The organism is Demequina gelatinilytica, from assembly GCF_000971115.1.
GTDB lineage: Bacteria > Actinomycetota > Actinomycetes > Actinomycetales > Demequinaceae > Demequina > Demequina gelatinilytica.
Window position 1 is genome coordinate 114833 of sequence record NZ_BBLV01000006.1, and the last position, 55917, is coordinate 170749.

At 71.3% G+C, this 55917-nt stretch carries 55 protein-coding genes and 1 riboswitch (2 of these 56 only partly in view); of the genes, 23 read left to right on the forward strand and 32 right to left on the reverse strand.

The genetic code is table 11. The features are described 5' to 3' along the window. Nucleotides 1–875 carry the 3' portion of a LacI family DNA-binding transcriptional regulator gene (locus AOM00_RS06550; protein WP_062517024.1) on the forward strand. It extends 118 nt beyond the left edge of the window, so only the last 875 of its 993 coding nucleotides appear in the window; its start codon lies beyond the left edge, outside the window; the stop codon is at nt 873–875. Between the two features lie 237 nt (nt 876–1112). Here the strand turns inward: AOM00_RS06550 and AOM00_RS06555 are convergent, their stop codons facing one another. From AOM00_RS06555 to AOM00_RS15400, 7 genes are read right to left on the reverse strand one after another with little or no spacing between them, the layout of a single operon-like run. After that, on the reverse strand, nt 1113–2234 hold the full coding sequence (locus AOM00_RS06555; RefSeq protein ID WP_062517025.1) for a glycosyltransferase family 4 protein: 1122 nt from the start codon (nt 2232–2234) through the stop codon (nt 1113–1115). Nucleotides 2235–2238: 4 nt separating this feature from the next. Next, a complete protein-coding gene (gene ccsB, locus AOM00_RS06560) occupies nt 2239–3258 on the reverse strand; it encodes a c-type cytochrome biogenesis protein CcsB (protein WP_062517026.1) in 1020 nt (339 codons plus the stop codon). Next, nucleotides 3255–4862 carry a cytochrome c biogenesis protein ResB gene (gene resB / locus AOM00_RS06565; protein ID WP_062517027.1) on the reverse strand — a complete coding sequence of 536 codons (1608 nt, stop codon included), beginning with the start codon at nt 4860–4862 and terminating at the stop codon, nt 3255–3257. Before resB ends, ccsB begins: the two co-directional genes overlap by 4 nt. After that, nucleotides 4862–5626 carry a cytochrome c biogenesis CcdA family protein gene (locus AOM00_RS06570; protein ID WP_369345421.1) on the reverse strand — a complete coding sequence of 255 codons (765 nt, stop codon included), beginning with the start codon at nt 5624–5626 and terminating at the stop codon, nt 4862–4864. Before AOM00_RS06570 ends, resB begins: the two co-directional genes overlap by 1 nt. Further along, on the reverse strand, nt 5623–6195 hold the full coding sequence (locus AOM00_RS06575; RefSeq protein WP_176564444.1) for a TlpA family protein disulfide reductase: 573 nt from the start codon (nt 6193–6195) through the stop codon (nt 5623–5625). Before AOM00_RS06575 ends, AOM00_RS06570 begins: the two co-directional genes overlap by 4 nt. After that, nucleotides 6192–6809 (reverse strand): histidine phosphatase family protein, encoded by a 618-nt coding sequence (locus AOM00_RS06580; protein WP_062517028.1) that lies wholly within the window; start codon nt 6807–6809, stop codon nt 6192–6194. The genes AOM00_RS06575 and AOM00_RS06580 overlap by 4 nt, the downstream gene beginning before the upstream one ends. 19 nt (nt 6810–6828) lie before the next feature. Continuing rightward, nucleotides 6829–7065: a glutaredoxin family protein gene (locus AOM00_RS15400; RefSeq protein WP_062517029.1), complete on the reverse strand. Its 237-nt coding sequence runs from the start codon at nt 7063–7065 to the stop codon at nt 6829–6831. A gap of 76 nt (nt 7066–7141) precedes the next feature. On the opposite strand from AOM00_RS15400, the gene AOM00_RS06590 reads away from it, so the two are divergent. Next, nucleotides 7142–8002, forward strand: coding sequence for an HAD family hydrolase (locus AOM00_RS06590; RefSeq protein WP_062517030.1), 861 nt, complete (start codon nt 7142–7144; stop codon nt 8000–8002). A gap of 279 nt (nt 8003–8281) precedes the next feature. On the opposite strand, the gene AOM00_RS15195 is transcribed toward AOM00_RS06590, so the two are convergent. Further along, the gene (locus AOM00_RS15195) at nt 8282–8380 is read right to left on the reverse strand and encodes a 30S ribosomal protein bS22 (protein WP_074789180.1); all 99 of its coding nucleotides are present in this window, start codon (nt 8378–8380) and stop codon (nt 8282–8284) included. 86 nt (nt 8381–8466) lie between these two features. Beyond that, complete coding sequence (locus AOM00_RS06595) at nt 8467–8700, reverse strand: helix-turn-helix domain-containing protein (RefSeq protein ID WP_062517031.1); 234 nt, start codon at nt 8698–8700, stop codon at nt 8467–8469. Nucleotides 8701–8873: 173 nt separating this feature from the next. Between AOM00_RS06595 and AOM00_RS06600 the strand changes: the two genes are divergently transcribed. Both AOM00_RS06600 and AOM00_RS06605 read left to right on the forward strand, forming a co-directional pair. Then, the gene (locus AOM00_RS06600) at nt 8874–10244 is read left to right on the forward strand and encodes a TrkH family potassium uptake protein (protein ID WP_062517032.1); all 1371 of its coding nucleotides are present in this window, start codon (nt 8874–8876) and stop codon (nt 10242–10244) included. Next, nucleotides 10237–10902: a potassium channel family protein gene (locus AOM00_RS06605; protein WP_062302949.1), complete on the forward strand. Its 666-nt coding sequence runs from the start codon at nt 10237–10239 to the stop codon at nt 10900–10902. The genes AOM00_RS06600 and AOM00_RS06605 overlap by 8 nt, the downstream gene beginning before the upstream one ends. A gap of 33 nt (nt 10903–10935) precedes the next feature. On the opposite strand, the gene AOM00_RS06610 is transcribed toward AOM00_RS06605, so the two are convergent. From AOM00_RS06610 to AOM00_RS06635, 6 genes are all read right to left on the reverse strand, one after another. Beyond that, complete coding sequence (locus AOM00_RS06610) at nt 10936–11661, reverse strand: anti-sigma factor domain-containing protein (RefSeq protein ID WP_062517033.1); 726 nt, start codon at nt 11659–11661, stop codon at nt 10936–10938. Continuing rightward, a complete protein-coding gene (locus tag AOM00_RS06615) occupies nt 11648–12238 on the reverse strand; it encodes an RNA polymerase sigma factor (RefSeq protein WP_228373429.1) in 591 nt (196 codons plus the stop codon). Before AOM00_RS06615 ends, AOM00_RS06610 begins: the two co-directional genes overlap by 14 nt. Further along, nucleotides 12235–12909 carry a class F sortase gene (locus AOM00_RS06620; protein WP_062517035.1) on the reverse strand — a complete coding sequence of 225 codons (675 nt, stop codon included), beginning with the start codon at nt 12907–12909 and terminating at the stop codon, nt 12235–12237. The genes AOM00_RS06615 and AOM00_RS06620 overlap by 4 nt, the downstream gene beginning before the upstream one ends. Nucleotides 12910–12980: 71 nt before the next feature. After that, entirely contained in the window at nt 12981–13793 is an 813-nt protein-coding gene (locus tag AOM00_RS06625) for a DUF4397 domain-containing protein (protein ID WP_062517036.1), read from the reverse strand. Between the two features lie 244 nt (nt 13794–14037). Continuing rightward, complete coding sequence (locus tag AOM00_RS06630) at nt 14038–15213, reverse strand: anti-sigma factor domain-containing protein (RefSeq protein ID WP_062517037.1); 1176 nt, start codon at nt 15211–15213, stop codon at nt 14038–14040. Between the two features lie 116 nt (nt 15214–15329). Continuing rightward, complete coding sequence (locus AOM00_RS06635) at nt 15330–17753, reverse strand: glycoside hydrolase family 94 protein (RefSeq protein ID WP_062517038.1); 2424 nt, start codon at nt 17751–17753, stop codon at nt 15330–15332. Between the two features lie 416 nt (nt 17754–18169). On the opposite strand from AOM00_RS06635, the gene AOM00_RS06640 reads away from it, so the two are divergent. The 9 genes from AOM00_RS06640 to AOM00_RS06680 all read left to right on the forward strand — a co-directional run bounded on the left by AOM00_RS06640 (nt 18170) and on the right by AOM00_RS06680 (nt 26717). Continuing rightward, complete coding sequence (locus AOM00_RS06640) at nt 18170–18700, forward strand: hypothetical protein (RefSeq protein ID WP_062517039.1); 531 nt, start codon at nt 18170–18172, stop codon at nt 18698–18700. Nucleotides 18701–18728: 28 nt separating this feature from the next. Continuing rightward, nucleotides 18729–20324 carry an SPFH domain-containing protein gene (locus AOM00_RS06645; RefSeq protein WP_062517040.1) on the forward strand — a complete coding sequence of 532 codons (1596 nt, stop codon included), beginning with the start codon at nt 18729–18731 and terminating at the stop codon, nt 20322–20324. A 114-nt stretch (nt 20325–20438) separates the two neighbouring features. Continuing rightward, nucleotides 20439–20726, forward strand: coding sequence for a PLD nuclease N-terminal domain-containing protein (locus AOM00_RS06650; protein WP_062517041.1), 288 nt, complete (start codon nt 20439–20441; stop codon nt 20724–20726). Between the two features lie 105 nt (nt 20727–20831). Beyond that, nucleotides 20832–21404 carry a dCTP deaminase gene (dcd, locus tag AOM00_RS06655; protein ID WP_062517042.1) on the forward strand — a complete coding sequence of 191 codons (573 nt, stop codon included), beginning with the start codon at nt 20832–20834 and terminating at the stop codon, nt 21402–21404. 130 nt (nt 21405–21534) lie between these two features. Then, on the forward strand, nt 21535–22374 hold the full coding sequence (locus AOM00_RS15695) for a DUF2510 domain-containing protein (RefSeq protein ID WP_062517043.1): 840 nt from the start codon (nt 21535–21537) through the stop codon (nt 22372–22374). Between the two features lie 31 nt (nt 22375–22405). After that, a riboswitch (TPP riboswitch) is annotated at nt 22406–22529 on the forward strand. 19 nt (nt 22530–22548) lie between these two features. After that, the gene (locus tag AOM00_RS06665) at nt 22549–23640 is read left to right on the forward strand and encodes a thiamine ABC transporter substrate-binding protein (protein ID WP_062517044.1); all 1092 of its coding nucleotides are present in this window, start codon (nt 22549–22551) and stop codon (nt 23638–23640) included. A 15-nt stretch (nt 23641–23655) separates the two neighbouring features. Further along, nucleotides 23656–25296, forward strand: a complete 1641-nt coding sequence (locus AOM00_RS15700; RefSeq protein WP_062517045.1) for an ABC transporter permease — start codon at nt 23656–23658, stop codon at nt 25294–25296. Next, the gene (locus AOM00_RS06675; RefSeq protein ID WP_062517046.1) at nt 25293–25943 is read left to right on the forward strand and encodes an ABC transporter ATP-binding protein; all 651 of its coding nucleotides are present in this window, start codon (nt 25293–25295) and stop codon (nt 25941–25943) included. Before AOM00_RS15700 ends, AOM00_RS06675 begins: the two co-directional genes overlap by 4 nt. A 90-nt stretch (nt 25944–26033) precedes the next feature. Further along, nucleotides 26034–26717, forward strand: a complete 684-nt coding sequence (locus AOM00_RS06680) for a GNAT family N-acetyltransferase (RefSeq protein ID WP_228373430.1) — start codon at nt 26034–26036, stop codon at nt 26715–26717. Nucleotides 26718–26845: 128 nt separating this feature from the next. On the opposite strand, the gene AOM00_RS06685 is transcribed toward AOM00_RS06680, so the two are convergent. From AOM00_RS06685 to AOM00_RS06715, 7 genes are all read right to left on the reverse strand, one after another. After that, nucleotides 26846–28033, reverse strand: coding sequence for an ABC transporter substrate-binding protein (locus tag AOM00_RS06685; protein ID WP_062517047.1), 1188 nt, complete (start codon nt 28031–28033; stop codon nt 26846–26848). Between the two features lie 66 nt (nt 28034–28099). Beyond that, nucleotides 28100–28867 carry an ABC transporter permease gene (locus tag AOM00_RS06690; RefSeq protein ID WP_062517048.1) on the reverse strand — a complete coding sequence of 256 codons (768 nt, stop codon included), beginning with the start codon at nt 28865–28867 and terminating at the stop codon, nt 28100–28102. Next, nucleotides 28864–29670: an ABC transporter ATP-binding protein gene (locus tag AOM00_RS06695; RefSeq protein WP_062517049.1), complete on the reverse strand. Its 807-nt coding sequence runs from the start codon at nt 29668–29670 to the stop codon at nt 28864–28866. Before AOM00_RS06695 ends, AOM00_RS06690 begins: the two co-directional genes overlap by 4 nt. After that, nucleotides 29667–30542 carry an ABC transporter permease gene (locus AOM00_RS06700; protein WP_062517050.1) on the reverse strand — a complete coding sequence of 292 codons (876 nt, stop codon included), beginning with the start codon at nt 30540–30542 and terminating at the stop codon, nt 29667–29669. The genes AOM00_RS06695 and AOM00_RS06700 overlap by 4 nt, the downstream gene beginning before the upstream one ends. Before the next feature lie 8 nt (nt 30543–30550). Next, nucleotides 30551–31567, reverse strand: coding sequence for a TIGR03842 family LLM class F420-dependent oxidoreductase (locus AOM00_RS06705; RefSeq protein ID WP_062517051.1), 1017 nt, complete (start codon nt 31565–31567; stop codon nt 30551–30553). A 19-nt stretch (nt 31568–31586) separates the two neighbouring features. Then, the gene (gene hydA, locus AOM00_RS06710) at nt 31587–33023 is read right to left on the reverse strand and encodes a dihydropyrimidinase (protein ID WP_062517052.1); all 1437 of its coding nucleotides are present in this window, start codon (nt 33021–33023) and stop codon (nt 31587–31589) included. Nucleotides 33024–33035: 12 nt separating this feature from the next. After that, nucleotides 33036–33884: a nitrilase-related carbon-nitrogen hydrolase gene (locus tag AOM00_RS06715; protein ID WP_062517053.1), complete on the reverse strand. Its 849-nt coding sequence runs from the start codon at nt 33882–33884 to the stop codon at nt 33036–33038. A 128-nt stretch (nt 33885–34012) separates the two neighbouring features. On the opposite strand from AOM00_RS06715, the gene AOM00_RS06720 reads away from it, so the two are divergent. From AOM00_RS06720 to cofD, 5 genes are all read left to right on the forward strand, one after another. Beyond that, nucleotides 34013–35410 (forward strand): aminotransferase class I/II-fold pyridoxal phosphate-dependent enzyme, encoded by a 1398-nt coding sequence (locus tag AOM00_RS06720; protein ID WP_062517054.1) that lies wholly within the window; start codon nt 34013–34015, stop codon nt 35408–35410. A 102-nt stretch (nt 35411–35512) separates the two neighbouring features. Further along, nucleotides 35513–36514 (forward strand): putative F420-0 ABC transporter substrate-binding protein, encoded by a 1002-nt coding sequence (locus tag AOM00_RS06725; RefSeq protein WP_062517055.1) that lies wholly within the window; start codon nt 35513–35515, stop codon nt 36512–36514. Next, the gene (locus tag AOM00_RS06730; protein WP_062517056.1) at nt 36511–37548 is read left to right on the forward strand and encodes an iron chelate uptake ABC transporter family permease subunit; all 1038 of its coding nucleotides are present in this window, start codon (nt 36511–36513) and stop codon (nt 37546–37548) included. Before AOM00_RS06725 ends, AOM00_RS06730 begins: the two co-directional genes overlap by 4 nt. Then, nucleotides 37539–38339, forward strand: a complete 801-nt coding sequence (locus AOM00_RS06735) for an ABC transporter ATP-binding protein (protein ID WP_062517057.1) — start codon at nt 37539–37541, stop codon at nt 38337–38339. Before AOM00_RS06730 ends, AOM00_RS06735 begins: the two co-directional genes overlap by 10 nt. After that, nucleotides 38336–39310 (forward strand): 2-phospho-L-lactate transferase, encoded by a 975-nt coding sequence (gene cofD / locus AOM00_RS06740; RefSeq protein WP_228373431.1) that lies wholly within the window; start codon nt 38336–38338, stop codon nt 39308–39310. The genes AOM00_RS06735 and cofD overlap by 4 nt, the downstream gene beginning before the upstream one ends. A gap of 16 nt (nt 39311–39326) precedes the next feature. Here cofD and cofC read toward each other — a convergent pair whose 3' ends face one another. From cofC to AOM00_RS06760, 4 genes are all read right to left on the reverse strand, one after another. Beyond that, a complete protein-coding gene (cofC, locus tag AOM00_RS06745; RefSeq protein ID WP_062517058.1) occupies nt 39327–39947 on the reverse strand; it encodes a 2-phospho-L-lactate guanylyltransferase in 621 nt (206 codons plus the stop codon). Then, nucleotides 39944–40747, reverse strand: coding sequence for a coenzyme F420-0:L-glutamate ligase (gene cofE / locus AOM00_RS06750; protein ID WP_062517059.1), 804 nt, complete (start codon nt 40745–40747; stop codon nt 39944–39946). Before cofE ends, cofC begins: the two co-directional genes overlap by 4 nt. Nucleotides 40748–40752: 5 nt before the next feature. Beyond that, nucleotides 40753–41751, reverse strand: coding sequence for a TIGR03557 family F420-dependent LLM class oxidoreductase (locus AOM00_RS06755; protein WP_062517060.1), 999 nt, complete (start codon nt 41749–41751; stop codon nt 40753–40755). 154 nt (nt 41752–41905) lie between these two features. Continuing rightward, nucleotides 41906–42388: a rhodanese-like domain-containing protein gene (locus AOM00_RS06760; protein WP_062517061.1), complete on the reverse strand. Its 483-nt coding sequence runs from the start codon at nt 42386–42388 to the stop codon at nt 41906–41908. A gap of 369 nt (nt 42389–42757) precedes the next feature. On the opposite strand from AOM00_RS06760, the gene dnaK reads away from it, so the two are divergent. The 4 genes from dnaK (at nt 42758) to AOM00_RS06780 (ending at nt 46735) form a co-directional block, all read left to right on the forward strand. Beyond that, nucleotides 42758–44626 (forward strand): molecular chaperone DnaK, encoded by a 1869-nt coding sequence (gene dnaK / locus AOM00_RS06765; protein ID WP_062517062.1) that lies wholly within the window; start codon nt 42758–42760, stop codon nt 44624–44626. A 76-nt stretch (nt 44627–44702) separates the two neighbouring features. Then, nucleotides 44703–45284, forward strand: coding sequence for a nucleotide exchange factor GrpE (locus tag AOM00_RS06770; RefSeq protein ID WP_062517063.1), 582 nt, complete (start codon nt 44703–44705; stop codon nt 45282–45284). Between the two features lie 16 nt (nt 45285–45300). Then, complete coding sequence (locus tag AOM00_RS06775) at nt 45301–46266, forward strand: DnaJ C-terminal domain-containing protein (protein WP_062517064.1); 966 nt, start codon at nt 45301–45303, stop codon at nt 46264–46266. 118 nt (nt 46267–46384) lie between these two features. After that, a complete protein-coding gene (locus tag AOM00_RS06780; RefSeq protein WP_082096734.1) occupies nt 46385–46735 on the forward strand; it encodes a heat shock protein transcriptional repressor HspR in 351 nt (116 codons plus the stop codon). A 28-nt stretch (nt 46736–46763) separates the two neighbouring features. Here the strand turns inward: AOM00_RS06780 and AOM00_RS06785 are convergent, their stop codons facing one another. Both AOM00_RS06785 and AOM00_RS06790 read right to left on the reverse strand, forming a co-directional pair. After that, a complete protein-coding gene (locus tag AOM00_RS06785; RefSeq protein WP_082096711.1) occupies nt 46764–47375 on the reverse strand; it encodes a TetR/AcrR family transcriptional regulator in 612 nt (203 codons plus the stop codon). Nucleotides 47376–47536: 161 nt separating this feature from the next. Continuing rightward, the gene (locus tag AOM00_RS06790) at nt 47537–48310 is read right to left on the reverse strand and encodes a hypothetical protein (RefSeq protein ID WP_169746819.1); all 774 of its coding nucleotides are present in this window, start codon (nt 48308–48310) and stop codon (nt 47537–47539) included. Nucleotides 48311–48470: 160 nt separating this feature from the next. Here AOM00_RS06790 and AOM00_RS06795 point away from each other — a divergent pair, with 160 nt between their 5' ends. Beyond that, nucleotides 48471–51467: a sigma-70 family RNA polymerase sigma factor gene (locus AOM00_RS06795; RefSeq protein WP_062517068.1), complete on the forward strand. Its 2997-nt coding sequence runs from the start codon at nt 48471–48473 to the stop codon at nt 51465–51467. Nucleotides 51468–51473: 6 nt separating this feature from the next. Here the strand turns inward: AOM00_RS06795 and AOM00_RS06800 are convergent, their stop codons facing one another. The 4 genes from AOM00_RS06800 to AOM00_RS06815 all read right to left on the reverse strand — a co-directional run. Then, entirely contained in the window at nt 51474–52082 is a 609-nt protein-coding gene (locus AOM00_RS06800) for a DJ-1/PfpI family protein (protein WP_062517069.1), read from the reverse strand. 61 nt (nt 52083–52143) lie between these two features. Beyond that, a complete protein-coding gene (locus AOM00_RS06805) occupies nt 52144–53409 on the reverse strand; it encodes a multidrug effflux MFS transporter (RefSeq protein ID WP_228373432.1) in 1266 nt (421 codons plus the stop codon). Nucleotides 53410–53556: 147 nt separating this feature from the next. Beyond that, nucleotides 53557–54546 carry a ribonucleotide-diphosphate reductase subunit beta gene (locus AOM00_RS06810; RefSeq protein ID WP_062517070.1) on the reverse strand — a complete coding sequence of 330 codons (990 nt, stop codon included), beginning with the start codon at nt 54544–54546 and terminating at the stop codon, nt 53557–53559. Nucleotides 54547–54574: 28 nt separating this feature from the next. Then, nucleotides 54575–55917, reverse strand: the final stretch of a protein-coding gene (locus AOM00_RS06815; protein WP_228373435.1) for a ribonucleoside-diphosphate reductase subunit alpha. 1513 nt of this gene lie beyond the right edge of the window; 1343 of the gene's 2856 nt are visible here — the last part of the coding sequence; the start codon falls outside the window, past its right edge; it ends in the stop codon at nt 54575–54577.

A 55917-nucleotide genomic window follows, 5' to 3' on the forward strand; every position in this document is an offset into this window, starting at 1 on the left:
GCGTCCAGGAGATCATCGAGCAGGTCGGCTACGCAGGCAACCTCTCCGCCGCGGGCCTGCGCGGGCAGCGCACCAACGTGCTCGGGATCCTGGTGGGCGGCTTCGAGCCGTTCGCCGCGGAGCTCATGAAGGGCGCGTGGGCCGCCGCGGAGGGAAGCGGCTACGAGCTGCTCGCGCACTCGGGCGGCCACGGCCATGGCTGGGAGCGCCGCTCGCTCGCACGGCTAGGCGGGACGCTCATCGACGGCGCGATCCTGGTGACCCCCACGGTCCTCAACACCGCGACCGGCGTGCCCGTGGTCGCGATCGACCCGCACTACGGACCCTCGTCGCTGCCCACCGTCGACTCGCACAACGTCGCCGGCGCCCGGCTCGCGACCGAGCACCTGCTGGGCCTCGGGCATCGTCGCATCGCGTTCCTGGGCGGGCGTCGCGACCTCGACTCCGGTCGCCGCCGCGAGGAGGGCTTCCGCACGGCGATGGAGGCGGCGGGAGTCGAGATCGACGAGGACCTGGTGGTCGAGACCAACTACGAGCCCGAGCTCGCGGCGCTTGCCGCCGAGTCGATGCTGAGCCTGCCCGAGCCGCCCACCGCGATCTTCGCCGCGAACGACACGACCGCGCTCGCCGCGATGGACGTCGCCCTCGACACCGGGCTCGCGGTGCCCTACGACCTCTCGGTGGTCGGCTTCGACGACATCCCCGAGGCGGGCGCCGCGCCCGTGCCGCTCACCACGGTGCGCCAGCCGCTGCAGGAGATGGGCGCGGAGGCGATGCACATGCTGCTCGCGCTCGTGGCCGGCGAGCCGTGCGAGCAGCACGTGCGCATGGACACGTCGCTGGTGGTGAGGGCCTCGACGGCCCCGCCGCGCTGACCCCCTCCCTACGGAATTGGTACCTCACCGTCGGTTCTCGGCGATGCACGCGCCACAGTGGTAGGTGAGTGTCGCCCGACGATGCGGGCGTGGGGAGTGCCGCCGCGCGCCGGGCGACCCTGCATCAGCCGGACCGCCGACGCCAACCGACACTGAGGCACCACTGCGAGGCGGGAACCCTCGGAAACCGACCAAGACCTACCACTTCCGCAGGGCGGCGCGGCAGCGTGCCGAGCGTCAGACCCCGTAGACCTCGAGCACCTGGGCGCCCACGCGCTCGACGTCGAAGCGCTGCACGCGCTCGGCCTGCTCCGAGTGAAGCTCCTCCCGGGCCGCCGAGTCCTCGATGAGCAGCCGCAGCGCCGCCGCGAAGGCGTTCGAGTCCCGCGCGTCCACGCTCACCCGAGGGTCCTCGCCGATCACCGACAGGTACCCCGGGTTCGCCCCCGCGAGCACCACGCCCGCGCCGGAGGCCATCGCCTCGACCAGCACGATCCCGAAGCTCTCGCCGCCGGTCGCCGGGAACACCGCGATGTCGGCGTCGGCGAAGAACGCGGCCTTGTCCTCCTCGGCCACGAACCCCGGCAGCGAGACGCGCGGCAGCGCACTCACCTCGATCGCGGCCTCGAGGTCGCCCATGAGCGGGCCCCGCCCGCCGATGCGCACCTCGAGCCGCTCCTGCAGCTCGACCGGCAGCGCGTCGAGCGCATGGACCAGCTCGAGCACGCCCTTGCGCTCGACCAGGCGACCCAGGAAGGCGACCACCAGCCGGCCGTCCTCCCCCGGCTCGGGAGTCCGTGAGGCCGCGTCGGCCGCGAACCGTGAGACCTCGACCGGGCACGGCACGACGGTCGCGGAGATCCCGAAGGTCCGGGCGGCGAACTCGGCCGCAGGCTCGGACACCGCCATGAAGGCGTCGAAGCGGCGCAGGTTGCGCGCGAGCACGCGGCCCAGCGCGTGCGTGCCCAGCTCCGACAGCCGGGAGTCGGGCAGGATGTGGAACGTCCCGACGATGCGCACCGAGCGCGCCTGCAGCTTGCGGGCCTCGTCGACCACGCGCGCGGCGAACAGCGGCGAGTGCGGGGTCTGGACGTGGATCACGTCGTAGCGCTCCTGGTCGAGGAGCTCCCGGATCGCGCGCCGCGACGTGGGCAGCGGGATCCGCAGCCCGTTGCCGTTGAACGTCACGCCGACGTTGCGGGCCAGCGAGTGGACCGTGACATCCGAGCGCTCCGAGGTCGAGCACAGGTAGTGCACCTCGTGGCCCGCGCGGGACAGGAACGCGCCGAGCGTGAGCACGTACTGCTGCACGCCGTCGGGACGGTCGATGCTGTCGTCGAGCACCAGCGCGATCTTCATGGCGTCAGGACCCTGCGTAGGTGTGAAGCCCCTGGAAGAACAGGTTCACCACGGTGAAGTTCATGATGAGCGCGGTGAAGCCCGCGATCGCAAGCCACGCGCTGCGTCGCCCGGCCCAGCCCTGCGTGGTGCGCGCGTGCAGGTACGCGGCGTAGAGCACCCAGATGACGAAGGACCAGACCTCCTTGGGGTCCCAGCCCCAGTAGCGCCCCCACGCGTGCTCGGCCCAGATCGCGCCGGCCATCACGGTGAAGGTCCACAGCACGAAGCCGACGGCGTTGAGGCGGAAGGACAGCGCCTCGAGGTTGGCGGCGGGAGGGACGGCCTCGAGCCAGCGGGTGCGGCGGTAGCGTCGCACCAGCGTGTTGTGCCAGCGACGCCAAGCCTGCCGCACGGGGCCGCCCTCGACGAGCAGCTCGCCCTGCTCGCGGTAATCCCGCATCAGCTGCAACGAGGTGGCGATGAACGAGACCGCGAAGATGCCCGTGACGAGCGTCGCGATCGAGACGTGGATCACCAGCCAGTAGCTCTGCAGCGCAGGCGGCAGGGTGTCGACATCCTTGTAGAGCACCGTGAGCGCGAGACCGAGCGAGACCGTGGCGAAGCCGGTGACGCCGGCACCGAGGTACGCGATGTCGCGCTTGCGCTGCACGATGAGGAACACCAGCACCGCGAAGAACGAGCCCGAGATGGTGTACTCGTACATGTTCGACCACGGGACGTGACCCGCGTCGATCCCGCGTGCCGCGAGGCCGACGGCGTGGAGCAGCGCACCCACGAGGGTGGTCGACCGGGCGATGCCGGCGGCCTTGGCGGCCCGCGCACCGGCAGACGGTGCGAGCACGGCCTGCACGGCAGGCGCCTGGGCACCGCCACCGACCGCGACGGCCTCACGGGCCACGGCCTTCGCGGCGACCTTGTCATCCGCCACGCGCGCGAGCCGGATCGCGTAGGCGACCATCGCGATCGCGTACAGGACCGTCGCGCCGCTCAGGGCGGCGACGCTGAGGTCGGTCGGATTCATGACTGCTCCCTCTCCTCCACGCCCGGGGACGGCTCGCGACCAGACGCCGCGGCCAGGGCGCGCTCGAGGACGCCGGCGACGCCCGCATCGTGCGCGGGGGCGTACGCAGCGCCGGTGACCACTGTAGTTCCGCCCTCCGACCGTGCCACCACCCAGACCTTGCGGCGCGACGCGAACAGCGACGTCGCGAGGCCCGCCAGAGTCAGGATCGCCGCGACCAGCAGGTACGGCAGCGACGGGTCGGCGCGCAGGTCGAAGGCGCCGTAGCGCGGCAGCTCCTCGAAGGTCACCGACCCGAGCCCGTCGGGCAGCTCGACCGTCTCGCCGAGCGCGAGGCGTAGCGTGACGGGCTGCCCGTCCTCGTCCTGCACCGGGCTGAGCTGCGACTCGTCGAGGCGGTAGACGTTCTGCGGGACGCCCGCGTCGAGGCCCAGGTCGCCGGTGTAGGCGAGCATCTCGATCACGGGGTTCGCGGGATCTGGGTGCACCGACCCGACCGCGAAAGGCCCCTCGACAAAGCTCGGGTAGAGCGTCGCCTTGAAGCCCAGCTGCTCGCCGGTGGTGACATCGGGCACCTTGATGACGCCGGTCGACGTGTACGCGGCATCCTGCGCGAGGAACACCACGGGCCCCGAGAACGCGATCTCCCCGGCGCTGTCGCGCACCGTGATGACCGGCGCGTAGCCGTTGCCCTGGAGGTAGATCTTGGCGTCGCCGGACTCGAGCGGGTGGTTGACCGAGATGTCGGTCTGCACCGGGTCCTCGCCGGGCTCGGTGAACGTCACGTTCGCCTGGAAGTGCAGCGGGCGGCCGGTGTCGGAGAACGATGCGTCGAGCGAGTCGAGCCGCAGCGTGAACGGGTCGAGGTCGGACGGATCGAAGAGCGCGCCCGAGGAGAACGTGTCGTACGCGACCACCGCGTTGGTGAAGGACCGACCCTCGACCACGATCGCCTGGCCGCGATAGGTGAAGAGCGTGCCGTAGGCGACGGCGAGCAGGACCAGCACCAGCGCCGTGTGGAAGACCAGGTTGCCCAGCTCGCGGACCGCGCCGGTCTCCGCGGCGAGCGCCACCTCGCCACCCTCGCGTCGGTCGAGCCGCACACGGTAGCCCGTGAGCGCGCCTAGGCGACCGGGCCGGGGGCGAAGCTCGGCGCGCGCGGCGGCGAGCGCATCGTCCACCGCCAGCGAGGAGTCCTCCGAGACCGGCGCGTAGCGAGCGAGCGAGCGGGGGGTCGCGGCGATGGGGCGGCGCAGCTCGCGGTAGTGGTGCAACGCGCGCGGCGCGATGCAGCCGATGAGCGACGCGAACAGCAGCACGTAGATGGCGGTGAACCATGCCGAGCCGAAGACGTCGAGGAAGCCCGTCGCGTCGAGGAACGGGCCCCAGAACGGGTTGTCGTCGATGAAGGCACGCGTCGCCGCCGCATCCTGCGGCCACTGCGGCAGCACCGAGCCGGGGATCGACGCGAGCGCGAGGAGCAGGAGCAGGATCAGCGCGACCCGCATCGACGTGACCTGACGCCAGATCCACCGCAGCCAGCCGCGCGGACCCAGCCGAGGGGCGTCCGCGATGACGTAGTTGTCGAGCTTGAGGCGCGCCATCAGACCGCCGTCCAGTAGCCGTCGATCCACCCCTGCAGCTCGAGCGCGAGACGGTCCCACAGGCCCGTCACCAGAAGCACGCCGAGCACGATGAGCAGCGCGCCGCCGACGCGCATGAGCGCGAGCCGGTGGCGCTTGAGCCAGCCCAGCACCTTGCCCGAGCGCTCGAACAGCGCCGCGAGCAGGACGAACGGCAGGCCGAGCCCGACGCAGTACGCGATCGCGAGCGCGACGCCACGGCCCTGGGTCGCCTCGGACAGGCTCAGGGCGTAGACGGCGCCGAGCGTGGGTCCGATGCACGGGGTCCACCCCAACCCGAACGCGACGCCCAGCACGGGCGCGCCCGCGAGGCCGGCGGTGGGGCTCACGTGCATGCGCTTCTCCGCCTGGAGGAACGGCACGGCGCCCATGAAGGCGAAGCCCAGCAGGATGATCACCACGCCCAGCAGGCGCGTGATGAGCGTGAGGTAGGGCGCGAGCGTCGCGCCGAGCGACGAGGCGAGGAAGCCGAACGTCACGAACACCGCGGAGAAGCCGAGCACGAACAGCAGCGCACCCAGGATCAGCTTGGGCTTCGACGCCCTGCCCGTGCCGCCCGTGCCCGCCATGCCGGAGACGTAGCCCAGGTAGCCCGGCACCAGCGGCACCACGCACGGGGATGCGAAGCTCACCAGGCCCGCGAGGACCGCGACGGGGATCGCGAGCGCCATCGACCCCGAAAGGGCGATGCCGGCGAACGATCCGTCGGCGACGAGCGGCGTCACCCCTGCGCTCCGGCGGCCTCGCCGCCGGCCTCCTCGATGAGCGAGCGCAGCGTCGACGGATCCGCGGTGCCGATGATCCGCGCGTGGAGGTTGCCCTCGGTGTCCACCACGAGCGTGGTCGGCACCGCGTTCATGGCGACCACGCCCTGGAGCGCGGCGGTCGCAGCCCCGTCCGAGTCGTCGATGCTCGGGTAGCCGATCCCGAAGGTGCGCTCGAAGGCCTCCGCGGTGGGCGCATCGTCCCTACCGTTGACCCCGACGATCTGGACGTCGTCGCGAGCGTCGAGCTCTGCGAGGTCCGAGGCCTCGGCGCGGCACGGCGGGCACGAGGCGTACCAGGTATTGATGAGCACCACCTGACCGCGGTAGTCCGCGATGTCGACGGCGTCGCCGGCGAAGGAGGTGCCCGCGAGCGCGACCGGGTCGCCCGCGTCGAAGACGGTCACGGTGCCGTCGCCGGACACGTAGCCGGGAGACTCGGCGGCGTCGCCCGGCGCGCATGCGGCGAGCGTGAGCACGATCGCGGCGACCACCGCGACGAGGATGGCGATGCGCGCGGCGGGCTTCACCGCGGCACCTCGATGTGCCCGGCAGGGGTCTCGTAGCCGGCGAAGACGATGCTGTCGCCGTCCACGTCGAACGAGGTCAGGGACGCGAGCGCGCACTCGCGCGAGCGCGGGTCGTGGACGTACGAGCGGCCCTCGGCCGAGCATCGCGCGACCCAGATGGGCAGCTGGTGGCTCACGATCACGGTCGGCGCGTCGGGGCTGGCCGCGGCGGCGTCGATGATCGCGGCGCGCATGCGGGAGGCCTGCTCGACGTAGGGCTCGCCCCACGAGGGCGTCCACGGGTTGCGGACGCGCCACAGGTTCTTGGGCTTGATGAAGTCGATCGGACGCGGGGTGCGCTCGCCCGCGAAGATGTTGTCGGCCTCGATCACGCGCTCGTCGGTGGCGATGTCGAGCCCGAAGGCGGCCGCGATGGGCGCGGCGGTCTGCTGCGCGCGCAGGAGCGGGGAGGCCACCACGCGCCCGATGCCCGCGTCGACCGCGACCAGGTGGCCGGCGACGGCCTGCGCCATCGCCTGCCCGGTGTCGGACAGGCGGAACTCCGGGAGGCGGCCGTACAGGATCCCGTCGGGATTGTGGACATGGCCGTGGCGAAGGACGTGCACGCGGGACATGGGTCCTATTGTCACCCGTCTACGCGAGCGCCTTGCGCACGCGCTCTGGGTCGATGCGCCAGAAGCCGACCACCTCATCGTCCACGGTCACCACGGGGATCTCGTCTCCGTAGCGCGCCCGGAGCTCCGGGTCGCCGTCGATGTCGATCTCGTCGAAGCCCTCGCCGGCGGCGCCGCAGACCTCGACGAGCACCGCGCGGGCGTCGTCGCAGAGGTGACAGCCCACGCGGCTGTAGAGGACTGCTCGGGAGCGCATCGCCCAAGGATAGGCGGCCGGTGACGTCGACAGGCTCAGGAGCCGAGCAGCGCGGGGCCCTCGGTACAGTTGAGCGGTGACCTCCGATGCCGCTCGACCCGGGACGCGCGTGGCCGCGTTCTTCGACGTCGACAACACGGTGATCAAGGGCGCGAGCTCGTTCCATATCGCGCGCGGTCTCTGGCAGCGCGACTACTTCACCCTGCGGGACATCGTGAAGTTCGCGTACGAGCAGACCGCCTACGTCCTGTTCGGCGAGTCCCATGAGCAGATGGACCGCCTGCGCCAGCACGGACTGACTATCGTCAAGGGCTGGTCCGTCGCGGAGATGACCGCGGTGGCCGAGGAGGTCTACGACGAGCTCCTCGCGAGCCGCGTCTACCCCGGCACCAAGGCGATCATCGACGAGCACCTCGAAGCCGGGCACGAGGTCTGGTTCGTCACGGCCTCCCCCATCGAGGTGGGCCGCATGGTCGCGCGCCGCATCGGCGCGACGGGCGCGCTGGGCACCGTGCCCGAGCACGAGGGCGGCCACTACACCGGCCGCCTGGTGGGCGAGTTCCTCCACGGCCCCCACAAGGCCGATGCGGTGCGCACGCTCGCGGCGGAACGCGGGCTCGACCTCGAGGCGAGCTACGCGTACGGCGACTCGGTCAACGACGCCGCGATGCTCGCCACTGTGGGCCACCCGTGCGCGATCAACCCGGACCCCAAGATGCGCCGGCTCGCGACCAAGCGCGGGTGGGCGATGCGGGAGTTCCGCAAGCGCCGCAAGAGCGGCCGCCGCGGCATCGTGAAGTCCTCCATCACCGGCGCCGCGTGGATCACCATCCAGGTCTCGCGCGGCCTCAAGGGCGCCGCACGCGGGCTCTTCCGGCTGCCGCGACGGGCCTCGTCGCCCGAGCAGCCGCACACGGACGAGGCCCGCGAGCTCTAGCCGCTCCGCCCGCCGGCCCCGCCCCGGGCCCCCGGCCCCCGGCCCCCGGCTCCCGCCTCCCGGCCCCACCGAAAGTGGTAGCCCTTGGTCGGTTCCCGGAGGTTCTCGCCTCACAGTGGTACCTGACAGTCGCGTCCAGGACGGGCCCGACAATCAGCCACCACTGCGAGGTGGCGATGTCCAGCAGCCGACACTGACCTACCACTTCCGTGGATGGGTCTGGACAGCAGAACGCCCGCCCCGCCGGGTGGCGGGACGGGCGTCCGAAGCGCGAGGCGCTTACTTCTTGTTGCGGCGCTGGTGGCGCGTCTTGCGAAGCAGCTTGCGGTGCTTCTTCTTCGACATACGCTTGCGGCGCTTCTTGATGATGGAACCCACGGGACCTACCTCATTCGATAAAAAACGTGCGGAGCGTGCTCACGCACGCCGGCGTCCAGGCCGCGCTGGACGCGACAGACGATCCCCTAGCCTACCGTGCCGGTAGCCCTGCCGTCATCTTCGGTGAGGTACCCTCCCGCAAGCGCGGCCTGCTCCATGAACTGCTCGACCGCCTGCTGCGGGACGCGGAAGGACCGGCCGAAGCGCACCGCGGGCAGCTCGCCGTTGTGGATCCACCGGTACACCGTCATGCGCGAGACCCGGACCAGCTCCGCGACCTCCGCAACCGTGAGGAAGGTGGTGCGCGCGTTCTCAGCCATGTCGTCTCGTCCCTCTCGAAGCATCCAGCGCATCTATCGGCCGGACGCACTCATAACTGTAGGGGCTGATGTGACAGTTGTGAAGTGTGGGAGACGCGCCGATGATGGGGGTGGGGCTAGGCTCACGCGCGGGGCCGCAAGCAGGGCGGACGCGCCCCGAGGTGAGGAGATCGATGGCAAGCCTGCGCGAGGCGCGTGATGCGTTCGGCGAGTGGGTCGACCGCGTCGCGCTCGAGTCGCCGGCCCGCCTCACCCTCGGCGCCTTCGCGCTCACCATCCTCATCTTCACGGGGCTCCTGTCGCTGCCGTGGGCCACCACCGAGGGCCACCGCGCCCCGTTCATCGACGCGCTCTTCACCGCGACCTCGGCCGTGTGCGTGACCGGCCTCACCACCGTCGACACCGGCACCTTCTGGTCGCCCCTCGGCCTCGCCATCATCGGCCTCGGGATCAAGGCCGGCGGCCTCGGGATCATGACGCTGGCGTCGCTCGCCGGCCTTGCCGTGTCACGCCGCCTGGGCCTCACCCAGCGCATCCTCGCCGCGGGCGAGTCCCGCGCCTCCGGCCTTGGCGACCTCGCGTCGCTGCTGCGCACCGTCATCGTCGTCTCGACCACCGTGGAGCTGGTCATCGCGGCGATCCTCATCCCGCGCTTCCTCACGCTCGACTACGGCTGGCCCAAGTCGCTGGGCTACTCGCTGTTCTACGGGGTATCCGCGTTCAACAACGCGGGCTTCTCCCCCGATCCCGTGGGCCTGTACCCGTATGCCGGCGACCTATGGATGCTGGTGCCCATCGCGATGGGCGTCTTCATCGGCGCGCTCGGCTACCCCGTGTACCTCAACCTGCTGCGCGAGCGGAACCCGAGGAAGTGGTCGCTCCACACCAAGCTCACGCTCGTCACGGTCACGGTGCTGGCCTTCATCTCCGCATCGTTCCTCGCGGTGTTCGAGTGGACCAACCCGGACACGCTCGGCGACCACTCCTCCGGCAAGACCATCGGCAACATCTTCTTCCAGTCGATCAACCAGCGCTCGGGCGGCTTCGCGTCCTTCGACATCGGGCTCGCGCGCGAGCAGACGTGGCTGCTCGAGGACGTCCTGATGTTCGTCGGCGGCGGATCCGGGTCGACGGCGGGCGGCATCCGCGTCACCACGCTGGCCGTGCTGGTGCTGGCCGCGTGGGCCGAGGCGCGCGGTCGCCGCGACATCGAGGCGTTCGGCAAGCGCATCGGCACCGAGGTGCTGCGCGTCGCGGTATCCATCACGCTCATGGGCCTCATGGTGGTCATCATCGCGACCGGCATCTTCATGTGGCAGACCGACATCGCCCTCGACCGTGCGCTCTACGAGGTGGTCTCCGCGTACGCGACATGCGGCCTTTCGACCGGCATCACCGGCTCCATCGACGGCGATGCGAAGATGACCTTGATCATCACGATGTACCTGGGACGCGTGGGCTCGCTCACGCTCGCCTCGGCGCTCATGCTCAACCGGCAGCGCCGCGTGATCCGGTACCCGTCAGAAAGGCCGATCATTGGCTAGCAACGACTCGACCGCCGCCGGCGTCATCGTCTTCGGGCTGGGACGCTTCGGTTCCGCGATCGCGGACACGCTCGACAACATGGACGTCGAGGTGCTCGGCGTCGAGCGCGATCCCGCCGTGGTCGAGCGCTGGTCCAAGCGCATCCCCTGCGTCGAGGCCGACGGCACGGATCCGCGCGCGATGGAGCAGATCGGCGCGCAGGACTTCTCCGCGGCCGTCGTGGGCGTCGGCACGTCGCTCGAGGCGTCGGTGCTCATCACCGGCAACCTGGTCGACATCGGCGTCAAGGAGATCTGGGCCAAGGCGACGTCCGTCGAGCACAAGCGCATCCTCGAGCGCATCGGCGCCCACCACGTGGTGCTGCCCGAGGCCGAGGCCGGCGCACGCATCGCCCACTCCGTCGGCGGCAACATGCTCGACTACATCGAGATCGAGGACGGCTTCACCATCGTGAAGATGTCCGCCCCCAAGGAGACCCACCACTTCACGCTCGAGAAGCTGGACCTGCAGGGCTCCTACGGCGTCCACGTCATCGGCGTGAAGCGCGCGGGTGAGGAGTTCGAGTACGCCCGCCCGGACACGGTCGTGGGTCCCGAGGACCTGCTGGTGGTCGCGGGCGAGGGCGAGCTGCTCGAGCGCTTCTCGCAGCGGCCGTAGGGACGATGCGCGCCGGACCGGCGCGTCCGGCCGTCAGCCTTCGAGGACGCCGCGGGTGATCGAGTCGCCCGAGTGCGTCGGGTCGCCGTCGGCCGGCTCGATCGAGATGTCGACGATGGGGAAGCTCGCGACGTCGTAGCCCGGCGGGATCTCGAACTCCCCGTGGTCGCCGGTGAGGAAGCCCACCGACACCATCCCGACCACCTCGGGGTCGATCAGCCACACCTCGAGAGAGCCCGCCTGCGTCGCGACGTAGGTCGTGTCGACCACGAGCACCTCGGAGCCGTCGTCCCGCTGCTCGACGCGGGCGGTGCCCGCTGGGGCCTCGGTCGCGAGGTCCGCGAGGGAGGCCTGCGCGACGAGCACCTCGCTTGGAGCGCCATCGCGGGCGAGCAGCGAGACCCCGAACGCACCGATCGCGACGCCGGCGGCCGCCGCTGCCCCGACCACCCACGGGCGGAACATGTGGTCCGGCTCGCGACGACGCCGCACGCCACGCGCGGACGTGAGCGGCACCGTCCTCGCTGGCGCCGCATCGTCCCCGGCAGCCACCTCGGCCTCGATCGCGGACCAGAGAGCGTCCGGCGCCGCGACGAGGGGCGACGAGGACCCCGCGTCCACCAGCGTCGCCTGGAGCGCACGGAGCGCGTCGACCTCGCGGGCGCAGCGTTCGCACGCCGCGACGTGAGCCGCGTCGGAGGCATCGACCGGATCGCCGAGCGCGATCGCGGCCAGGGTCGCATCGTCACAGTGACGCATCGGCGGCCTCCAATCCTCGTCGCAACGCCACCAGGGAACGCCTCAGGTGGCTCTTGACCGTACCGAGCGGCATCCGCAGCTCGGTCGCGATCTGTTCATGGGTGCGCCCCTCGAAGAACGCGAGCTTCACGATGGTCGACCGCGGCGGCCCGAGGTTCTCGACCTCGCCTCGCACCACGATGCGGTCGGCCTCGTGCGCGAGCGGGTCCGCCGTGGACTCCTCGACGGCCTGGCGCGCCGCGTCGAGGCGGCGGCGGTCCCGCGTGCGCGAGGCGAGCGCGTCGGCGATCACGCGACGCGCGATCCCGACCACCCAGCCGCGCGCCGAGCCGCGGTCGGGATCGAAGCCGGTCCGCGACCTCCACGCCGCGACGTAGATCTGCTGGGTGACGTCCTCGGCCTCGGCCCGGTCGCCGAGCGCGCGCAGAGCCAGGGTGAAGACGAGCGACGAGGACTCCCGGTACAGGCGCTCGAGCGATCCGTCGGCCCCTGCGGCGAACTCGTGGTCGAGCGAGCGGTCGTCGGACGCGCCCTCAGGCTCGACCGCCTCCGCCACCATCGCCGCCCTCACGCTCACCGGGGATCATCCTCGGGGTAGGCCCAGACGAGGACGTTGTCCTCGTAATGTCGCACGTCGGCATCCCAACGTCCACCACACGTCACCAGCACGAGGGCCCTCTCGGCGGCCCCGAACGCCACCGAGAGGTCGACCTCGCGCTTGGACGTCTGCTCGACGCGGTCGACCAGGTAGACGACCGTTCGCCCGTCGTCGAGGCCCACCAGGACGCGGTCGCCGGGGCGCGCCTCGCGCAGGGCTGCGAAGGGGCCCAACCCGACCACGCCATCGTCCACGTGGGCCGCCAGCACGGCGTTCCCGTCCCCGCGCGGACCGCCGCCGGGGTTCCCCGCCGCGCGGAACCATCCGGCCGTCTCCGCGCTGTCCGGGAGCTCCATGCCGCCTTCAGCGTCGAGCCCGACGCCGACCACCGGCATGTCGATACCGAGCCGCTCGACCACGAGCCGCGCCGGCGCGGAGCGCCGCGCCACCACGCGCGCGTCGGCGCGCTGCACCGCCACCGGGCCGACGATGACGGGTGCCGTCACGGCCGCGACCGTGTCGGGCGATGACGCCGAGCCGGGGGTCGGCACCGTGGGCACCGCCGTCCGACCCTCGGCCGGGGCACACGCGGCGAGCAGGGCGGCGAGCACCGCCGCGGTCCCGATGCGGGGGACGCATCCCGTTCGCATGGCGAGCCTCCTGTCGGACAAGGTCGGAGCGGGGCGCGAGGGGGAGCCGCGCCCCGCTCCGGGAGTGGACGTCAGCGGCGGACCAGCACGGCCCGGGTCGCGAACCCGCCTGCGATCAGCACGAGTCCTGCGGCCACCACGACGCCCACCGGGACGCCCGCATCGTCCGCGGCGAGGCCCTGGGTGCCGGCGCTCACCGCGCCGGGCATGTCCGCGTGCGTCGCGACCGTCTGCGCGGCGACCGCAAGGCTGCCGCCCTCGGCCGAGCCCCACGCGTACACGATGGTGTTGACCGCCTCCTCGATGGCCACGTCGGTGGGCCCGAGCACAGGGTCGGTCTCACCCGCGAGGGAGACCGCAGCCTCGTAGGTCCCCACCGGCAGGTCCGCCATGACCTCGTCGGGGTTGGCGAGGCTCTCGAAGACCACGTCGCCGTCGGCCCACACGTCGACCGCGGGGGCGGCTGCGACATGGCGCACCGTCAGGCGGCCCTCGCCCGAGGCGGGCGCGGTGAGGTCGTTGGTGAAGAGCGTCGCCGTCGGGTCGCCTGCCTCGTCGAGGTGCGCCACGGCGGTGTAGCTCATCCCCTCCTCGAGGGGCAGGTCGACGGGTCCGAGCACGGGGTCGGAGTCGTCGGCCGCATCGGCGGCGGTGATCGCGACGGAGTAGGTGCCGGGATCGAGGTCCAGCGGACCCGCGAGGTCGCCCGGCGCGAAGTCGTCGAGCGTGAGGGCGCCGTCCACGTAGACGTCGACGGTGAGGTCCGGGACGCCGTGGAGCACCGAGAGCTCGGCCTTCCCGTCGTCGACGGCGAGCGCCGGAGCAGCGGTACCCGCTGCGAGCAGCGTGCCGGCGGCGATGCCGGCGAGGATCGAGGTGCGCATGTCCATCTCCTTCCATCCGGGCGGCCGCCGGGGTGCGACGCGCCTCTGTCCGGTACTTCCGGGGAAGGGCCGCGCTTGGATGCACCCGCCGGTTGATTTCGCTGTGAGCGAACTGCTCACCCGACACTTCCAACGGAGTTCGGCGCGACACGCCGTGCCAGGGGGACGATGCGCGGCGACACGCCGGCGAACCAGGACAAGGTCCGTTGCGGCTGTCGGAGGGCGGCGGGGGGACGGGGAACGTTCAGTCGAGGTCGCCGGCGGCGATCACGTCGCCGGTGCGTGCCGGGTCCCCGTCCCAGGGCTCGCGGCTGATCTCGATCCGGGCACCCACCGCGCTCGGAAGCCCGGCGGGGAGCGCCACCTCGTGGTGCGCAGAGGTGACCTGACCGAGCGAGACGGGCGGCACCTCGCCGCTGACGAGCCACGCCTCGAGGTACGCATCGGGATACTCGCGGTACACGCCGTCGATGACCAGCACCTGGTCGCCGTCGGAGGTCTCCTCGATCCAGACCTGACCGGCATCGGCACCGGAGCGCGGGTCCTCGAGCGTCGCGGAGGCGATCGCGGCTCGGTCGTCCTGCATGAACGCCTGCCCGAGCGCGACCGCGAGCGCGACCAGCAGGCTCGAGGCGACGATCGCGACACCCATCACCATGGTGCGGCGGCGCTGGGCGCGTGCCGCATCGTCCCTCGCCTGGGCTCGCCAGTCGACCTCGACCGGTGCGCCCGCATCGACGGCGTCGCGGACCTCGTCCCACAGGCCGTCGCGCGGAGGGACCACCGCGCCCGTGACGCGCATGCGCGTCACCGCGCCGACCAGGTCGTTGAGAGAGCGCCAGGCCGTCTTGCACTCGCGGCACTGCGCGATGTGCTCGCGCCCTCCGTCCGCGATGCGGATCCCGAGCGCGCGCGACGCGAGCGACTCGACGGGCACGTGGCCCTCCCCGGGCCTCGGGCCCGTCCAGAGCGCGAGCAACGAGTCGCGCAGGAGCACCTCGAGATCGTCCTCGGGCATCTCGAGGCAGCGCGCGAGCTCGAACCGCGGCTCGCCCTCGACCAGCGCGCGCTGGAGCACGATGCGACGGTCCTCCTCGAGCCCGTCGAGAGCCGCGGCGATGAGGATGCGGTCCGCCTCGGCGAGCACCGCGGAGGCGTCGGTGACGGCCTCCCCGTCCGTGGGCGCATCGTCCAGGGCCACGAGCTTGGCGCGCACGCGCCGCTCGAGGTCGCCCGTGATCCGGTCCGCGGCCTCGTGCAGGAGCTCGCGCGAGTCGAGCGCGCCGGACGCGGCGGCGGACGCGAAGACGCGGCGGACGATGTCCTCGGCCTCCTCGACGGAGCCGAGCGAGCGCAGCGCGAGGGTGTGAACCAGCGCGCCGGACTCCCGGTACGCGTCCTCGACCTCAGGCTCACACATGCGCAACCCCCTGTTCCACGGCAGTGTGCCACGCACCTCCCGGGACCCGACACCCCCACCGGCATAGCGAGGGCGCCGCGGCAACCGCGGCGCCCTCAGCCTCGACCTTCACCGGTTCAGACCGTCGCGACGACCTCCACCACGGAGCCCGGCGCGGCGTACGGGACGAGCGACCCCTCAACGGCCTCTCCGTCCACGGTGAGCGACGCGCCCTTGCCACCCGAGTTGGTCACCTTGATGACGTAGGTCGCGCCGCGGATCACGCGGCGGACCGTGTACTCGGAGACCTCGGCGCCGATGCACGGGTCGACCACCAGGCCGTCGTAGTCGGCGCGCACGCCCAGCAGGTACTGGGAGACGGTCACGAAGTTCCACGACGCGGTGCCCGTGAGCCACGAGTTCTTGGCCTCGCCGTGACGGATCGCGTCCTTGCCGGCGATCATCTGCGCGTAGACGTAGGGCTCGAGGCGGTGCACCTCGGAGATCTCCTCGCGGTACGCGGGCGTGATGCGCTTGTAGTGGTCCCACGCCTGCTCGGAGCGGCCCACCACGGTCTCCGCGATGATGACCCACGGGTTGTTGTGGCAGAAGATGCCCGCGTTCTCCTTGTAGCCCGGCGGGTAGGACGTGACCTCGCCCAGCTCGACGTGATACTCGGTGTAGGCCGGGTTGAGCAGCACGATGCCGTGGTCGGTACCCAGGCGCTCCTCGACCGCATCGAGGGCCTTGGCCGCGAGGCCCTCCTCGACGCCGATGCCGCCCATGATGCAGAAGCCCTGCGGCTCGATCCAGATCTGGCCCTCGGGGTTCTCGGCGGAGCCGACCTTGTTGCCGAAGTAGTCGTAGGCGCGCAGGAACCACTCGCCGTCCCAGCCGTGCTCGATGACGGCGGCCTTCATCTCCTCGATGGCCTTCTCCGCGCGGTCCGCCTCGGCATCGTCCCCACGACGGCGCGCGAGCGCCGCATAGTCCGGCCCGATCGCCGCGAACATGCCGGCGATGAAGATCGACTCCGCGACGCCGCCGGTGCGGTTGCCGGTGGTCTGGAAGGACTCGCCGGGCTCGGTGGAGAAGCAGTTGAGGTTGAGGCAGTCGTTCCAGTCGGCGCGGCCGATGAGCGGGAGACCGTGCGGGCCGCGGTTGTTGAGCGGGTGGTCGAACGAGCGCTTGAGGTGCTCCATGAGGGAGGCGGCCTTGGACTCGTCGTTGTCGAACGGCACCGCCTCGTCGAGGATCGCGAAGTCGCCGGTCTCCTTGATGTAGGCGGCGACGCCGAGGATCAGCCACAGCGGGTCGTCGTTGAAGCCCGAGCCCAGCGTGTGGTTCCCGCGCTTGGTGAGCGGCTGGTACTGGTGGTACGCGCTGCCGTCCTCGAACTGCGTCGAGGCGATGTCGATGATGCGCTCACGGGCGCGCTCGGGGACCAGGTGGACGAAGCCGAGCAGGTCCTGCGACGAGTCGCGGAAGCCCATGCCGCGGCCCATGCCGGTCTCGAAGAACGAGGCCGAGCGGGACATGTTGTAGGTCACCATGCACTGGTACTGGTTCCAGATGTTGACCATGCGGTCGAGCTTCTCGTGGCCCGACTCGACGGTGTACGAGCCCAGCAGGCCGTCCCAGTAGGCGTTGAGCTTCTCGAACTCGGCGAGCGTCTGCTCATCGGTGGCGAACCTCTCGAGCAGCTCGCGCGCGCCGTCCTTGCGGATGACGCCGGGCGCCTCCCACTTGTCGTCGCGCGGGTTCTCGAGGTAGCCGAGCACGAACGTGAAGGCCTTGGACTCGCCGGGCTCGAGGCTGACCTCGAGCTGGTGCGAGGCGATGGGGTACCAGCCGGAGGCGACGGAGTTGCCGGCCTTGCCCGCGTGCGGGACGGCGGCCTCGTCGAAGCCGTTGCCGAAGCCGAGGAAGGTGTCGCGGTCGGTGTCGAAGCCCGCGATCTCCGCGTTCACGCCGTAGACGGCGTAGTGGTCGCGACGCTCGCGGTACTCGGTCTTGTGATAGATCGCGCCGTCGACCACCTCGACCTCGCCGATCGAGAGGTTGCGCTGGTAGTTGGTCTGGTCGTCCTCGGCGTTCCAGAGGTTGAACTCGAGGAAGCTGAAGAGCGAGAAGCTCTTGGGGGCGCCCGAGGTGTTGGTCAGCTCGACGCGGTGGATCTCCGCGTTGACGTCGACGGGGACGAAGAGCAGGACGCTCGCCTCGAGGCCGTTGCGGGAGCCGGTGATGCGCGTGTAGCCCATGCCGTGGCGGGTCTCGAACGAGTCGAGCTCGGTCTTGTAGGGACGGAAGCCGGGGCTCCACACGTCGCCGCCATCGTTGATGGAGAAGTAGCGGCCGCCGTCGTCCACCGGCACGTTGTTGTAGCGGTAGCGCGTGAGGCGGCGCAGCTTCGCGTCGCGGTAGAACGAGTAGCCGCCGCCGGTGTGCGACACCAGCCCGAAGAAGTCCTGGGCACCCAGGTAGTTGATCCACGGGTACGGCGTGTGGGGCGTCGTGATGACGTACTCGCGCGCTTCGTCGTCGAAGTGGCCGAACTGCATGGGTGGTGCCTTTCGTCTGGCTGCGTTGCCGTGAGAGCGCTCTCTCGGGCGTGTTGCCCCCACTGTAATCGAAACGATTCGTGCGTTGCGACCCCTGAAAGTCCCGGGGTCGCGAGGGCGGCTCACCGGAACGCGCCAAGAGGTCTCCGATCGCGCTGGGAGGTGCTCGGTGCCCGAATCTGCCGGATTCGGGCACTGAGCACCTCCCCCGACGCCCGGCGGCAGGTCCGTCTTGCTCGCGAGCGCCGCGCCGACCCCATCGCTCCTGGTGCCCGAGGTCCCCGACCGCTAGATTCGCGGCATGCCCTGCCCACCGACGCCGCGCCCGAGGCGCGGACGCGCGGACCGCACGGCGCATCGTCCCTGGCCAGATCGGGGCGCGAGCGCGCCCGCGCTACCTACGGAAGGCGAGTGACATGGGCCTCGAGACCGTGACCGTCGGATACATGCTGCTGGGACTGGGAGGCCTCGCGCTGGTCTTCGCGATCATCTCCGCGGTGGTCGGCGACATCTTCGACGTCGCGCTCGACATCCTCCCCGACGGCGCCCTGAGCTCGACCACCACAGCGGCCACCGTCGCCGGCTTCGGTTTTGCGGGCGCGGCGGCGACCTTCGGGATGGACGACCCGAGCCTGGGCGTGGTCATCGCGATCGGCCTCGCGGGCGCGGTGGCCGGCTGGCTCCTCGCCTTCGGCGCGCACCGCGTGTTCATGAGCCAGCAGCAGGAGGACGGCGCGACGGATCTGAACGCCATGGTGGGCCGCATCGTCACCGTCATCGAGGCGCCGCCGGCGCCGGGCGGGCTGGGCACCGCGCTGGTGCCGTTCCTGGGTCAGAACCGCCGCATGAGCTTCCGCTCCGACGAGCCGCTGAAGGCGGGCGACGACGTGGTCGTCGACGCCGTTCTCGCGAGCAACCAGATCAAGGTCTCCCGGCACTCCGCCTAGGGACCTCGTACACACAAGGGGGCAGTACATGTTCAACCTCGACGGCAGCGCGATCACCCTGATCGCCATCGCCGCCAGCGTGGTGGCCGCGATCGTGGTGGTGTGGGCCATCGCGTCGCGCTACAAGGTCTCGGACCCGGACGAGGCGTTCGTGGTCTCGGGCTCGAAGTCGAAGACCCAGGTACCCATCCGCAAGGCCGACGGCACCGTCGCCTACGAGACGCGCCCCGTGCCGTCAAAGGTGGTCCTGGGCGGTGGCGGCGTCTTCGTGGTGCCGTTCACGCAGCGCTACAACAAGGTGTCGCTCGAGACCCGCCAGATCGCGTGGCGGGTCCAGGACTCCCCCTCGAACCAGAACATCCTGGTCAACCTCGAGGGCGTCGCGAACGTGAAGATCGGCGGCGACGAGGCCTCGGTCCGCGCCGCGATCGAGCGCTTCAACGTGAACCCCCTCAACATCGAGGCGTTCGTCCAGCAGAACATCGAGGGCGACATGCGCGCCATCGTGGGCACCATGTCCGTCGAGGACATCAACTCCGACCGCGAGACGCTCAAGGACCGCGTCATGAAGGTCACCGGCGAGGCGTGCTCCGAGTGGGGCCTGGTGCTCGAGGGGCTGAACATCCAGTCCGTCACCACGCCGTCCGGCTACATCCAGGACCTGGGACGTCGTCAGGCCGCCATCGCGCGCCGCGATGCGGAGATCGCCGAGGCCGAGGCCCGCCGCGAATCCGAGCAGAAGCGCGCCGCCGCCGAGCAGCAGATCGCCGAGGCGAACCGCACGCTCGCGCTCCGCATGGCCGAGATCCAGCAGGACACCGACACCGCCGAGGCGAACGCCAAGGCCGCCGGCCCCATCGCCGAGGCGCAGCGCAACGTCGAGATCTACGAGCAGGAGCGCCTGGCCGAGGCCAAGCGTGCCGAGGTCACCGAGATGCGCCTCGAGTCGGAGGTTCGCAAGCCCGCGGACGCCGGCGCGTACGCGATGAAGGTCGAGGCCGAGGCCGCACGTGAGGCCGCGATCTCCAAGGCCAAGGGCGCCGCCGAGGCGACCCGCCAGGCCGGTGAGTCCGAGGCTGCCGCGAACCAGGCGCGCGGTCTGTCCGACGCCGCCGTGTTCGAGGCGCGAGGCAAGGCCGAGGCCGCGGCCGACGAGGCACGCGGTTCCGCCGCGGCCCGCGTGGTCGAGGCCCAGGGTCTGGCCGAGGCCTCCTCCGTCAAGGCGAAGGGTGAGGCCGAGGCCTCCGCGATCGCCGCGAAGGGCAAGGCCGAGGCCGAGGGCATCGAGGCCAAGAAGACGGCCTACGAGAACATGCCGCAGGTCGGCATCCTCGAGATCGCGCTCGACGGCATGCCCGCGATCGTGGGCGAGATGGGCAAGGCCATGGCCTCGATCGACAGCCTCACGGTCGTGTCGACCGAGGGCGCCTCGGCGGTCACGCGCCAGGCGGCCAACCTGTTCACCGAGACCGAGGAGGTCATGACCTCCGTCACCGGCTTCGGCATCAGCGACCTCATCAAGGGCGCCGTGGGCGGCGCGGCCGCCGGACGGGCCGCCGTCGAGGCGGGGCACGATGCACGGGGTCAGGCCGATCCTGACCTCCCGGGCGTCACGCACGTCTGAGCAGCAGCTCGCAGCGACGGCCCCCGCGGATCCTCCCGCGGGGGCCGTCGCACGTTTCCGGCGCGACGGCGCCTGACCCTGGTGCGCGCGCATCGTCCCCGCTACGTTGCCGTCATGCGCTATCTGCCGTTCCTGCTGTACATCGCGATGACGGTGTACGCGCTCGCGGACATCGTCCAGCAGCCCTCGGACAACCCGCGGAACCTGCCCAAGGCCGTGTGGATCCTCATCGTGCTGCTGGTGCCGTGGGTCGGGTCGGGTGCGTGGATCCTGCTCAAGCTGCTCGGCGGCCCCGGGCAGCGGCAGATGCCTCCGGCGCCGCTCGCGCCGGACGACGACCCCGCCTACCGCGTGTGGCTCAACGAGCAGGAGCGCCGCCGGCGCGGCCAGTTCGGCGGCTGAACGCAGGTCTCGCCTGCGCCCTGCGAGGTGCTGAGTGCTCGCATCCGCGCGATTCGAGCACTCAGCACCTCGCAGGACGTCGGGGCGGGCGCTAGGTTGGGCACCATGCTTCTCTCGGACAGGGACATCCGCGCTGAGATCGCTTCGGGCAGGGTCGCTCTCGACCCCTGGGACCCCGAGATGGTCCAGCCCTCCTCGATCGATGTGCGCCTCGACCGCTTCTTCCGCGTGTTCGACAACCACAAGTACGCCGCGATCGACCCGGCGGCGGAGCAGCCCGAGCTCACGCGCCTGGTGGACATCGCCGACGGGCCGTTCGTGCTGCACCCGGGCGAGTTCGTGCTCGGGTCCACCTATGAGTCGGTGACGCTGCCGGACGACATCGCCGCGCGTCTCGAGGGCAAGTCCTCGCTGGGCCGCCTGGGTCTGCTCACGCACTCGACCGCGGGCTTCATCGATCCCGGCTTCGAGGGCAACGTCACGCTCGAGCTGTCGAACACCGCGACGCTGCCCATCAACCTGTGGCCGGGCATGAAGATCGGCCAGCTGTGCTTCTTCCGCCTGTCCTCCCCCGCGGAGCACCCGTACGGCTCGGAGCGGTACGGCTCGCGCTACCGCGGCCAGCGCGGCCCCACCGCGTCGCTCAGCTGGAAGAGCTTCCACCGCATCGACGTGTAGCGCGGCGCGTCAGGTCACGATGCGGTCACGAACGGCCTGATCCGCACGGCCCGGCGTCATCACGGCGACCGCGTTCCCTCTCACCACAGAACAGCGTGGCACTCCATGCCACACGTCTGAGGGGGAATGCATGACCACCGAGAACACGACCTCACCGGCCGCGGGTTGGTACCCGGACCCGAGCGATGCCTCGCGCCGGCGGTGGTGGGACGGCGCCGCGTGGACCGAGCAGGTCGCTCCCGCCGAGGCCGAGCCGTTCGCAACCCCCGGGACCGACCCGTTCGCGCAGCCCGAGCCCGCGCGCCGCAACCTGGGGAAGATCATCGGAAGCGCTGTCGCGGCGCTGGTGGTGGGCTACCTGGTCTACTCGGGCGTGGTCGCCGCGATCGAGGGTGCGACCGGCAGCGGTGACGCGGGAGCGGCGACCGGGTCCGAGGGCGGCCAGACGCTCGAGGCGCCGGTCTCGACGACCTGGACGGCGATGCCCATCCTGGACGGAGGCGGCAGCGTGGCGTACGACCCGTCGTGGCAGGACATCTCCGATGTCATCGGCGCCGACCTGATCGAGTCTCAGGCGGCGGACCAGATGGGCGGCGAGCTCTTCGTGGACGGTGCGTGGCTGGTCTCGGGCGACCTGGTGAACGGCGGCGTCTCGGCCGTGGCCATCAGCGTGCCCGACGTCGGCGGACCCAGTTCCGCCCGGCTCGAGGCTCTGGCCTTCGTGTCGAACGCGACGGCAGGCGTGGAGGACGTCGAGATCACGGCGCAGCGCGCTGTCACGACCACACGTGGGCTCGGCGGCTACATCATCGAGTTCGGCTTCCCCATGTACGGACTTCAGATCCAGAACACCGTCGGAGTCATCGTCGACGGCCGCAGCCAGGTGCTCATCTACACGAACGGAAGCGACACCCTGGGATCGGGTGTCGACACTCTCGAGTCGCTGCTGAACTCGGTCGAGGTCGGCTGACGGCGACCTGCGGTGCGCGCGCTATCCTGGCCGGACACGACAGGGGAGCGCTTCCCGGGGACAACCCGGGGCCAGGGCGCTGAGAGTGCGGAACGCCGCAGACCCTCGAACCTGATCCGGCTCGCACCGGCGTAGGGAGTCGAGTCTCGTCCCCTCCTATTCCGGGAGGAAAACATGCGCGTCACGCGCACCGCGGCCGTCACGGCCGCAGCCATCTCCACGTTGACCCTCGCGGCCTGCTCCACGGCCGCAGACCCCGAGGCCTCGTCCAGCGGGGACGATGCCGCGACGGCCGCGCCGACCACCGCATCGTCCGCCGACGTCGGCGGCACCGTCCGGCTGGTCACGCACGACAGCTTCGCGGTGCCGGACGATGTGCTGGCCGCCTTCGAGGCCGAGTCCGGCATCGACGTCGAGCTGGTGCAGCCCGGCGACGCGGGCACGCTGGTCAACCAGCTGGTGCTGACCAAGGACGCCCCGCTGGGCGACGTGGTCTACGGCATCGACAACACGTTCGCGTCGCGTGCGGTCGACAACGGCGTGCTCGCGCCGTACGCGGCCACCGCCCCCGCGGCCGCCGATGCCGCCGCCTACGCCGTCCCCGGCGCGGAGGACCTCCTCACCGCGGTCGACTACTCGGACGTGTGCCTCAACTACGACCTCGCGGCCTTCCCGGACGGCGCCCCGACGCTCGAGGAGCTCACCGACTCCGCGTACTCCGGCATGGTCTCGGTCACCAACCCCGCGACCTCCTCCCCCGGGCTCGCGTTCATGCTCGCGACCGAGGCGGCGCTGGGCGACGGCTGGCTCGACTGGTGGGAGGCGATGCGGGCGAACGACGTCCGCGTCACGGCATCGTGGTCCGACACCTACTACACGGACTTCTCGGCGCCCAACTACGGCGGCGACTACCCCATCGTGCTCAGCTACGCCTCCTCCCCGCCCTACGAGGTGATCGACGGCGAGCCCACCACCGCCGCCATGCTCGACACCTGCTTCCGCCAGGTCGAGTACGCGGGTGTCCTCGAGGGTGCGGAGAACCCCGCGGGCGCGCAGGCCGTGGTCGACTGGCTGCTCTCCGACGCCTTCCAGGAGACGCTTCCGGAGTACATGTACGTCTACCCCGTGTCCTCCTCTGCCGAGGTGCCCGCCGACTGGGCGGAGTTCGCGCCCCTCGCGACCGACCCGTACACCGTCGACCCGGCGGACATCGACGCGCACCGCGATGAGTGGATCGCCGACTGGACCGCCACGGTCCTCGACTGATCTGAGAAGCACCCGATGAAGCCCTGGCCCGCGAGCGCCCGCCTCTGGTGGGCGCTCGCGGCGCTGCCGGTCGGCTTCCTCGGGCTGTTCTTCCTGTGGCCCGCGGGCACCGTCATCGTGCGGGGGCTCCTGGGTGAGGACGGGGTCGGTGGCGGGGACCTCGCCGGCGCGTTGGAGGTGCTCTCCCGGTCGCGGACGCTCCACGCGATCGGCACCACCGTGGTGCTCGCGGCGCTCGGCACGCTGGGCTCGCTGCTGCTGGGGGTCCCTGCCGCGTGGGCGCTGTCGCGCTTCCGGTGGCGCGGCGCCCGGACCGTGCGCGCCGTGGTGACCGTGCCGTTCGTGCTCCCGACCATCGTGGTCGCGGCGGCCTTCCAGGCGCTGTTCGCACGCTCGGGGCTCCTCGGCTCCCTGGGGCTGGACCAGTCCATGGCGGCGATCGTGCTCGCGCTCGTGTTCTTCAACATCTCGGTGGTGGTGCGCATCGTCGGCGGGGCGTGGGAGTCGCTGTCGCCGCGCATGGCCGATGCGGCGCGCACCCTCGGGGCCTCGCCGTTCCGTGCGTTCGTGCGGGTGACGATGCCCGCGCTCCGCCCCGCGATCGCGAGCGCCGCGGCGGTGGTGATGCTGTTCTGCTCGACCTCCTTCGCCCTGGTGCTGGTGCTCGGCGGCTCGCGCATCCGCACCGTCGAGACGGAGATCTACCTGCAGGTCAACCAGTTCCTCGACCTGCGCGCCGCCGCCGTGCTCGCGCTGGTCCAGGTGGTGTTCGTCGGCATCGCGCTCTGGGTGAGCGCGCGTGCGCGCGCGCCCCGGCCACCGGCGGGCGTCGAGGAGGCCCGCGCGCCGCGCCGCCGCGAGCGCCTGGGGATCGCCCTCGCGCTCACCCCCACGCTCGTGCTGATCACCCTGCCCGCGATCGCCCTGGTCGAGCGGTCGTTGCGCACCTCCGACGGCTACGGCCTCGACCACTACCGGCACCTGTTCGGCGAGCCGCCGGCACGCTCGACGCTGTCGGCACCGCTGTGGCAGGCGGCCGTGACCTCCCTCCTGACGGCCCTGGTCGCGACGGCGATGGCGGCCGCCGTGGGCATCGTGACCGCGCAGCTGGTGGCGCGGCGCTCCCGGCGGGCCTCGGTGCTCGAGTCGCTGGTGATGCTGCCGCTCGGGGTCTCCGCCGTGGTGGTGGGCCTGGGGCTCCTGCTCACGCTCAACCGCTCCGTGCTCGGCGTGGACCTGCGCGCCTCATGGTGGCTGGTCCCCATCGCGCAGGCCGTGGTCGCCCTGCCGCTCATGGTGCGCGCCCTGGTTCCCGCGGCGCGCGCGATCGACCCGCGCCTGCGGGCCGCCGCCGCGACCCTGGGCGCCTCGCCATGGCGCGTGCTGTGGCGCGTGGACGCCCCGCTGCTGCGGTCCGCGACGGCCGCCTCCATCGCGTTCGCCTTCGCGATCTCCATGGGCGAGTTCGGCGCCACCGCCTTCGTCGCGCGCCCCGACCGCCCGACCCTGCCGACCGCGATCGCGCGCCTGCTGAGCCGCCCCGGCATCGACAATGTGGGCATGGCCTTCGCCGCATCGGTCCTGCTCGCCGCCCTCACGGCCGCCGTCATGCTCGCCTCCGAACGGCTGCGCACCACCGTGGGAGCCGAGCTGTGAGCGGGCTCGCCGTCCGCGACCTGCGCGTCACGTACCCCGGCAGGCCGCCCGTCGAGGCGGTGCGGGGCGTCTCGCTCGAGATCGAGCGTGGCGAGACGGTCGCGCTCCTGGGACCCTCGGGCTGCGGGAAGTCCTCGCTCCTCTCCGCGGTGGTGGGCATCGTCGAGCCCTCCGCAGGGACCGTGCGCTGGGACGGCGAGGACCTCGCGCACGTGCCCGTGCATCGGCGCAGCTTCGGGCTGGTGTTCCAGGACGGTCAGCTGTTCCCGCATCTGACCGTGGGCGCCAACATCGCGTTCGGGCTCGAGATGGCGGGCGTGGCACGCGCGGCCCGTGCCGCGCGAGTCGACGAGCTGCTCGAGCTGGTGGGGCTCTCGGGGCTCGGAGCCCGCGCGGTGACCGAGCTCAGCGGCGGTCAGCGGCAGCGCGTCGCGCTCGCCCGGTCCCTCGCTCCGCGGCCCCGGCTGCTCGCGCTCGACGAGCCGCTGTCCTCGCTCGACGCGGACCTCCGCTCGCGCCTGGCCGTCGAGGTGCGCGACATCCTGCGCGCGTCAGGCACCACGGGGCTGGTGGTGACGCACGATGCCGCGGAGGCGTCGGTGATGGCGGACCGCGTGCTGCGCATGGAGGACGGGCTGCTCGTCTAGCGGCGTCCCGCTGACACATGGGCGCACGCACACGCTCGTGTGCGAGCACCGGTGTGTCAGCCGGGAGCCAAGCGCGGGAGAATCGACCTCATGTCCCTCTCCGAGCTCGATCACCCCGTCTTCCACGCGCTGTCCGGAGCGCATCGTCACCTCGCCATCCGCCAGGGCGAGGCGGCACGCTTCCGCCCGACCGTCGCATCGTTCGCCGCGGTGCCGCCGGCGCCCACGGCGCAGGACTGGAGCGACCTCGCGGCCGTCGCCGGCGACGATGAGATGATCCTGTTCGGCGTCCCGCAGGAGGTCCCCGGCGGCTGGGAGGAGACCGAGCGGTTCGAGGTGGTGCAGATGACCGCACCCGAGGGCTTCGGGCGACCGGCGGACGATGACGTGATCAGGCTGAGCATCGACGACGCCCAGGAGATGCTCGAGATCGTGGCCGAGGCGCAGCCGGGACCGTTCTTCCCCGAGACGCCGCTCATGGGCGCCTATTACGGGATCCGCGAGGAGGGCCGGCTGGTCGCGCTGGCCGGCGAACGCCTCACCACGCCGTCCTGGACCGAGATCAGCGCGGTCTGCACGCGCGACACCCACCGCGGGCGGGGTCTCGCGACCCGGCTCATGGCCGTGGTCGCGCACGGGATCCGCGAGCAGGGCCGGCGGCCGTTCCTCCACACGGGGGCCGGCAACGCGACCGCCATCCGGCTCTACGAGCACCTGGGCTTCGAGCGCCGCGACGGCGGCAACGTGGTGCAGTTCGTGCGCGTCGCGCGCTGACCCCGCCCCGCCCCGCCCCCGGGCAAGCGCTTACCCCGACGCATCGTGCACGTTCTTGCGGCGGAACGTGCAGCGAGCGTCGGGGTAAACGCTTGCGCCCCGGAAGGGGCTGAGGATGGCGGTGGCGGTTACTCGCCGCCCTCGCTCAGCGTGACCTCGATGGGCGTGAAGTCCTCACCCATGACGTCCACGCCCTCGGCCTTGAGCTCCTCGAGCGCCGCGTCCACGTACTCGTTGGAGTACGCGGTCTCCGGCGGGTCGGCCGTGATGATGGTCGCGCCCTCGGGGTTGACCGTCTCGAGCGCGAGGCTCACCGTCTGCTCCCACTGGTCCTCGTTGATGTGACCCACGCCCGCGGTGGACGGGAAGATCAGCTTGTTGACCTCGTTGGTCATCCACAGCTGGTGCGAGGTGCCGAGCGTGGAGCCCGCCGCCGTCACGATGTCCGCCGCCGCCTCCGGGTTGTCCTTCGCGTAGATGCAGCCCTCGATGGTGCCCTTGATGAACTTGGTGGTGGTGGCCGCGTAGTCCTCGTCGGACGCGAGACGCTCGGAGTCCGCCCAGATGGCGTCCTGGAGCATCGCGGTGCCCTCCTCGTTCCAGTCGATGACCACCAGGTCCTCCGGCGTGTAGAGCTCGCCGGTCTCCGGGTTCACGGTCTCGAGGACCTGGGCGTACTCGTTGTACGTCATGGCCTGCGCCGCGTCGATGTCGCCCGCGATGAAGGCGTTCATGTCGAAGGCCTGCTGGACCGTCGCGCCGCCCGGGAGGTCCGCGAGCGTGACGCCGTTGGCCTGCATGCCGGCGATGAGCTCCCACTCGTTGCCGTAGCCCCACGAGCCGACCGCCTTGCCCGCGAGGTCCGCAGCGGACGTGATGCCCGAGTCCGCGAACGCGACCTGCGTGGTGCCCGAACGCTCGAAGATCTGCGCGACGTCGGTGACCTTCGCACCCTGCTCGATCGCGCCGAGCACCTTGGGCACCCAGGAGATCGCGAAGTCGGCGCCGCCCGACGTGAGGACGTCGATGGGCACGATGTCCACCGCGCCCGGAAGGATCGTCACGTCGAGGCCCTCGTCCTCGTAGTAGCCCTGATCGGCCGCCGCGTAGTAGCAGGCGAACTGCGCCTGCGTGAGCCACTGGAGCTGCACCGAGACCGGCGTGAGCTCGGCGGGCGCCTCCGCGCCCGTGGTCGCGTCGCCGCCGGTGGCCGCCGGCTCCGCCTCATCCGATGAACAGCCGGTGAGCGTGAGCGCGCCGAGCGCCGCCGCCGTGAACGCGGCCGCGCGCGCGCCGCGAGTTGCGATGAATGCCATCTGTCCGTACCCCTCGTTCTCCCTGTGATGCCTTGCTGACCTGCTCGACCGCCCGCCGGCGGACGCCTATGACCCCCCGCGACGGCGTAGCGCCCAGGCCTCGATGCCTGCCGTCACGCCGTAGAAGAGCGCGCCGAGCAGCACGGCACCGAGCACATAGGCCCAGGCACCCGTGTAGTTGCTGCCCGCCGCTGCGGAGGTGATCGCCTTGCCCAGACCGTTCGCCGGGCCACCGAAGTACTCCGCGATGAGCGCCGAGATGACCGCGAGCGACGAGCCGATCTTGAGACCGTTGAGGACGTAGGGCACGGCTCCAGGGAGGAGGAGCAGGCGGTTGGCCTGCTCGGCCGTCGCGGCATAGGACCGCATGAGGTCACGATGCACGGGCTCCACCTGGCGAAGCCCGTTCAGCGTGTTGAGGTACATGGGGACGAAGACGGCGATGGCCGCGATGATCTGGCGGCCGGTGTGCGCGGCGGCGCCGAACATCGCGTAGAACACCGGCGCGAGCGCCACGATGGGGATGACCGCGAGTGCCGCGACCAGCGGGGCGAGCATCTGGGACATCACGCGCAACGCGTTGGCGAAGATCGCGACGATGATGCCCGTGAGCGCCCCCATCACGAGCCCGATGAGCGCGTTGAGCCCCGTCACCTTCGCCGCGTCGACGATGTGCGAGAAGGACTCGGTGAACGCGCCCGCGATGTCCGACGGGGACGGCACCAGGAACGGCTTGACCTCGAACGCGACCACCAGGAGCTGCCACAGCGCGATCGCGACGACGCCCAGCGCCACCGGGGCGAGCATCGTGCGTGCCGTGGTCGCGCCCCTCATCGGTTCTCGACCCCCCGCGGACCGTCGGCGACGCCGCCGTGCAGCGCGGAGCGCACCGCGGTGACGCCCTCGTAGAACGCCGCGTCCTCGCGCAGCTCCTCGTCGCGCGAGGAGAAGCTGAGGTCGATGATGTCCGTGATGCGGCCAGGCCGCGGCGACATCACCACCACGCGGTCCGAGAGGAACACCGCCTCCGGGATCGAGTGGGTCACGAAGATCACGGCGGCGCCGGTCTCCTGGCACAGCGCGACCAGCTCGTTCTGCATGTGCTCGCGCGTCATCTCGTCGAGCGCCCCGAAGGGTTCGTCCATGAGGAGCAGCCGGGGCCGCTCCGCCATGGACCGCGCGATCGCGACGCGCTGCTTCATGCCGCCCGAGAGCTGGTCGGGGTGGTGATCCGCGAAGTCCTCGAGGCCGATCAGCGCGAGCAGCTCGTCCGAGCGCTCCTTGCGGGCGCGGGCCTCCACGCCGTGGATCTCGAGCGGAAGCTCGATGTTCGCGCGGACGGTCCGCCACGGGAGCAGGCCGGCCTGCTGGAAGGCGATGCCGTAGTCCTGATCCTTGCGCGCCTGCTCGACGCTCTTGCCGAACACGCTGATCTCGCCGCCGGTGACCCCGTCGAGGTCCGCGACGAGGCGCATGAGCGTGCTCTTGCCGCATCCCGAGGGCCCGATCAGCGACACGAACTCGCCGGCGGCGACCTCGAGGCTGACGTCGGACAACGCGTGGACCTCCCCGCCCTTGCGGGTGCGGAAGACCTTGTCGACGCCCGAGATGGTGACGGCGGCGCGGGTGGCGCTCATGCGGGGACCTCTCCTCTCCTGAACCGCCCGAGACCGCGCCCGAGCAGCGCGACGAGCCCCGCGGACAGCAGCCCGATGAGCACGGCGCCGAAGATCGGGGCCCAGGTCTTGGCGGGGTCGCCGCTCGCGGTGGCGGCGAACTCGATGATCATGCGGCCGATGCCGCCGCCCAGGCCGATGCTGACCTCCGCCACCACGGTGCCGACCACGGCGTTCGCGGCGGCCAGCTTGAGCGCCGGCATGAGGTACGGGACCGAGGCGGGCAGGCGCAGCCGGACGAGCGTGGTCCACCAGCCCGCGGCATAGGCGTGGAACAGGTCGGTGTCGGCCTGCGGCGGCGACTTGAGCCCGCGCAGGGCGCTGATCGCGACGGGGAAGAACGCGAGGTAGGAGGCGATCACCGCGACGGACATCCAGTTCTCCCACTGGAAGGAGCCCATGTGGATGTTGGTCCCCCAGCGCTTGACCAGCGGCGCGATCGCGATGAGCGGCACGGTCTGGCTCAGCACCACCCACGGGAGCACCGCGCTCTCCGCGGTCAGCCACCGCTGCATCAGCAGCGCGAGCAGCATCCCCGAGACGACGCCGAGCACCCACCCGAGCGCCGCGATGCCCAGCGAGAAGGCCGCGGCCTGCAGCACCGCCCACCACAGCGCATCGGCGCCGGCGGCACGGGTGACCGGCTCGAACAGCCGCGTCACCATGTCCCAGATGTGCGGCATCGCGATGTCGGTGGTGCGGGGCAGCACGGTGACGCTGCCGACCGTCACGCCGTCCTCCGGCGCGAGCGCCTTGTAGAGCTCCCAGAGCGCCGCGATGCCCAGGACGCCGACGACGCCCCAGACGATCGCCTGCGCCCTGGCCGTCCGCATCGTCCGCCTCACACCTTCGCCGTGATCGCGTCCGTCAGCGCGGGGATGACAGTCTCGCCGTAGACGCGGAGCGTCTCCTCCTTGTTGTCGTGCTGGAGGTAGCCGGCGAACTGGGTGGCGCCCGCGTCACGGAGCTGCTCGAGCTTCGCGATGTGGTCCTCCGCGGTGCCGAGCACGCAGAAGCGGTCGACGATCTCGTCGGGCACGAACTCGGTGTGCGAGTTCCCCGCCCGGCCGTGCTCGTTGTAGTCGTAGCCCTGGCGGCCCTTGATGTAGTCCGACAGCGCCTGCGGGATCGCGCCCGAGTCGCCGTAGCGCTCGACGATGTCCGCGACGTGGTTGCCCACCATCCCGCCGAACCAGCGGCACTGCTCGCGCATGTGCTCCCAGTCCTCGCCGATGTACATGGGCGCCGAGACGCAGAAGGTGAGGCTCTCGGGGTCGCGGCCGACCCCTTCCGCCGCCGCCTTGACCGAGTCGATCATCCAGCGCGCGATGTCCACGTCCGCGCACTGGAGGATGAAGCCGTCGCCCACCTCGCCCGCGGCCTTGAGCGCGAGCGGGCCGTAGGCCGCGACCCACACCTCGAGCGAGGAGGTGCGCGCCCACGGGAACTGGAGCTGCGCGCCCTTGTACTCGACGGAGCGGCAGTTCGCGAGCTCGCGGATCACGTGGATCGACTCGCGCATCTCACGCACCGTCACGGGCTTGCCGTTGGTGACACGCACCGCGGAGTCGCCGCGCCCCATGCCGCACACCGTGCGGTTGCCGTACATCTCGTTGAGCGTCGCGAACACCGAGGCCGTGACGGTCCAGTCGCGGGTCGCGGGGTTGGTGACGAAGGGGCCGACCTTGATGCGGTCGGTCTGCGCGAGGATCGCGCTGTAGATGACGTACGGCTCCTGCCACAGCAGATGCGAGTCGAACGTCCACGCGTAGCCGAAGCCATGCTCCTCCGCGAGCTTCGCCAGCGCGATGGTGCGCTGCGCGGGAGGGTTGGTCTGCAGCACCACTCCGAAGTCCATGCCGGGGTCCTTTCTGGGCTCAGATGAGGTACTGGGACAGGCCGCGCTTGAGGAACTGCCCGTGACCCTTGACGCCGTGGAAGGTGTCGTCCTCGACGAGGACGCGTCCGCGGGAGATGACCGTGTCGACCTTGCCGTCGATCTCGTACCCCTCCCATGCGGCGTGGTCCATGTTCATGTGGTGCTTCTTGTCGATGCCGATCGACGTGTGGCCGTTCGGGTCGTAGATGACGATGTCCGCGTCGGCACCGGGCTGGATCACGCCCTTCCTGCCGTACATGCCGAACATGCGCGCCGGCGTGGTCGAGGTGAGCTCGACCCAGCGCTCGAGGGTGATCTGGCCCGTCACCACGCCCTGGTACATGAGGTCCATGCGGTGCTCGACGGAGCCGATGCCGTTGGGGATCTTGCGGAAGTCGCCCAGCCCGAGGTCCTTCTGGTCCTTCATGCAGAAGGGGCAGTGGTCCGTGGAGACCATCTGGAGGTCGTTGGTCCGCAGCGCCTGCCACATGTGATCCTGATGGCCCTCGGCGCGTGAGCGCACCGGGGTCGAGCACACGTACTTGGCGCCCTCGAAGTCGCCCCACTCCTCGCTGGTCGCGCCGAGCTGCTCCTCGAGCGACATGTAGAGGTACTGGGGGCAGGTCTCGCCGAACACGTTCTTGCCGTTGTCGCGCGCGGCGGCGAGCTGCGCGACCGCCTGCTTGGCGGAGACGTGCACCACGTACAGCGGGGCTCCGGTGATGTCGGAGAGCATGATCGCGCGATGCGTCGCCTCCTCCTCGGCCTGCCAGACGCGGGCGACGCCGTGGTAGTACGGCGAGGTCTTGCCCTGCTTGACCAGCTGCTCGGCGATCACGTCGATGACGGGGCCGTTCTCCGCGTGCATCATGGTCAGCAGGCCGTTGTCCGCGGCGACCTGCATGGCCTTGAGGATCTGCGCGTCGTCCGCGTAGAACACGCCCGGGTACGCCATGAACATCTTGTAGCTGGTGATGCCCTCGTCGATGAGCCACGGGAGCGCGGCGAGCGAGTCGTCGTCGACGCCGCCGACGATCTGGTGGAAGCCGTAGTCGACGTGGCAGTTGCCGGCGGCGAGCTCGTGCCACGCGGCGAGGCCGTCCTGCACCTTGCCGCCGTAGCTCTGGACGGCGAAGTCCACGATCGACGTGGTGCCTCCCCACGCCGCGGCGGCCGTGCCGGTCTCGAAGGTGTCCGAGGCCGAGGTGCCGCCGAACGGCAGCTGCATGTGGGTGTGGGCGTCGATGCCGCCCGGGATGACGTACTTGCCGGTCGCGTCGATGACGCGGTCGACGGTGCTCGGGAGATCGGCACCCAGCGAGGTCGAGCCCGGCTGGAGCACGGCGACGATGGTCTCGCCGTCGACGAGCACGTCCGCGAGCACGCGGCCCGTGGCGGAGACGACGGTGCCGCCCTTGATCAGCGTGGTGGCCATGTGCATGCCTCCTTACGGCGCCGTGATCTCGTCGTACGTGTCGGGACGGCGGTCGCGGTAGAACTGCCAGTCGTCGCGCATCTCCTGCACGAGCCCGAGGTCGAGGTCGCGGATGAGGATCTCCTCCGCCTCGCCCGAGCCGAGCTCGCCCACGTAGTTGCCGCGCGGGTCCACGATCTGCGAGGTGCCGTAGAAGTTCACGGCCTCGTCCCCGTACTCGTTGTCCTCGAGGCCCACGCGGTTGGGAGCGAGCACGAAGTAGCCGTTGGCGACGGCCGCTGCCGGCTGCTCGATCTCCCACAGACGGTTGGACAGCCCGGGCTTGGTCGCGTTGGGGTTGAAGGCGAGGTGCGCGCCGTTGAGGCCCAGCTCGCGCCACGCCTCGGGGAAGTGGCGGTCGTAGCAGATGATGACCCCGACCTTGCCGACCGCGGTGTCGAACACCGGGTACCCCATGTTGCCCGGACGGAAGTAGAACTTCTCCCAGAACTTCTCGACGTGCGGGATGTGGTTCTTGCGGTACTTGCCCAGGATGGTGCCGTCCGCATCCACCACCACGGCGGTGTTGTAGTAGACGCCGGTCTGCGCCTCCTCGTAGATCGGGAGGACCATCACCATCGACAGCTCCTTCGCGAGCGCCGCGAAGCGCTGCACGATGGGCCCGTCGGCCGGCTCGGCGAAGCGGTAGTACTTCTTGTCCTGGGTGATGCCGAAGTAGGGGCCGTAGAAGAGCTCCTGGAAGCAGATGACCTGGGCGCCCTGCGCCGCGGCCGTCCGTGCGAACTGCTCGTGCTTGTCGAGCATGGACTCCTTGTCACCCGTCCACGTGGTCTGGGTGATGGCCGCCCTGATCACCGTCATGTCGTCTCCTCGCGCTCTTTCCGGTCCGATGCAGTGACTGTTACTGTCGCGATTGAACATTTCCCTTGGGTTACCTGCTGTAACAGGTTTATGAACGCTCACGCTCAGATCGGACGAAAGGGGAGCGGGTGGCACTGATCGACCGTCTGGCCAGCCAGATCGAGGAGCCGAGCCCGCAGGGCATCGCCTCCGCCCTGTCGATGCTCATCCGTACGGGCGAGGTCGCGCCGCGCACGCGGCTGCCCACCGTGCGCGATGTCGCGAAGCGGCTCGAGGTGAGCCCCGGCACCGTGAGCGCCGCGTGGCACGGCCTGGTCGACGCGGGGCTCATCGAGGCGCGCGGGCGTGCCGGGTCCTACGTGCTCGAGCCGCGCACGCCGTGGCTCACCACGCGCTCGGGCCACCTCGCGGAGGTCGCGGCGGCCACGCCCCCCGGCGTCGAGCGCCTCGAGCTGGCGATCGGGATCCCCGATCCCCTCCTCCTGCCGGACATCACCGCGGCGCTCGAGCGCGTGGCACCCTCGCGGGCCGCCGTCGGCTCGTACCTCCAGCCGCCCCTGCTGCCCGAGCTCGAGGCGCCGTTGCGCGCGCTCTGGCCCGCGCCCGTCCAGGCCCTCACCGTGCTCGACGGCGTCATGGACGGCATCGAGCGCGCGCTGCGCTCCGTGGCGCGGTTCGGCGACCGCGTGATCGTGGAGACCCCGACCTTCCCCATGCTGCTCGACCTGCTCGAGCACCTCCACCTCATGGCGGTGCCCGTGCGCATGGACGCGCACGGGATCATCCCCGCGAGCCTCGAGGCCGCGCTCGCCTCCCGCCCGGCCGCGGTGATCCTCCAGCCCCGGGCGCAGAACCCCACCGGCATCTCGATGACCGCATCGCGCGCCGACGAGCTCGCGGCGGTGCTCACCGGGCATCGCTACGGCCGCGATGCCGTCATCATCGAGGACGACCACACGGGCCTGGTGTCGGCGGCGCAGCCGGTGAGCCTCGGCGCGTGGATCCCGCAGCGCACGCTGCGCGTCGCCGGCTTCTCGAAGTCCCACGGCCCCGACCTGCGCATCGCGGCCCTCGGGGGACCCGCGAGCGCGATCGAGCGCATCGTCGGGTACCGCGTCCTGGGACCCGGGTGGACCTCCCGCCTGCTGCAGGCGATCCTCCACGACCTCCTCACCAGCCGCGCCACGGTGCACGCGGTCGACCGCGCGCGCCATGCCTACTTCCTGCGCCAGCGCGAGCTCGCCGCATGCCTCACCGCCGCGGGGCTCGACGTCCCCCTCGCGGACGGCCTCAACGCGTGGATCCCGGTGGCCGACGAGCACGCCGCGCGCATCACGCTGGCCGCGCACGGCATCAACGTGAGCCGCGGCAGCACGTTCGTGGTGCCCGCGGCGGTCGACACGGATGCACCCGGGCCGCACACCGGGGACCACATCCGTGTGAGCGTGGGGGCGCTGCGCGAGTCCGTCCCCACGGTCGCCGCGGCGATCGCAGCGGCGGCATCCGGGCGCGAAACATCGGGGTAATGCCAGGTGATTAGCCTTCGCGCACACCTCGGGACGCTGCAGTCGAGGCCGTCCCGTCCCGGCGCGGCCACCCCCGAGCCGCACATCTCCTCAGGAGGACCCATGAGCCGCCTCGCCCCCGCCGCCGCGACCCTCGCGTGCGTGCTCGGCCTCGCCGCATGCGCCGGCTCGGACTCGGCGACGCCCACCGCGGATGCCACGGTGTCGATCGGCGACGCCCACACGCTCGTCGCCGTGGACAACTGCGGGGTCGAGGTCGAGTCCGAAGGGACCCCGACGCGCATCGTCGCCGTGAAGTCGACCACCACCGAGCTGCTGGTCGAGCTCGGCCTCGCGGACGCCATCGTCGGGGCCGCCTTCCTCGACGGCCCCATCGAGCCGCCCTACACGGCCCTCGACGCGGAGATCCCGGTGCTGTCCGAGTTCCTCCCCGGCCAGGAGGCGACGCTCGCGCTCGAGCCCGACGCGATCGTCGCGGGCTGGGAGTCCAACTTCGCGGCGGACGGCGTGGGCGAGCGCGCCGCGCTCGCGGAGCGCGGGATCCTCACGTACGTGGCCCCCTCCGCGTGCAAGGAGCCCGGGTACCAGCCCGACCCGATGACCTTCGACGCGCTCTTCGACCAGATCGAGGAGGCGGGCGAGCTGTTCGGGGCGACGGACGCGGCCGCCGCGCTCGTCGCCCGCATGAGCACCGACCTCGACACGATCGAGCCCGACGCGCGCGGCCTCTCCGCGCTCTGGTACAGCTCGGGCACGGACTCGCCGTACGTGGGCGCGGGCATCGGGGCGCCGCAGATGATGATGGAGGCGGCGGGCCTCACCAACGTCTTCGAGGACGTGCACGACACGTGGACCTCGGCCACGTGGGAGGCGGTGGTCGAGGCCGACCCCGACGTGATCGTCCTGGTCGACGCCTCGTGGAACACCGCCGAGGACAAGATCGCGATGCTCGAGGACAACCCGGCCACCGCGGCGCTGAGCGCGGTCAAGGACGGCACCTACCTCATCGTCCCGTTCGCCGGCGGCGAGGCCGGGGTGCGCAACGTGGAGACCGTCGCGTCCCTGGTCGACCAGCTCGCGACGGCGGTGCCGGACGGTTCATGAGCGCAGGCCGCGACCGACGCGCACGCGTCCTGACCGCCGCCCTCGCGGCGGCGCTGCTCGCGTCCGTCGCGATCGCGGTGACCATCGGGGTCGCGGGCCTGGGCCCGCTCGAGGCCTGGCGCATCCTCGCCTCCCACCTCACGGGTGACACGACGGCGGACACCGGCGATGCGATCGTGTGGTCCATCCGCGCGCCACGCGTCCTCACCGCCGCGCTCGTGGGCGCGGGGCTCGCCGCCGCGGGCGTGGTGATGCAGGGGCTCACGCGCAACCCGCTCGCGGACCCCTACCTCCTCGGCCTGTCCTCGGGCGCCTCTCTCGGCGCGGTCGGGGTCCTGCTGCTCGGGATCGGCTCGACGCTGGCCCTCTCGATCGCCCTGCCCATCGCTGCGTTCCTGGGCGCGCTGCTCGCGCTCGGAGCGGCGCTGGGGATCGCACGGCTCGCGGGAAGCCTCAGCCCGACCATCGTGGTGCTGGCCGGGATCGCGGTGTCGCAGCTGCTCGCGGCGTGCACGTCGCTCGTGATCGTGGTGACCGCCAAGGGGGACGCGTACCGGCAGGTGCTGAGCTGGCTGCTGGGATCGCTCGCGGGCTCCACCTGGACCACGGTGGCGATCGCGGCCGCGGCGCTCGCGCTCGTCTACCCGCTGCTGCGCCTCCACGCGGCCCCGCTCGACGCCCTCACGCTCGGCGACGCCGCCGCGGAGGCGCTCGGCATCTCGACGCGGCGTACGCGGCTCACCCTGTTCGTCGCAGTGTCGCTCCTCACGGGCGCCATGGTCTCGACAAGCGGCGCGATCGGCTTCGTCGGCCTCATCATCCCCCACCTGGTCCGTGGGCTCGTGGGAGGCCTCCACCGCCATGTGCTGCCCGCCGCGGCGCTCGGCGGCGCGGTGTTCCTGCTGTGGGCGGACACCCTCGCGCGCACCATGCTCGACCCGCGGGAGATCCCCGTGGGCATCGTCACCGCGCTCGTCGGGGTCCCGGTGTTCGTGGTGGTGCTGCGGCATGCGAGGGGGACCGCATGGAGGTGAGGGTCGAGTCGCTCGCGGCGACGCGCGCGCACCGCGAGGTGCTCACGGAGGTGTCCTTCACGGTCGCGCCCGGCGAGATCGTGGGCCTCCTGGGCCCCAACGGCGCGGGCAAGTCGACGCTGCTCGCCTCGATCGCGGGGATGCTCGCACCCGCGCGCGGCGCCGTGCTGCTGGACGGCGAGCCCGCGCACCGGATCCCGCGCCGCGACATCGCGCGCCGTGTCGCGCTCATGGAGCAGCAGCCCGACCGCGACATCCCGCTGCGCGCGGCGGACATCGTCGAGCTGGGGCTGCTCCCGTTCCGCGGGCGCTTCGACCGGGGCGGCTCCGCGCACGATGCGTCGCTCGCCCGGGAGGCCCTCGCCGCAGCGGGCGCGGCGCACGTCGCGGACCGGCCATGGACCGAGCTGTCGGGAGGCGAGCGCCAGCGAGTCTCGCTGGCCCGCGCCCTTGTCCAGCGACCGCGGCTGCTCCTGCTCGACGAGCCGACCAACCACCTGGACGTGCGCGCGCAGCTCGACACACTCGCGTTCGTCGCGGGGCTGGGGATCACCGCGGTCGCGGCGCTGCACGACCTGGACCACGCCGCACGCCTGTGCTCGCGCATCGTCCTGCTGGACCGTGGCCGCGTGGCCGCGCTCGGCACGCCCGCCGAGGTCCTCGCCCCCGACGTGATCGCGGCCGTCTACGGGGTGCGCGCGACCGTGCTCACGCACCCCGAGGACGGCCGTCCCGTCATCGCGCTCGACGGCGCCGTCGACCAGGCACCACCACCCGAGGAGGGCCCATGACCGAGTCCCTGAGCATCGTCGCGCTGTCCGGAGGCGTGGGAGGCGCGCGGTTCCTGCGAGGGCTGCTCGCGTGGGCCGCGGCGTCGGGCACGGACCTCGACGTCACCGTGATCGCGAACACGGGCGACGACATGCGCCTGCACGGTCTCCAGGTCTGCCCCGACCTCGACACGGTGATGTACACGCTCGGCGGCGCGATCCACGAGGACCAGGGCTGGGGTCGCGCCGACGAGCGTTTCACGGTGGCCGAGGAGCTGCGCCCCTACGGCGTCGGCTGGGAATGGTTCACGCTCGGCGACCGTGACCTCGCCACGCATCTCGCACGCACCTCGCTGCTCGCGGGCGGCGCCACCCTGAGCGAGGCCACGGCACGCCTCGCCGCGCGGTGGGACCTGCCGGTGACCCTGCTGCCCATGAGCGACCAGCCCGTCGAGACCCATGTCGAGCTCGCCTCGGGCGAGACCGTGCACTTCGAGGAGTGGTGGGTCCGCACGCGGGCGTCCGCCCCCGCACGGAGGTTCGTGCAGGCCGGCGCGGACCAGGCACGGCCCGCGCCGGGCGTGCTCGAGGCCATCGCCGGCGCGGACATGGTGCTGCTGCCGCCGTCGAACCCGGTCGTGTCCGTGGGCACCATCCTCGGGGTGCCCGGCCTCGCGGACGCGTTGCGCGCCTCCCCGGCACCGCTCGTCGGGGTCTCCCCGATCATCGGCGGCGCGGCCGTGCGCGGCATGGCGGAAGCGTGCCTCGCCACGCTCGGCGTGCCGGCCACCGCCGCCGCGGTCGCGCTCGACTACCGCTCACGGCACGGCGTCCTGGACGGATGGCTGGTGGACGATGCGGACGCCGCGTCCGTGCCCGAGCTCGAGGCGGCGGGCTTCGCCGCGGTCGCGCGCCCCCTGTGGATGACCGACCTCGACGCGACGGCCGCGATCGCCGGGGCGGCCGTCGACCTCGCGCGACGGCTGCGGTAGCGGGCCTCCTCGGTCGCTAGGCGGCCGAGACCAGCCCGAGCGCGGCGGCGGTACGCATCCCGACCCCCAGCCGATGGGCACGCTCGAGGTCCGCGACGGTGTCGACGTCCGCGCGGGCCCGGATCGGGGCGTCCAGCTCGACGTAGCCCGCGCGGCCGTGGCGAGTGAAGGAGCGGGGCCCGAAGCTCGCCGCGAGGCGGCCATCCCTCGCCATGAGCATGGTGGTGCCGTGGCACGCGACGTCCCCGACCATGGACCGGGGGCGCTTCTGCGCGTCCGCGAGGACCGCCGCGAGGTCGTCGGGCCGCAGCGACGGCAGATCGCCCAGCACCACGGCGACGGGGCCCGTCACGAGCGTGGCCGCGTGCCGCACCGCCGCGTTGAGACCCGCGGAGGACCCCTGGCGGAGCATCCGCACACGCGGGCACGCCTCCCCCAGCCAGGCCTCGTCGAGCTCGGAGACGCCGGCGATCACCAGCACCTTGTCGATCCCGGGCGTGGCCGCGACCGCCGCGATGGTGTCCGCGCTGAACGCGGCCGCGAGCACCCCGCGCGGGACGCCGCCGATCTGCTCGGGCAGCCGCGACTTCGCGCGCGCCCCTCCCTTGACCGGCACGATCGCCGTCCAGCCCGTCATGACCGCGGCTCCCGTGCATCGTCCCCCAGGGCCTCGGCCATGCGCACGCCGGCCTCGTGACCCTCGGCGAAGGCCTCGTCCGAGCCGAGCCGGAACATGTCGGCCTCCGCGCCGCGCACCAGGAGCGCGACCCCCGGTCCAGGCTCGTCGATCACGGCGTCGAGCCCGCGCACCACGGCCACCGGCGTACCGCCGGCCTTGCCCTTGACCAGGTCCGCCGCGGCCGCGATCTCATCCACGAGCGCCGTCACGGAGACCGTCAGCACGCGTCCGTGCGAGTCCTCGCCTCCACGGTGGTCGTCGACCACACGGACATAGGCCGCACCGATCGCGAGGTCCGTCTGCGCATGGCGCCACGGCCGTCCGAACGTATCCGTCACCACCGCGCCGACCCTTGCGCCGGTTCGCTCGCGCAGGCCCCGCACCAGGTCGCGCGCCGAGCCGTCGGGATCCACCGGCAGGAGCAGCACGTGGCCCTCGGGGACGTTGGACGCGTCGACGCCGGCCGCCGCCATCACGAAGCCGTGACGCGTCTCGGTGATGCGGGTGACGCCGCCGTCCGCGCGCGGCCTGCTCGCGACCACCCGGACGGCCTCCGCGGTGATCGCGTCCTCGCGGTCCTCGGCGAGGACCATCCGCCCCTCGGCCTTGGACACGATCTTGCTCGCGACCACCAGGACGTCGCCGTTCTCGAGCGGGGTCCCGGTCTCCACCAGCGCCGCCTCGATGAGGGCCGCCAGGTCGTCACCCTGCTGCACCTCGCCCAGTCCCTCGAGGGCCCACACGCTCAACGCGGGCATCGTCCCTACCTCCCCAGCCTGGGGAGGACCTCACGCGAGAAGACATCGATCCAGTCGCGCTGGTTGCGGCCCACGTTGTGCAGGTAGATGCGGTCGAAGCCCAGGTCGACGAACCGCTGGATGTAGGCACGGTGGACGTCGGGGTCCTCGCTGATGACCATGCGGCCCTCGAAGTCCTCCGGGCGGACCAGCTTGGCGATCTGCTCGAGCTCGTGCGGCGACCGGATGTCCCCCTTGGGGAACTTCATGCCGCCGTTGGGCCACTCGGTCATCGCGTTCTCAAGCGCCTCCTCGTAGGTGGGCGCCCAGGACAGGTGGAGCTGCAGCACCTTGGGAGCGTTGTCGGGGTTGCGGCCGGACTCGCGCATCCCGGCGTCGAACCGCGCGAACAGGCCCTCGATCTTCTCGGGCGGCGCACCGACGGTGATGAGGCCGTCGGCGACCGCTCCCGCCTTCTTGGCCGTGATGGGGCCGGCCGTGGCGATGAGGATCTCCGGGGGGACCTCGGGCATGGTCCACAGGCGCGTGGACTCGAGCTTGTAGTACCGGCCGGAGTGCTTGACGTCCTTCTTGTCGCCGGCGTCGAAGAGCTTGCGGATGATCTCGATGGCCTCGAACATGCGGTCGATGCGCTCGGGGACCTCGGGCCAGTACTGGCCCACGATGTGCTCGTTGAGCGCCTCGCCGCTGCCCAGGCCGAGCCAGTGGCGGCCGGGATACATCGCGGCCAGGGTGGCGGAGGCCTGCGCGACCATCGCGGGGTGCCAACGGAAGGTCGGGGCGGTGACGCCCGGCCCCATGTCACCCGCGGTGCGCTCCCCGATCGCGGTGAGGACGTTCCATACGAAGGCCGACTGCCCCTGCTGTGGCACCCACGGCTGGAAGTGGTCCGCGGCCATCACGCCGCTGAAGCCCTTCGACTCCGCATACGCGCTCAGCTCGACCGCCTCCATGGGCGCGAACTGCTCGAGCATCGCCGCGTAGCCCACCGTCAGATCCGCCATCGCCGTCCCTTCTCTCGGGTGCGCCGATGTTATTCACATGAACATTTCGTGTGCGTAACACCGCCCAGCCTCGACTCTTGCACGCCAGCGGGACATGGGTGCAGGATCCCGCCGCGGATCCTGCACCCATGTCCCGCCAGGGCACCGGGCCCGGTCAGCAGTCGCAGGCGATGCGTGCGCCGGCCGCGGGCAGCGGGGACGTGAGCGGGTCGACCGGGTACGTCGCGTCGACCACCTCGCCGTCCGCGCGCACGGCATCGACGGGTAGCCCCTCGCGCGCCCAGTACTCGAAGCCGCCGATCATCTCCTTCACCTCGAAGCCGAGCTCCGTGATGATCAGCCCCGCACGGGTCGCGCCGTTGCACGCCGGCCCCCAGCAGTACACGACGAACCGCGTCCCCGGAGCGAACTCCGCGGGGATCCGGCGAGGCATGTCGGGCTTGGGCATGTGGAGCGCGCCACGGGCGTGTCCCTGCTCCCAGGCCTCGCGCGAGCGCGTGTCGATGAACACAAATCCCGGATCGCCGGACTCGAGCGCGGCATGCGCATCGGACACGTCGGTCTCGAAGGCGAGGCGTCCCGCGAAGTGCGCGCGGGCGGCGACGAGGTGAGCGGCAAGGTCGGTGGCGGCGTCCATACGGCGAGGCTAGGCACGATGCGCGGGGCCAGTCGAGCATCGTCAGGCACCACCCAGCCACCCACCCACCCACCCACTCACCCACGCGCCGTGCAAGCGTGTACCCCGACGATGCGTGCCCGTTTCCGGCCCGGAACGGGCAGCGAGCGTCGGTGTAGACGCTTGCACGCCGAGGGTGCGGGCGCGGGCGGGCCGGACGCGCAGCGCCCCCTCACCTGCATCTTTCCTGAGAAGTTGAGCAGAGTTCGCTCAACTTTGATCCCGCCGACTTGACACCCCCGAACGCGCGATTTAAGTTGAGTCTCAGTCGCTCAACTCCCGAGCGAGGCAGATCACGCGGCGAGCGCCGCGACTGGAGGAAGAACAGACATGGCACGTGCAGTAGGCATCGACCTCGGCACCACCAACTCCGTGGTGTCGGTCCTCGAGGGTGGCGAGCCCACCGTCATCGCGAACGCCGAGGGCGCCCGCACCACCCCGTCGGTGGTCGCGTTCTCGAAGACCGGCGAGGTCCTCGTCGGCGAGATCGCGAAGCGTCAGGCCGTCACCAACGTCGACCGCACCATCGCGTCCGTGAAGCGCCACATGGGCACCGACTGGACCACGGAGATCGACGACAAGAAGTACACGCCGCAGGAGATCTCGGCCCGCATCCTGGGCAAGCTCAAGCGCGACGCCGAGGAGTACCTGGGCGAGAAGGTGACCGATGCGGTCATCACCGTCCCCGCCTACTTCAACGACCACGAGCGCCAGGCCACCAAGGAGGCCGGCGAGATCTCGGGCCTCAACGTCCTGCGCATCGTCAACGAGCCCACCGCCGCGGCGCTCGCCTACGGCCTCGACAAGGGCAAGGAGGACGAGCACATCCTGGTCTTCGACCTCGGCGGCGGCACGTTCGACGTGTCCCTCCTCGAGGTGGGCAAGGACGAGGACGACTTCTCGACCATCCAGGTGAAGGCCACCGCGGGCGACAACCGCCTGGGCGGCGACGACTGGGACCAGCGCATCGTCGACCACCTGGTCAAGGAGGTCAAGAACACCGAGGGTGTGGACCTCTCCAAGGACAAGTCGGCCCTCCAGCGCCTCCGCGAGGCCGCCGAGCAGGCCAAGAAGGAGCTGAGCTCCGCGCAGCAGACCACCATCTCGCTGCAGTACCTCTCGATCGGCGAGAACGGCCCCGTCCACCTCGACACCAAGCTGACCCGCGCGCAGTTCCAGCAGATGACGCAGGACCTGCTCGAGCGCACCAAGGCGCCGTTCCACCAGGTCATCAAGGACGCCGGCATCAAGCTGAGCGAGATCGACCACGTGCTGCTGGTCGGCGGCTCGACCCGCATGCCCGCCGTCTCCGAGGTGGTGAAGGAGCTCACCGGCGGCAAGGAGCCCAACAAGGGCGTCAACCCCGATGAGGTCGTCGCCGTGGGCGCCACGCTCCAGGCGGGCGTCATCAAGGGCGAGCGCAAGGACGTCCTGCTCATCGACGTCACGCCGCTGAGCCTGGGCATCGAGACCAAGGGCGGCGTCATGACCACCCTGATCGAGCGCAACACCGCGATCCCGACCAAGTCCTCCGAGGTCTTCTCGACCGCCGAGGACAACCAGCCCTCCGTGCTGATCCAGGTCTACCAGGGCGAGCGTCAGTTCGCCCGTGACAACAAGATGCTCGGCACGTTCGAGCTGGGCGGCATCGCGCCGGCCCCGCGCGGCGTCCCGCAGATCGAGGTCACCTTCGACATCGACGCGAACGGCATCGTCCACGTCCACGCGAAGGACCGCGGCACCGGCAAGGAGCAGTCCATCACCGTGTCCGGCGGCTCGGCCCTCTCCAAGGAGGACATCGACCGCATGGTCAAGGACGCCGAGGAGCACGCGGAGGAGGACAAGAAGCGCCGCGAGGCCGCCGAGGTCCGCAACAACGCCGAGACCTTCGCGTACTCGACCGAGAAGATCCTGTCCGAGAACGAGGACAAGGTCCCCGCGGAGGTCGCCGACGAGGTCAAGACCGCGATCGCCGACGTCAAGACGGCGCTCGAGGGCGACGACACGGACGACGTCAAGGCCAAGCACGAGGTCCTGGTCGAGAAGGCGCAGAAGATCGGCGAGGCCGTCTACGCGGCCCAGCAGGCCGAGGGCGTCAACGTCGACGAGGACTCCGCCGCGCAGACCGCCGGCGGCGCCCCGCAGGACGACGACATCGTCGACGCGGAGATCGTCGACGACGAGGACGACCAGAAGTAACGGCACGACGGCGGGCGCGCGGCACCCGGTCCCCAGCGACCGAGCCGCCGCCCGCCGTCTCCCCTTGGAGGCGATCATGACCGACAACACCCACGGCACCCCGGAGCCCCAGGACGATGCGGAGGCCCAGGCCGAGCGCATCGTGAACGAGGCGGCGGCCAGCTTCCTCGACGAGGACAAGGACGGCGTCGACGACCTCACGGCCGACGAGGCGGGCGCGGACGATGCGCTCAACGCCGCCTACACGAAGGCGGCGGAGCACCTCGCGGACCTCCAGCGCCTCCAGGCCGAGTACCAGAACTACCGCAAGCGCGTGGACCGCGACCGCGAGCTCATCGGCGTCAACGCGACCGCGAAGGCCATCGAGGCCCTCATCCCCGCGCTCGACGACATCGCTGCCGCTCGCGAGCACGGAGACCTCACGGACGGCCCCTTCGCGGCGATCGCAGCGAAGCTCGAGGGCGCGCTCGGCGGCCTGGGCTGGTCCGCATACGGCGCGAAGGGCGACGCTTTCGACCCCCAGCTCCACGAGGCCCTCATGTCCCAGCCCAGCACCGAGGTGACCGAGCCGACCGTCCAGCACGTCGCGCAGCCGGGCCACAAGGTCGGCGAGCGCGTGCTGCGTCCCGCGCGCGTCATCGTCGCGCAGCCCGAGTAGGACGGAGGGAGGCGCCATGGCCAGCCAGGACTGGTTCAACAAGGACTTCTACGCGACGCTCGGCGTCTCCAAGGAGGCCTCGCAGGAGGACATCAAGAAGGCGTACCGCAAGCTCGCGCGCGACCTCCACCCGGACCGCAACCCCGGCGATGCGGCCTCCGAGAAGCGCTTCAAGGACGTCGGCGAGGCCTACGCGGTGCTGTCCTCGACCGAGGACCGCAAGCAGTACGACGCGGTCCGCGCGATGGGCGGCGGCGCGCGCTTCCAGGCCGGCGGCGCCGGCGGGGCGGGCGGCTTCGAGGACATCCTGGGCGGGATGTTCGGCGGCGGCGGAGGCGGCACCCGCTTCCAGACGAGCGGAGCAGGCGGCTCCGGCGGCTTCGAGGACATCCTCAGCGGGATGTTCGGCGGCGGGGGCTTCAACCGTGGCCCCCAGAAGGGCAGCGACCTCGCGGCCGCCGTCGAGGTCTCCTTCCGCCAGGCCGCGGAGGGCGCGACCGTCGCCCTCACCACGTCGAACGGGCGCGTCTCCACGCGCCTGCCGGTCGGCGTCCGGGACGGCCAGCGCATCCGCGTGCCCGGCAAGGGACGCGCGGGCGCCAACGGCGGCCCGGCGGGCGACCTGCTGCTCACGGTGCACGTGCAGAAGCACCCCGTGTTCACGGCGGACGGCCTCAACCTCCGCGTGCGCGTGCCGGTGCGGTTCGACGAGGCCGCGCTGGGCGCCCAGGTCGAGGTGCCCACGCTCACCGGAGACCGCGTCAAGGTCAAGGTGCCCGGCGGCACGCAGTCCGGCACCACGCTGCGCGTCAAGGGCAAGGGCCTGAGCTCGCGCAAGGGCACGGGAGACATGCTGGTCACCATCGAGGTGATGGTGCCCCAGAAGCTCTCGCGCGAGTCGAAGAAGGCGCTCGAGGCGCTGATGAGCACCTTCCGCGACGAGGACCCGCGCGAGTCGCTGTTCAAGGATTCCTCGCGGTAGGGATCCCACCAGGGACGATGCACGCCCGCTAGCGTGGGCCGGAAGGAGGTGGACCGTGGAGCAGCCCGACGTGGACGAGCCCGTGTTCCTCATCTCCGCGGCCGCGGAGCTCGCAGGCATGCACGCGCAGACGCTGCGGCAGTACGACCGTCTGGGCCTGGTGGTCCCCCGCCGCCGGCCCGGCGGCGGTCGTCGCTACTCGCTGCGCGACGTGGCGACGCTGCGCGAGATCCAGCGCATGAGCCAGGAGGAGGGCATCAACCTCGCCGGCATCAAGCGCATCCTCCACCTCGCTCACGAGGTCCAGCGGCTCGAACGCGAGGTCGAGCGGCTGCGACCGCGCGCGGACACAGGCTCCCGCATCTTCACCACAGGCCCGACGGGCAACGTGGTGATCGTCGAGCGCGGCCGACGCGCGCGGCGCGACGAGGGCCGTGCCGTGGTGCTGTGGAGCGCGCCGCTCGACTGAGCGGCGCCGCTCCCCCGTGCGGCGCGGGTCAGCGCGCTGCAGCGACCTCCGCGGCGGCGATCTGCGCGTCGATGAGCGCGGTCAGATCGGAGGCCGGGTACGCCGCGATCTCGGGCGTCGCGTAGGACACGCGGAGCAGCTCGATGGCCACGTGGCCGTGGACGCACGACCACATCGCCATGGCGGCCTGATGCCAGGCGGCCGGGTCCCCGTCTGCGCTGTCGAGCACCGAGGCGACGCGCGAGCGGTGCGCATAGAAGACGTCCCACATGCGCTCACGCGTGGCGTCGGAGGGGTCGTAGCCGGCGATCCCCGGCGCGAACATCGTCTGGAACTGCGTGGGGTTCTCGAGCGCCCACGTGCGGTACGCCTCCGCGACCGCGATGAGCCCGTCGCGGCCCGCCTCGGCGCGCTCCCAGGCCAGACCGGCCTGCTCGTCGAGGGCGTCGAAGCCCGAGTCGACGATCGCGTCGATGAGACCCGACTTGCCGGAGAAGTGCGTGTAGACGCCCATGGTCGAGCAGCCCGCGGCCTTCGCCACCGCGCGCACGGTCAGCGCGCTCGCGCCGCTCTCCGCGACCAGACTGAGAGCGCTCTCAAGGAGCCTCGTACGGAGATCCGGAACAGAACTTTCGACCATGGCTTAATGATAAGTGAATGCGGTAGTTTCCGGGACCCCTCACGGCCCCGGAACGGCCCGGATCCGGGCGTCTGTGGGAGATGCCACAAACGCTTACACCCGCACCCCGCATCACATGGGGTCGGCACCGCCCTCAGCTCGGTGCCGACCCCATGCCGCCCTCAGCGGTGCAGGGAGTCCAACAGGTCCACGGCGTAGTCGTGGACGTCCGGCAGCGACTCGATCCAGACGCGGGGAGGCTGCCTCATGAGGTTGCCCACACGCATCTGCGTCGCACGTCGGGAGATCCGGTCGCGGAGCTCCGCGACGCCTCGGCCCATGTCGGGCCCGCGCTCGACGAGCACGGCGTACAGGCCGTCGGCCAGGCGTGCCATCGGATGGCCCTTGCCGTAGGCGTCGCGCAGCGACTGGCCGATGGCCGCGTTGCGCGCCATCCGCTGCCACGGGTCGGTGTGCGCCGCGGCCACGTCCACCAGGACCAGCGCATAGGCGGAGCTCACCAGGCTGCCCGCGCGCTCGGCGGTGCCGTAGAGCTCCTCGAGCCGCGCGACAAGGTACTCCTGCGTGCCGAGCCCCGACTCGGGGTCGTTCATCGCAGGGCCGATGCGCTGCGCGGCGTCGCCCTCGGTCCAGCCTTCGCACAGCGAGCGGATCGAGCGGATCGGCGCGGCCTCGTAGCCCGCGGCACGGAACAGAACCGCCATGTCGTCGATCGCCTCGGTGATGCCCACGCCGGACTCGGCACGGGCGAAGCCGAGCCGGTACGCGGCGGGCGCGGTGTCGAGGCGGCTGTCGAGCGCCTCCGCGAGCGCCTCCGCTGCAGGGGTGAACCAATCGCCCGGCCGGCGCCACACGGAGCCGATGCTCGCGGCCTCCCAGCGGCGCAGCAGCGCGAAGGCCGGCGCTGCGCTGGGGATGTTCACCTCGCTTGTCATGCCCGATGAGAGGGGCGGGCTACGCCGTTATGACGCGACTTCTCGAAGATCTTTTCCGACAAATGCGATAAGCAGGTGTGACATACGCCTCACGAGCCTTGTCCGAACCACCACCTACCGGAAGAATGCGGATACCCATCCGGCTAGGGGAGAGCACGGCATGTCGCAGGAGGCGCTGTCGCTCTGGACCGAGACTTCCAGCGATCCAGAGCTGATCGCCGGGGTGCGCGCAGGCGACCCGGCGGCCTTTGGCGTGCTCTACGAGCGTCACTCGGACGCCGCGCGCAAGGTCGCCGCGCAGTACACCAACAGCGCCGCCGACGCCGAGGACGTGGTCTCCGAGTCATTCTCACGCATCCTGCGCGCGCTGCAGCAGGGCGACGGCCCCGACCTCGCGTTCCGCGCCTACCTCTTCACCATCGTGCGCCGCACCGGTCTCGACCTCATCGAGAAGGGCAACCGCGCACGGCCGCGCGACGACATGTCGCCGTTCGAGTCGGCGATCGGCTACGAGGGCGGCTCGGACGAGCCCGCGCTCGAGACCTTCGAGCAGTCCATGGTCGCGGATGCCTTCCGCTCGCTCCCCGAGCGGTGGCGCGCCGTGCTCTGGTACACGGAGGTCGAGAAGAAGAGCCCCCGCGAGATCGCCCCGCTGCTCGGGCTCTCCGCCAACGGCGTGGCAGCGCTCGCCTATCGCGCGCGTGAGGCGCTGCGCCAGGCCTACCTGCAGCAGCACCTCGGCGCCGCCGACACCGTCGACTGCCTCGAGGCCAACGCCCAGCTCGGCTCGTACGTCCGCGGCGGCCTGAGCAAGCGCGAGCACACGCGCGTCGACGACCACGTGAGGCGCTGCGACAAGTGCTCCGCCCTGGTCGCGGAGCTCGAGGACGTCAACCGCGGCCTGCGCGGCATCATCGCTCCCCTGTTCCTCGGTGTCCTGGGCGCCAAGGCGCTCGAGGGCGGACTGCCCGTGGGCGGCGCGCTCGGCGAGGCTGCCGCCGCCGCATCGGGCGCCGGGGCGACCGGCGGTGCCGGCGCCGGCGGTGCCGCGGCAGGTGGCGCCGCAGGGTCCTCGGGCACCATCGCCACCGCGACCGGGATCGCGGCGGTCGCCAACGGCCTCGCTGCGGTCGCGCTGCCCGCGGCCGCGACCCTCGGCGTGGTGTCGCTGGTGATGACCGGCGCGAGCGTGCTCGGGATCATCGGCGAGTCGGATGGCGGCGCGGTCGGCGCGGAGCCCGTGCCCACCGTCGACGCGACCACGCCGTCCGACGATGCCGCCGCCGCGCCCTCGACCTCCCCGTCGGGCGGCCCCACGGACGACGCCACCGAGGCACCCGAGGACGATGCGGTCGAGAGCCCCGAGCAGGGGACCGATGCGTCGGTCCTGGGCGTCGGCGCCATCGCGCCGGGGACGCAGTCCACCGGCCAGGACCGGACCGGCGACAGCGCCGGCGACGACGGCGCGACCGACCAGGGCGGATCGTCCACCGATGACGGCAGCTCGACGGGCGGTTCGACGGGCGGTTCGACCGGTGGTTCGACGGGCGGTTCGGCCGGTGGTTCGACGGGCGGTTCGACGGGCGGTTCGACCGGTGGTTCCACCGGTGGCGGTACGGACGGCGGGACCGATGGTGGGACCGGCGGTGGAACTGACGGTGGGACCGGCGGTGGAACTGACGGTGGGACCGGCGGTGGGACCGATGGTGGGACCGATGGTGGGACCGATGGTGGGACCGACGGCGGCACCGTCCAGACCTCGCTGAGCTTCGCGACGTCGGCGCTCAACTACATGAGCATCTCGCGCACGTCCCCGTTCGTGGACATGGCGCTTCGCAACGGCGGCCCGGACGATGCCGACGAGATCACCGCGAGCATCGTCCTCCCCGACGGCCTGACCTTCGCCGCGACCCCCGCCGGCGCCGGGGCGACGGCGCGTGTGACGGCCGCGGCGATCGACGACTACCTCGCGTTCGCGGCGACGTCCACCATCACCGCGGGCGACTGGGTGTGCGAGATCTCGAACGATGCCACCAGCGCGGACTGCACGCTCGACACGCTCGACGCGGGCCTGTCGACCGACCTGCGCCTGCGGCTCACGCCGCCCGGCCAGAGCGCGACGCTGGGCGACGACGCTCGCACCAGCTTCACGGCCGCCTCGGGCGACGACTCGGTGAGCTACAGCGTGCGCACCGGCCTCACCTCCTCGCTCACCACGCTGACCGACGAGCACGCGACCAGCGGCAACGTGAAGGCCGCCGTGTTCGGCGCGCCGCTGCTGGGCTGCGATCTCGAGGACCGCGAGTGCGAGCGGACCATGAGCTTCAACGGCTCGGACGCGAACGGGAAGTACGACAACGATGGCCAGACGATGCGCCCGCTCAACCTCGCGGGCGGCGAGGTCAGCTCGTCCGAGACCCTGGTGGTCCCGGACGACGCGGCGGGCGCGACCATCGCGTCCGCGACCCTGACGTGGTCGGCCAACCGCAGCATGCTCGACACCTGGGATGGTTCGCTGTCCTCGGCCCGGCTCAAGACCCCCGGCGGCGAGTACCAGGATGTGGTCGCGGATGCGGTCGAGTCGAGCTGGGACGGCTACGACCTCAGCTACGTCGCGACCGCGGACATCACCGACCAGGTGGCCGCCGGCGGCTTCGGCGCATACTCGGTCGCGGACATCGCGCTCCCCGCGCAGTTCCGTGCGCTGGTGCCCAACTACTACGCGGGCTTCGCGATCACCGTGGTCTACGAGCGCGCGGACTACCCCGAGGCGACGGTCGTGACTCTCGACGGCGCCGAGTGGATGCTCGGTACCACCACGGAGCTCCCGTTCGCCACGGACGGCCGCGCCACGGTCGACGTCTCGATGATCGCCTTCGAGGGCGACCGCGGCAAGCACGACAACCGCGTCTCCATCGACGGCGACGCGCTCAACCCGTGGGGCTGGAACGGCAGGACCGCGGTGGGCGGGAACTCGGGCAACGCGGCGGACTCCACGGCGTTCGGTTCGCCGTTCGCCAACTCGCTGGGCGTGGATGCGAAGCCGTTCAAGACGAAGACCGTGGGCGTCGGCGTCCACCGCGTCCAGCTCTACAGCGGGTACTCGGACCTGTTCATGCTCAACCGCCTGGTCCTCACCATCACGCCGACCGACTGACGCTCGTCAGCGAGCGGGATCCGGGCTCCAGTCGAGGTCCAGCTGACGCGCGGTGCGCTGCGCGAGGTCCACGGAGGCGGCACGCGCCACCAGGTGCAGCGCGAGGTGGATGCCTGACGTGAGACCGCCGCTGGTGAGCACCCTGCCCTCGTCCACCCAGCGCACGCCCCCGACGACGGAGCCGACCTCGCCGCACGAGGCCAGGTCTGACAGGTCCTCCCAGTGGGTGGTCGCGCGAGCACCGTCGAGCAGGTGTGCCCGCGCGAGCAGGAAGGCGCCCGTGCACACCGATGCGGTCATGTCGGTCTCAGGCGCCAAGCGCTCGATGGTCGCGATCAGGCCAGTGTCACCGAGCGCGCACGCGACGTCGATGGTGCCCGGCACCAGCAGGATGTCGCACGCCTCGATCATGTCCGAGTCCGCGAGCCGCGTCAGGGTCATGCCCCCGTACGCCGCGACATCGCCGCCGCCCGGTGTGGCGAGCATGACCTCGAACTGCGGCGCATCGCCATCGCGCTCCTGCAGCCGCGAGGCTGTGAGGAGCACCTCGTAGGGCCCACCGGCATCGATGAGGTCGAAGCCGTCGAAGAGGAGGATGACCGCGAGCGTCGTCATGCCCTCACGCTAGCGAGCGCGCGGCCCCGACGCCGCGCTTGGCGGCGCGACGCGCGGGTCGTCAGGCGATGACGGTCGTCTGGATTCGCGGGCGGACCACGGTCCAGAAGATCGCGATCGCGACCACGAGGCTCCCGATCATGACCGCGCCCATGCTGATGACGGACACCCCCAGCACACCGACCAACGGCGACACCGTGCCGGCGATGCCGGAGTTGAGCGCGCCGAGCAGCGACGCCGCGGTGCCGGCCTCCTCGCCGTGGCTGTTGAGCGCCGTGATCTGCACCGCGGGGCCGATGATGCCCAGCGAGGAGACGACGAAGAACAGCGGCACCAGCAGGCCGACCAGGCCGAGGCCCATGAGGTTGCCCGCGACGATCAGCACGGCACCGGTGAGCATGATCCCGAGACCCCAGGTGATCACCGAGCGGGGCGGGAAGACGCGCATCAGGCGCGCGGACGTCTGGTTCGCGATGATGAGGCCGACGGAGTTCGTCGCGAACACCAGGCCGTACTCCTGGGCGCTCATGCCGAACTGGTCCTGGAGCACGAACGAGGAGGCGGACAGGTAGCAGAACAGCGCCGCGAACGTCAGCGCGCCCACCATGGAGATGCCCACGAACGCACGGTCGTTCAGGAGGTGCACGTAGCGGGCGCGGGTCGCCGAGAGCGAAGCCTTGCCACGCCGCTCTGCCGGCATCGTCTCCTTGATGACGCCGCTCACCACCAGCGCCACGGCGGTGCCGTAGAGCGCGAGGACCACGAACAGGCCGCGCCAGTCCATGAAGGACAGCAGCTGCGAGCCGATCACCGGAGCGATGACGGGCGCGAGACCCACCACCAGGGCCATGCGGGCGAGCATGCGGATGAGTGCCTGACCGGCGAACAGGTCGCGCACCATCGCGTTGGCGACCACGCCGCCGCCGGCCGCGCCGATGCCCTGGAGCACGCGGCCCGCCATGACCCACTCGACGCTGGGCGCGAGCACCACGAACAGCGACGCGGCGATGTGGATGGTCGTCGCGATGACCAGCGGCTTCTTGCGTCCGAGCGCATCGCTCAGCGGACCGACCACGAGCTGGCCCAGCGCGAAGCCGATGGTGGTCGCCGTGAGCGTGAGCTGGATGGCCGCGTCGGAGGCGGCCAGGTCCGCCGCGACAGCGGGGAACGCCGGCAGGTACATGTCGATGGTGAACGGGCCGAGCGCGATGAGCGCACCGAGCACCACCACGTAGAGGAGCTTCTGGCGCCGCGGCATGGCGAGGCCGGGGCTGGCGACGATGCGGGGGGTGACCTGGTCGGCGGCGTTCTGGACGGCGGCGCTCACGGGCGTGACCTGTTTTCTCGAAAGGGGGGCGCGGCGAAGGAGGGCGGGGGTGCGGGGGACGCACACCAAGACGCCCGTCGCAGGGGATCGCTCTGCTCCGGGCGTCTGATGGGGTGCCGCCAGTCTAAGCGGCTGTTTGACAGGTGTCTACGGCTGCTTGGTCGCCTGGGCGTTGACCTCGTACGACGTGTTGGTGGCCTCGAAGAAGTTCACCAGCTGAAGGGTGTCGTTCGCCGTGGCCATCCACTTGGCGGGATTCGACACATTGTAGTGCGCGTCGAACCCCAGCTCCTCCAGCCTGCGGTCCGCGAGGTACTTGACGTACTGGTTCACATAGTCGGCGTTGAGACCGAGGATGCCGGTGGGCAGGAGGTCGCGGTTGTACTGCTCCTCCATCGCCACGGCGCCGAGGATCATCTGGCGGATCTCCTCCGCGAAGTCGGGATCCTGGAGGTCCTCGTTCTCCTCGAGCACCGTGAGGATGAGGTTGATCCCGAACTGCAGGTGCAGCGACTCGTCGCGGATGATCCAGTCCATGAGGGAGCCGAAGTTGCGCAGCAGGTTCCGCTGACGGAACGAGAGCGCGACCATGAAGCCCGAGTAGAACCAGATCCCCTCGAGGATGATGTTGTACGCGACGAGGTTGCGGATGAAGTCCTTCTTGCCTTCCGTGGTGCCGATGTCGAGGGTCTCCTCGGTCATCCTCCGGATGAAGCGGACCTCGAACTCCTCCTTGGCGGCCATCGACGGCACCGTGACGTGGGACTCGTAGGCCGCCTCGCGGTCGATCGGGAACGTCTCGAGGACGTACTCGAAGGACATGCAGTGGTTCGCCTCCTCCCACATCTGCTTCGCGAGGTACAGGTGGGCCTCAGGAGCGTTGATGTACGGGTACACGCCGAACGCGAGCGCCTTGTTGACCAGCAGCTCGTTGGGGTTGAAGTACGACATCAGGTACGTGATGGCGTGCTTCTCCTCGTCGGTCATGCGCTTGAAGTCCGCGAGGTCCTCGCCCAGCTGGATCTCGTTGGGGAACCAGGTGTTCGCGACCGCCTGGTTGTAGAGGTCCATGGCCCACGGGTAGGTGATCGGCTTGAGCAGCAGCCCGTCCTGCACGCCGGTTCCGAGGATTCCCATCACTTGTCTCCTGTCTTCACGCTGACGATCACTGGCACGACTCGCACTGCAGCCGTTCCATCGGGTCCACCGGGCAGGCGACCCCGCCGACCATCTCCGTGTCCCCCGCTCCGGCGGTCTCGACCATCTCGAGCTGGCGGGCCCCCTCCGGCATCTGGACGCCTTCCGGCAACGAGGTGGGCGGCACCTCGGGCTGGCCGGCCGGCGCGGTGGCGAAGGCCTGCGCAGCGATCGAGGAGAGCACGGACGCGGGCGCGAGCGACGGGCCCGGCTGCGCGTCCTGCGCGACCGTCTCGATCGGCGTGGTGACGGCCGCCGGCTCGGCGGCCTTGACCGCGCCGAAGCCGCGGGGCGCGGGGCGCGGGGCCGTCGGCTCGGCGGCCGCCGGAGCCGCATCGTCCGCCTGCGCCGTCGGAGCCTGCCCGGCAGGGGCCGCCTTGGCTGCGCCGAAGCCCTTGCGTGCGGCACCGAAGCCCTTGCGCGCAGGTCCCGTCGAGCCGGCGGCGGACGGACGTCCCGAGGCGTTGCCGGTGCTGTTGATCCTCTCGGTCTTGTTGACGCGGACCGTCGACTGCTCGGCGGTGTGGCGAGGCTTCATGTGGAGGTAGTACGTGGTCTTCACGCCCTTCTCCCACGCGGCCGCGTAGAGGTTCATCATCCCTTCGACGTCGCGGTCCTCGAGGTAGATGTTGCGGCTGATCGCCTGGTCGATCCACTTCTGGGCGCGCGCCGCGACCTCGATGAAGGCCTGCGGCGGGAGCTGGAACGAGGTCTTGTAGACGTCCTTGAGGTGCTGAGGGACCTCGTCGATCTGCGAGAGGTCGCCCTGGACCTCGAGGAGCCGGTCACGGACGGACTCCCACAGCCCGAGCTCCTGGAGGTCCTTCACCAGGTTGCGGTTGACCTCGAGGAACTTCCCTGACGAGGTGGCGCGCGAGAAGATCTGCGAGAACTGGGGGTCGAAGCCGGGCGTGACCCCGGCCACGAGACCGATCGAGGCGGTCGGGGCGACCGCCATGAGCGTCGCGTTGCGGATGCCGCCCGCGACCTTCTCGCGCATCGCAGCCCAGTCCTGGCGCATGGTCCGGTCGACCGTGATCGGGACCCCGCGGTCGGCCTCGGTCTCCGCGATGGTGTCGAAGGGGACCTTGCCCTGCGACCAGCCGGAGCCCTCGAAGTTCGCGTACGAGCCGCGCTCACGGGCAAGGTCCGCGGAGGCGTCGATCGCGTGGAAGGAGACGAACTCGACGATCTCGTCGATCAGCGCGTACGCCTCCTCGGACTCGTACGCGAGCCCCAGGCGCTCGGTGATGTCGGTGTAGCCCATCACCCCGAGCCCGATCGCCCGGTTCTCGCTGTTCGCATGCTCCG

Coding starts and splice junctions, on each gene's coding strand:
- AOM00_RS06555 (WP_062517025.1), bottom strand. CDS start 2,234: ATGAAGATCGCGCTGGTGCTCGACGACAGCATCGACCGTCCCGACGGC.
- ccsB (WP_062517026.1), bottom strand. CDS start 3,258: ATGAATCCGACCGACCTCAGCGTCGCCGCCCTGAGCGGCGCGACGGTC.
- resB (WP_062517027.1), bottom strand. CDS start 4,862: ATGGCGCGCCTCAAGCTCGACAACTACGTCATCGCGGACGCCCCTCGG.
- AOM00_RS06580 (WP_062517028.1), bottom strand. CDS start 6,809: ATGTCCCGCGTGCACGTCCTTCGCCACGGCCATGTCCACAATCCCGAC.
- AOM00_RS15400 (WP_062517029.1), bottom strand. CDS start 7,065: ATGCGCTCCCGAGCAGTCCTCTACAGCCGCGTGGGCTGTCACCTCTGC.
- AOM00_RS06595 (WP_062517031.1), bottom strand. CDS start 8,700: ATGGCTGAGAACGCGCGCACCACCTTCCTCACGGTTGCGGAGGTCGCG.
- AOM00_RS06600 (WP_062517032.1), top strand. CDS start 8,874: ATGGCAAGCCTGCGCGAGGCGCGTGATGCGTTCGGCGAGTGGGTCGAC.
- AOM00_RS06610 (WP_062517033.1), bottom strand. CDS start 11,661: ATGCGTCACTGTGACGATGCGACCCTGGCCGCGATCGCGCTCGGCGAT.
- AOM00_RS06620 (WP_062517035.1), bottom strand. CDS start 12,909: ATGCGAACGGGATGCGTCCCCCGCATCGGGACCGCGGCGGTGCTCGCC.
- AOM00_RS06625 (WP_062517036.1), bottom strand. CDS start 13,793: ATGCGCACCTCGATCCTCGCCGGCATCGCCGCCGGCACGCTGCTCGCA.
- AOM00_RS06630 (WP_062517037.1), bottom strand. CDS start 15,213: ATGTGTGAGCCTGAGGTCGAGGACGCGTACCGGGAGTCCGGCGCGCTG.
- AOM00_RS06635 (WP_062517038.1), bottom strand. CDS start 17,753: ATGCAGTTCGGCCACTTCGACGACGAAGCGCGCGAGTACGTCATCACG.
- AOM00_RS06640 (WP_062517039.1), top strand. CDS start 18,170: ATGGGCCTCGAGACCGTGACCGTCGGATACATGCTGCTGGGACTGGGA.
- AOM00_RS06645 (WP_062517040.1), top strand. CDS start 18,729: ATGTTCAACCTCGACGGCAGCGCGATCACCCTGATCGCCATCGCCGCC.
- AOM00_RS06650 (WP_062517041.1), top strand. CDS start 20,439: ATGCGCTATCTGCCGTTCCTGCTGTACATCGCGATGACGGTGTACGCG.
- dcd (WP_062517042.1), top strand. CDS start 20,832: ATGCTTCTCTCGGACAGGGACATCCGCGCTGAGATCGCTTCGGGCAGG.
- AOM00_RS15695 (WP_062517043.1), top strand. CDS start 21,535: ATGACCACCGAGAACACGACCTCACCGGCCGCGGGTTGGTACCCGGAC.
- AOM00_RS06665 (WP_062517044.1), top strand. CDS start 22,549: ATGCGCGTCACGCGCACCGCGGCCGTCACGGCCGCAGCCATCTCCACG.
- AOM00_RS15700 (WP_062517045.1), top strand. CDS start 23,656: ATGAAGCCCTGGCCCGCGAGCGCCCGCCTCTGGTGGGCGCTCGCGGCG.
- AOM00_RS06680 (WP_228373430.1), top strand. CDS start 26,034: ATGTCCCTCTCCGAGCTCGATCACCCCGTCTTCCACGCGCTGTCCGGA.
- AOM00_RS06685 (WP_062517047.1), bottom strand. CDS start 28,033: ATGGCATTCATCGCAACTCGCGGCGCGCGCGCGGCCGCGTTCACGGCG.
- AOM00_RS06690 (WP_062517048.1), bottom strand. CDS start 28,867: ATGAGGGGCGCGACCACGGCACGCACGATGCTCGCCCCGGTGGCGCTG.
- AOM00_RS06695 (WP_062517049.1), bottom strand. CDS start 29,670: ATGAGCGCCACCCGCGCCGCCGTCACCATCTCGGGCGTCGACAAGGTC.
- AOM00_RS06700 (WP_062517050.1), bottom strand. CDS start 30,542: ATGCGGACGGCCAGGGCGCAGGCGATCGTCTGGGGCGTCGTCGGCGTC.
- AOM00_RS06705 (WP_062517051.1), bottom strand. CDS start 31,567: ATGGACTTCGGAGTGGTGCTGCAGACCAACCCTCCCGCGCAGCGCACC.
- hydA (WP_062517052.1), bottom strand. CDS start 33,023: ATGGCCACCACGCTGATCAAGGGCGGCACCGTCGTCTCCGCCACGGGC.
- AOM00_RS06715 (WP_062517053.1), bottom strand. CDS start 33,884: ATGACGGTGATCAGGGCGGCCATCACCCAGACCACGTGGACGGGTGAC.
- AOM00_RS06725 (WP_062517055.1), top strand. CDS start 35,513: ATGAGCCGCCTCGCCCCCGCCGCCGCGACCCTCGCGTGCGTGCTCGGC.
- AOM00_RS06730 (WP_062517056.1), top strand. CDS start 36,511: ATGAGCGCAGGCCGCGACCGACGCGCACGCGTCCTGACCGCCGCCCTC.
- AOM00_RS06735 (WP_062517057.1), top strand. CDS start 37,539: ATGGAGGTGAGGGTCGAGTCGCTCGCGGCGACGCGCGCGCACCGCGAG.
- cofD (WP_228373431.1), top strand. CDS start 38,336: ATGACCGAGTCCCTGAGCATCGTCGCGCTGTCCGGAGGCGTGGGAGGC.
- cofC (WP_062517058.1), bottom strand. CDS start 39,947: ATGACGGGCTGGACGGCGATCGTGCCGGTCAAGGGAGGGGCGCGCGCG.
- cofE (WP_062517059.1), bottom strand. CDS start 40,747: ATGCCCGCGTTGAGCGTGTGGGCCCTCGAGGGACTGGGCGAGGTGCAG.
- AOM00_RS06755 (WP_062517060.1), bottom strand. CDS start 41,751: ATGGCGGATCTGACGGTGGGCTACGCGGCGATGCTCGAGCAGTTCGCG.
- AOM00_RS06760 (WP_062517061.1), bottom strand. CDS start 42,388: ATGGACGCCGCCACCGACCTTGCCGCTCACCTCGTCGCCGCCCGCGCG.
- dnaK (WP_062517062.1), top strand. CDS start 42,758: ATGGCACGTGCAGTAGGCATCGACCTCGGCACCACCAACTCCGTGGTG.
- AOM00_RS06770 (WP_062517063.1), top strand. CDS start 44,703: ATGACCGACAACACCCACGGCACCCCGGAGCCCCAGGACGATGCGGAG.
- AOM00_RS06775 (WP_062517064.1), top strand. CDS start 45,301: ATGGCCAGCCAGGACTGGTTCAACAAGGACTTCTACGCGACGCTCGGC.
- AOM00_RS06780 (WP_082096734.1), top strand. CDS start 46,385: ATGCACGCGCAGACGCTGCGGCAGTACGACCGTCTGGGCCTGGTGGTC.
- AOM00_RS06785 (WP_082096711.1), bottom strand. CDS start 47,375: ATGGTCGAAAGTTCTGTTCCGGATCTCCGTACGAGGCTCCTTGAGAGC.
- AOM00_RS06790 (WP_169746819.1), bottom strand. CDS start 48,310: ATGACAAGCGAGGTGAACATCCCCAGCGCAGCGCCGGCCTTCGCGCTG.
- AOM00_RS06795 (WP_062517068.1), top strand. CDS start 48,471: ATGTCGCAGGAGGCGCTGTCGCTCTGGACCGAGACTTCCAGCGATCCA.
- AOM00_RS06800 (WP_062517069.1), bottom strand. CDS start 52,082: ATGACGACGCTCGCGGTCATCCTCCTCTTCGACGGCTTCGACCTCATC.
- AOM00_RS06810 (WP_062517070.1), bottom strand. CDS start 54,546: ATGGGAATCCTCGGAACCGGCGTGCAGGACGGGCTGCTGCTCAAGCCG.